The organism is Trinickia sp. LjRoot230, from assembly GCF_964253315.1.
GTDB lineage: Bacteria > Pseudomonadota > Gammaproteobacteria > Burkholderiales > Burkholderiaceae > Trinickia.
In genome coordinates this window covers 172,465-230,135 of record NZ_CAXUQX020000002.1, presented here as the reverse complement: position 1 = coordinate 230,135, position 57,671 = coordinate 172,465, and the positions used below count along the sequence as shown (strand labels likewise).

General features: G+C 63.4%; 19 protein-coding genes and 5 pseudogenes (2 of these 24 only partly in view). 7 read left to right on the top strand and 17 right to left on the bottom strand.

What is annotated here, in order from left to right:
* The 10 genes and pseudogenes from cysN to ACSQ20_RS20150 all read right to left on the bottom strand — a co-directional run.
* Positions 1-186, bottom strand: partial view of a sulfate adenylyltransferase subunit CysN gene (gene cysN, locus ACSQ20_RS20195; RefSeq protein ID WP_436023569.1) — the beginning only. 1,725 nt of this gene lie to the left of the window's left edge; the window shows 186 of its 1,911 coding nt (coding positions 1-186); it begins with the start codon at positions 184-186; its stop codon lies off the left edge, out of view.
* Positions 186-1,106, bottom strand: coding sequence for a sulfate adenylyltransferase subunit CysD (cysD, locus tag ACSQ20_RS20190; RefSeq protein ID WP_436023567.1), 921 nt, complete (start codon positions 1,104-1,106; stop codon positions 186-188). Before cysD ends, cysN begins: the two co-directional genes overlap by 1 nt.
* Positions 1,107-1,133: 27 nt before the next feature.
* Positions 1,134-2,789 carry a cyclic peptide export ABC transporter gene (locus ACSQ20_RS20185; protein WP_436023565.1) on the bottom strand — a complete coding sequence of 552 codons (1,656 nt, stop codon included), beginning with the start codon at positions 2,787-2,789 and terminating at the stop codon, positions 1,134-1,136.
* A gap of 70 nt (positions 2,790-2,859) precedes the next feature.
* Positions 2,860-3,915: a sulfotransferase domain-containing protein gene (locus ACSQ20_RS20180; RefSeq protein ID WP_436023563.1), complete on the bottom strand. Its 1,056-nt coding sequence runs from the start codon at positions 3,913-3,915 to the stop codon at positions 2,860-2,862.
* Between the two features lie 73 nt (positions 3,916-3,988).
* Positions 3,989-41,401 (bottom strand): non-ribosomal peptide synthase/polyketide synthase, encoded by a 37,413-nt coding sequence (locus tag ACSQ20_RS20175; protein ID WP_436023561.1) that lies wholly within the window; start codon positions 41,399-41,401, stop codon positions 3,989-3,991.
* A 216-nt stretch (positions 41,402-41,617) separates the two neighbouring features.
* Positions 41,618-41,844, bottom strand: a pseudogene (locus ACSQ20_RS20170) (transposase).
* A 133-nt stretch (positions 41,845-41,977) separates the two neighbouring features.
* Positions 41,978-42,765 (bottom strand): annotated as a pseudogene (locus tag ACSQ20_RS20165) (IS30 family transposase); the annotation flags it as partial.
* Between the two features lie 197 nt (positions 42,766-42,962).
* Positions 42,963-43,645: pseudogene (locus ACSQ20_RS20160) on the bottom strand (MFS transporter); the annotation flags it as partial.
* Between the two features lie 13 nt (positions 43,646-43,658).
* Positions 43,659-43,888: pseudogene (locus ACSQ20_RS20155) on the bottom strand (GMC oxidoreductase); the annotation flags it as partial.
* Complete coding sequence (locus ACSQ20_RS20150) at positions 43,840-44,478, bottom strand: ISAs1 family transposase (RefSeq protein ID WP_436023560.1); 639 nt, start codon at positions 44,476-44,478, stop codon at positions 43,840-43,842. The pseudogene ACSQ20_RS20155 and the gene ACSQ20_RS20150, both read right to left, overlap by 49 nt.
* A gap of 89 nt (positions 44,479-44,567) precedes the next feature.
* Here ACSQ20_RS20150 and ACSQ20_RS20145 point away from each other — a divergent pair, with 89 nt between their 5' ends.
* Together ACSQ20_RS20145 and ACSQ20_RS20140 are read left to right on the top strand one after the other, a co-directional pair.
* Positions 44,568-46,010, top strand: coding sequence for a hypothetical protein (locus ACSQ20_RS20145; protein WP_436023559.1), 1,443 nt, complete (start codon positions 44,568-44,570; stop codon positions 46,008-46,010).
* A 268-nt stretch (positions 46,011-46,278) separates the two neighbouring features.
* Positions 46,279-47,790, top strand: a complete 1,512-nt coding sequence (locus ACSQ20_RS20140) for a DUF6829 domain-containing protein (RefSeq protein WP_436023557.1) — start codon at positions 46,279-46,281, stop codon at positions 47,788-47,790.
* A gap of 41 nt (positions 47,791-47,831) precedes the next feature.
* Here ACSQ20_RS20140 and ACSQ20_RS20135 read toward each other — a convergent pair whose 3' ends face one another.
* A complete protein-coding gene (locus ACSQ20_RS20135) occupies positions 47,832-48,728 on the bottom strand; it encodes a LysR family transcriptional regulator (protein ID WP_436023555.1) in 897 nt (298 codons plus the stop codon).
* 120 nt (positions 48,729-48,848) lie between these two features.
* On the opposite strand from ACSQ20_RS20135, the gene ACSQ20_RS20130 reads away from it, so the two are divergent.
* On the top strand, positions 48,849-49,805 hold the full coding sequence (locus ACSQ20_RS20130; RefSeq protein WP_436023553.1) for an SDR family oxidoreductase: 957 nt from the start codon (positions 48,849-48,851) through the stop codon (positions 49,803-49,805).
* A 27-nt stretch (positions 49,806-49,832) separates the two neighbouring features.
* Here ACSQ20_RS20130 and ACSQ20_RS20125 read toward each other — a convergent pair.
* Positions 49,833-50,033, bottom strand: a pseudogene (locus ACSQ20_RS20125) (hypothetical protein); the annotation flags it as partial.
* 169 nt (positions 50,034-50,202) lie between these two features.
* On the opposite strand from ACSQ20_RS20125, the gene ACSQ20_RS20120 reads away from it, so the two are divergent.
* From ACSQ20_RS20120 to ACSQ20_RS20110, 3 genes are all read left to right on the top strand, one after another.
* Positions 50,203-50,643 (top strand): Hsp20/alpha crystallin family protein, encoded by a 441-nt coding sequence (locus ACSQ20_RS20120; protein WP_436023551.1) that lies wholly within the window; start codon positions 50,203-50,205, stop codon positions 50,641-50,643.
* Between the two features lie 18 nt (positions 50,644-50,661).
* Complete coding sequence (locus ACSQ20_RS20115; protein ID WP_436023549.1) at positions 50,662-51,069, top strand: Hsp20/alpha crystallin family protein; 408 nt, start codon at positions 50,662-50,664, stop codon at positions 51,067-51,069.
* Positions 51,070-51,268: 199 nt separating this feature from the next.
* Complete coding sequence (locus tag ACSQ20_RS20110; RefSeq protein ID WP_436023547.1) at positions 51,269-51,607, top strand: hypothetical protein; 339 nt, start codon at positions 51,269-51,271, stop codon at positions 51,605-51,607.
* 56 nt (positions 51,608-51,663) lie between these two features.
* Here the strand turns inward: ACSQ20_RS20110 and ACSQ20_RS20105 are convergent, their stop codons facing one another.
* Together ACSQ20_RS20105 and ACSQ20_RS20100 are read right to left on the bottom strand one after the other, a co-directional pair.
* A complete protein-coding gene (locus ACSQ20_RS20105) occupies positions 51,664-52,611 on the bottom strand; it encodes a dihydrodipicolinate synthase family protein (RefSeq protein ID WP_436023545.1) in 948 nt (315 codons plus the stop codon).
* Positions 52,612-52,658: 47 nt separating this feature from the next.
* Complete coding sequence (locus ACSQ20_RS20100) at positions 52,659-53,978, bottom strand: MFS transporter (RefSeq protein WP_436023543.1); 1,320 nt, start codon at positions 53,976-53,978, stop codon at positions 52,659-52,661.
* 241 nt (positions 53,979-54,219) lie between these two features.
* On the opposite strand from ACSQ20_RS20100, the gene ACSQ20_RS20095 reads away from it, so the two are divergent.
* Complete coding sequence (locus ACSQ20_RS20095; RefSeq protein ID WP_436023541.1) at positions 54,220-55,299, top strand: LacI family DNA-binding transcriptional regulator; 1,080 nt, start codon at positions 54,220-54,222, stop codon at positions 55,297-55,299.
* Positions 55,300-55,307: 8 nt separating this feature from the next.
* Here the strand turns inward: ACSQ20_RS20095 and ACSQ20_RS20090 are convergent, their stop codons facing one another.
* From ACSQ20_RS20090 to ACSQ20_RS20080, 3 genes are all read right to left on the bottom strand, one after another.
* A complete protein-coding gene (locus tag ACSQ20_RS20090) occupies positions 55,308-55,664 on the bottom strand; it encodes a hypothetical protein (RefSeq protein WP_436023539.1) in 357 nt (118 codons plus the stop codon).
* Positions 55,665-56,263: 599 nt separating this feature from the next.
* A complete protein-coding gene (locus tag ACSQ20_RS20085; RefSeq protein WP_436023537.1) occupies positions 56,264-57,208 on the bottom strand; it encodes a hypothetical protein in 945 nt (314 codons plus the stop codon).
* Between the two features lie 11 nt (positions 57,209-57,219).
* Positions 57,220-57,671: the 3' portion of a hypothetical protein gene (locus ACSQ20_RS20080; protein ID WP_436023535.1), read on the bottom strand. Its footprint extends 856 nt past the window's final position; 452 of the gene's 1,308 nt are visible here — the last part of the coding sequence; its start codon lies beyond the right edge, outside the window; its stop codon occupies positions 57,220-57,222.

The window sequence follows — 57,671 nt, the reverse complement described above, 5'->3', positions numbered from 1 at the left end:
ATCGAGCTCGAGCGCAGCCAGTTGGTCGGCGAAGAGCGCCTTCGTGTCGAACAGCAGCCGGCCGATCAGCGTGCTCTTGCCATCGTCGACGCTGCCGCACGTCATGAAGCGCAGCAACGTTTTGTTGGCATGCCGCGCGACGCAATCGTCGAGTTGCGCTGGCTCCGTTTCGTGTCCACGTTCCATCAGAAGTAACCCTCCTGCTTTTTCATCTCCATCGAAGCGGCGCCATCGCGATCAATCATGCGGCCTTGGCGCTCCGACATCGTGCCGGCCAGCGTTTCGCGAATGATTTGCGGTACCGTGGCGGCATCCGATTCGATCGCGCCCGTGAGCGGATAACAGCCGAGTGTCCGAAAACGCACCATCTTTCGTACCGCCCGCTCGCCCAGTGCGAGCCGCATCCGCTCATCGTCGACCATCACCAACGTTCCATTGCGCACTACCACCGGCCGCAACCCCGCGAAGTAAAGTGGCACCACCGGAATGTTTTCGCGATGGATGTATTGCCAGACATCGAGCTCGGTCCAGTTCGAGATCGGGAAAACGCGCAGGGATTCGCCGTTACGCATTTTGCCGTTGTAGAGCCGCCAGAGTTCGGGCTGCTGATTCTTCGGATCCCAGCGATGCGCCGCCGTCCGACGAGAGAAGATGCGCTCCTTGGCCCTCGACTTTTCCTCGTCCCGGCGCGCACCGCCGAACACCGCGTCGAATCCGTGGCGTTCGAGCGCCTGGCGGAGCCCCTGTGTCTTCCACATATCCGTATGCACTTGTGAGCCGTGATCGAACGGATTGATGCCAAGCGCCTCGGCTTCGGGGTTTCGATGCACGAGCAACTCGACTTCCGGCTCGCGCGCGACACGATCGCGCATCGTATACATGTCGCGAAACTTCCAGGTAGTGTCTACATGAAGCAGCGGAAACGGTAACGGGGCCGGGTAGAACGCCTTTCGTGCGAGATGAAGCATGCATGCGCTGTCCTTACCGATCGAATAGAGCATGACAGGACGCTGCGCTTCGGCCATTACTTCGCGCATGATGTGAATGCTTTCGGCTTCGAGCCGTTGCAAGTGCGAAAGAAGTGCGGGAGTCGTGGTGGTCGGCATCGGGGGCTCTCATGCGAACGGTTGGTGTCACGTGGTTTCTTCGACGATGCACCCGGTGCTCAACGACAGAACCCGGTCGGCAGCGTCGAAGTACCTGTCGTCGTGGGAAATGACGACCACCGCTTTACCCCTTCGCTTGAGATCGGGAAGCACTTCACGGTAGAACATGCGCCGGAACACCGGATCCTGATCCGCCGCCCATTCGTCGAAAACCAAAATAGGCCGGTCCTCCAGATAGGTGCGAATCAGCGCAAGGCGCTTGCGCTCGCCTGTCGACAAATCGGTTGTCGAGAAGTACCCGTTTTCGAGCCGAACTTTCCCGGCAAGCTCGAATCGCTGCAGATAGACGTTCGCGTCGCACTCGAGCGCCGCATCCACCCTGAAGCTCTCGAAGAGGTAGTAGTCCGAAAATACCACCGAAAAAAGCTGGCGATAGTCGTCGATCATTTGGGATCCGACGGGCCGGCCGTTCAACGAGATGTCACCTCCACTCGGACGATAAAGGCCGAGCAGAATCTTGATGAGCGTGGTCTTGCCACAACCATTCTTGCCCGTGACGAATAGCACTTCGCCGCGGCGAACGTGCACATCGACCGGACCAAGCGAGAAAGCCGACTTGCCGGACGAGTCGCGAAACGCGTATGTCACGTCTTTCAATTGAACCGATTCGAAATCGAGACCCAATTCGGTCTTTTCGTGCATCAACGGAATATCGAGTAGTCCAACGCTGAATTCCGACATCAACGAAACAATCCGCTTCATCGCGATGTGCGCTTGTGCGACGATCGGAAGGGCGCTGACCAATTGCGAGACCGGTGTTCTGATGAAAAACAGGACGATGACAGCTGCCGCCATGACCGCCTTATCCATTCCATGGGCCAAACCGTAAGCAATCAATCCGCCGATGACGAAAAAAAATATCGCTACACCAAGCGCATCGACGAGCCAGGATTGGCGCATTGCCGCGATCCGACGTTCTGCTATCGAATCGACGGACCCGCACAACAAGTCCCGGTAGACGACCTCGCGCAGTCCGCGGTTCATCCGCAATTCTTTTGCTCCGTCGGTGATGGCCTTATAGCTGTTTTGCAAGTCGTCCTGTGCCGCGCGTATTTGCATGTAATCCTTCCTCCGAAGGCTATGTGCGCACCCGCTCATGACTATGCCCCCGGCAACCGCCGAGGCGGCAAAGCCCGCGGCGACTGGCGACAGAACAAGCAGGTACGCAAACCCGCCGATCATCAGAGCAAGGGCCTCGACGTATGAAGGAAAGAACAAAGCAAATGCGCTGATCGAATCTATGTCGTTGTTCAGCACCGCCATGATTCGTGGTGCGCGAAGTTGCTCGAGTGCGCCGATCGGCATTCTCAGCACACGCGCGGCGATATCCTTGCGAAGCAGCGCGATCACCTTTTGACTGACGCTCGTATTGACGACACCCGCGATGGCCTGCCCCGTGACGCTCAAGATCGAAAGCGCGATGAAGCTCGTGAAAATGGACGCTGGCGCGCCCGCGCCAGCATGAAGGGAGCGATTGATCATCGCGATAATAAACGTGGTGGCCAGCCCCCCGCCAATTCCCGCCACAGCCCCGCAGCAAATCAAAGGCCAAAATCTTCGCGTCAACCTCAACGCTTCTGAAGTCGATGATCGATCGCTTGTCGAAGCTTGGTGGGCAGTCATTACCTTTTCTCGCTGGGGTGGTTTGCGTGGCCCGAGCCCGGGCACCGTTACGCGGTTCGTCGTCGCTTGGCTATTTGTCCCATCCAAAGTCGCGACCCAGATATTCGAAGAGCCGCTCGTTATGTGGCCTGAAAAATTCACTCAGGCGCTTACGCGTCGTCCCGTCGAGCGTCGATGCTCCGCTGGCGTTCTTTTCCGAAACTTGGAGCGGCTCGCAATCGGGAAGTCCCAGGAACGCGTAGACTTCCTTCGCGATGCGGAGCGGCTCGGCAAAAAACTCCTCCGCGCAGACGATGTGGATCTGTTCGTCGTTTAGTTGCTCGCGAAGCACGCGGATAAAGGGAAGATAAATGCTGTTCAGCAAGTAGCCGTTGCCGTTGCCGGTCATGGTGCGTAGCCCGCCTCCGCCGCTGGCGAGGCTCATGAATTCGATGTCAACCATCTGCTTGAAGTCCGGAAAGTATTTCCAGAGTGCGTCCTTGTTCCATTGCGCCGTCAGCAACTGGTCCCACTGCCAGTGTGAAAGCACTCTGTCGATGGGATTCCTGAGAATCAGCACGATCTTGCAGGCGGGATTGATCGCCCTCATCAGATACGGCATCGTCAGGTCCGGCACGATCGGTGTGCAGTATCCGGTAGCGGCGGCTCCCAAACGTGAGCGAGCGGCATCCATCTCCTTCTTGCGCGGAAAAGAGGCCATGCAAAAGCGCTTCGTCGGAAGACGAAGGTGCGGCTCCTTTGCGATCGGCAGAACGACGCACGGATGCTGAAAAATATATTGACTCAGCGCCGATGTGCCTGAACGCACCGCTCCAATTGAAGCAAAGTCCGGAACAACGCGGTCTGACGCCAAGCTTCTGAGCAGCATGCGCCACATCGGTGTTTGCACGAAGTAATAGGACTGAAACTGATGCATCAGGATGGAACGAATCTTCCCGTGCAGGGGCAGGTCGCCGCGGATCGCTTCATGAAATCGGGTAATCGGCTTGGCTAGCATTTCCAGCCGCCTCGCGCTCGGCACCAGTTTTCCGGCGGCCGAGGCGCTTTGTTTGTCTTCGACTAACTGCGGGGCATTCAATGATGTCATTTTCTCTACCTTCGATCGTTTCTCGCGGTTGCCTGCCATCGTGCTTTCGTGTCGCAGCACGTTGTCCGGGATGTCTCACGTTCTCCATGCGGCGAGCAGTCGCCTGCCTGCATCATTTGCCGAAATCGCTGGCGATTGCCACGTCTTGACCTTCGCCCTCCTGCAGTGAGTGTGTCCACCATTCGGTAAGCCGTGTCACTTGCGGACTCTGCAAGATGGTCATATGGTTGCCTGGCGCATGCCATACCCGCAGAGACGGCGCCCATGAACGCCATCTCGCTTCGACGCGCACAAGATCTGACGACTCGCCTGGGGCGTCGCTCGAGACGTTGGTTGCAAGAACGAGCCTCGTTTGTCCCGCGAATGGCCGCGTGGGTGCGTAGGTCGTTCTCAGTGCTGTGCCAAATACACGCAACGGCCCACGTATCGCATTCACACCCGCCGCACGCGGAAGCAGACCGGCAGCGACGACTGCCTCGTGGAGAGTCGAAAGAAGCTGATCCGGCCGAAGCAGCTCCAGACACTCGCGCGATATGCCCAGCGATCGCCCAGCGGACAACTCACATGCGCGGACGTATTCCATTGCGATATCCGTTGCCGAGTATTCTTTCCCAATGATTCCCGCGCCATCGGGCGGTTCGCTATCGAGCAGCGTCAGCGAAGCGATCGCTCTTGCGCGCTCGCTCAGCTGAATCGCGATATCGAAGGCGATCCATCCACCGAACGAGTGCCCGATGAGATGAATCGGTCCGTGCGGATACATATCTTCGATCAGCTGGATGTAAGCTGAAGCTGCAGCTTCGATCGTGGTATGCGGCAACTGGCGCCCATCGAGGCCTCGCGCCTGCAGGCCATGAATCGGCCATTGCGACGGCATTGCGGAAGCCAGGTGAGCGAACGTCACGGCACTGTTTCCGGCACCCGGGATGCAGAATACGGGCGCGACATCCCTGTGACCGCTTTGTATGAGTACATGCGCAACGTAATCGTCCTCGTTGCGTTTCGGCAAATCGCGTGAGTCGATCGCGCGCGTGAGCGCATCGCCAAGCGCACCCACGTTGTGCTGTTCCATCATCGTCAGATGGGTGCCGGGAACATCAATGCGGCGAATCAGGTCGCGCGGGACGACTGCATCCCACCCGAGGGCCGGCGTGAGTCTTCGCTCCGTGTCGCCTTGTGCTCTCGCCTCGTCTTCAGCAACGAACAGATGCACGGGTATCGACACGGGTTGTGACGCATAAGCGGACGCGGCGTGATCGTATGCGGAGCGGCGCATCGAATCGAGCTCGAAGTCCCGTCGAGAGCGGATCTCTTGCGGCAAAATTTCGTACCTTGCGCAAACGTCGATCAAATCGTCGAGATCCAGTTGATCGAACTGGCGGTGGATCCGATCGAGTTCCGTGTGCCGAGCGTCATTTTCCGAAAACAGCTCACGGTGCCTGCTCGCATGATCCTCCAGCAGGCGACGAAGACGCGCCTGTGGTGAAAGTTGGAGGGGAGGCTGACTCAAAATGTTCGGACAACGCGTGTCCAATAAGCCGAGAAATTCAACTGTTTCATCTTGTCCGATCAGTTGAACGGCTGTTTCGTAGGCGAGCAATCCGCCAAAGGACCAGCCCGCCAAACGATACGGGCCGTGCGGTTGCACGCGTCGGATGAGTCGCACCAGCCTTGCCGCCATGGATTCGATGGTGGCTAGCTGAGGCTCTTCTACAGGGACGCCGGATAGGCCCCAGATGGGTATGTGATTGCCAATGCGTGCGCCGAGAACCGAAAAGTAGGTTGCATAACCGCTGTATTCGTGCATCAGGAATAGCGGGGTTCCAGTCCCTCCAGTGCGAACGGGAACAATGCCACTCTTGAGAGATTCAGGGAGCGCATGCGCCGTGCTCAATGCCAGCTGCGCCAATGTCGGCGCTGCAAACACCGCCCTCACGTCCGTGTGCAGCCCGGCGCGGCGCATGCGCTCGATCAGGCTGACCGCCAGCAGCGAATGTCCACCCAACTCGAAGAAGTTGTCGTCTCGACCCACCCGCGCCACGCCCAGCAGCGCCGTCCACAGCTTGGCCAGTTCAATCTCCACCGGCCCTTGCGGCTCGACGTGCTCCCGGCGCGCATAGGCCTCGTCATGCGGCGCCGGCAGCGCTCGGCGATCCAGCTTGCCGTTGGCCGTCAGCGGCAGTGCCTCCAGCGCCACGTACGCCGCCGGCACCATGTACTCCGGCAGTTGCTGCCGGATGTAGGACTGCAACGCTTGAACGTCCAGTTCTTCTCGTGCCGTCGCTTGTGCTGCATCCCGCGTGTAGTACGCCACCAGCCGCTTGCCGCCCGCGCCGTCCTCGCGCGCCAGCACCACCGCTTCGCGGATGCTCGGGTACTGCTGCAAGCACGCCTCGATCTCCCCCAACTCGATCCGATAGCCACGCAGCTTCACCTGCTGGTCGTTGCGCCCCAGGTACTCGATCGTGCCGTCCGCACGCCAACGCCCCACGTCCCCCGTGCGGTACATCCGCGCGCCCGCTTGCTCACTGAACCGATCCGCCACGAACCGCTCGCCGCTCAACTCCGCCCGCTTCAAATACCCCCGCGCTACCTGCACCCCGCCAATGTGCAGCTCGCCTGCCACCCCCACCGGCACCGGCTCGCCTCGCTCATCCAGAATGTAGATCTGCGTGTTCGCGATCGGCGCACCGATCGGCACCGTGCTGCCGTCCCACCCGCTGGGCGCCGTCCACGCTGTCACGTCCACCGTCGCCTCGGTCGGCCCGTACAGGTTGTGCACCTGCACCCACGGCATCTGCGCCTGCACCCGCTTGAGCAACCCCGCAGGCAAGGCCTCGCCGCTGCAGATCACCCGACGCACACTGCGACACCGCTGCGCCTGTCCGGACTCCAGGAACGCACTGAGCATCGACGGCACGAAGTGCAGCGTGCTCACCTGCTCACGATCAATCACCTCTCCCAGATACCCCGGGTCCTGATGTCCGCCCGCGCGCGCCAGCACCAGCGTCGCACCCTGCTGCAGCGTCCAAAACAACTCCCACACCGACACGTCGAAGCTCACCGGCGTCTTGTGCAGCACCTTCTCCTGCACTTGCAGCCCGTACGCCTGCTGCATCCACTGCAAGCGGTTATCGACCGACCGGTGCTCGACCATCACCCCCTTGGGCTGGCCCGTCGAGCCCGAGGTGTAAATCACGTACGCCAGGTGATGCGGTTGTACCTGGACATCGCTCAGCGCCTCGCCATGCTCGTGCGCCCACCGCCACGCCTCGGTCTGCACGTTCACCACCGGCACCGTGACCGCCTCGAGCAGCTCGCCCCACCTCTGGCTCACCGACTCGTCCGTGAGTACCACTACCGGCTCGCTATCGGCCAACATGTACCGCAGCCGCTCCTCCGGATACCCAGGATCGAGCGGCACATACGCCCCGCCCGCCTTCAGGATCCCCAGCAGCCCCACCACCATCTGTGGACCGCGCTCCATCCACAGCGCCACCCGTTCTTCCGGTTTCACCCCGAGCTTGCGCAGATGCCGCGCCAGCCGGTTCGAGTGCGCCTCCAGCTGCGCGTAGCTCAGCGTGTGCTCCTCATAGACCACCGCCACCGCCTGCGGCGTGCGCGCGGCCTGCGCCTCGATCAGCTCATGAATGCAACGCGCCGGCCCGTACGCTTGTCCTGTCTCGTTCCACCCATGCACCACCTGCTCGCGCTGCGCCTCATCCAGTACCTCCAGCGTGTGCACCGCCCGCTGCGGCGCCTCCTCCAGCGCCCGTACCACCTCCTCCAGTGCGCGCTCCATCATCGCGCACACACGCCCCGCATCGGCCGGCGCGCTCACCTGCGCGGTCAGCTCAAACCCCTCTCCTAGATCGTCCACCGACAGCCCGAACGGGTAATTCGTGCGCTCCTCGCTGGGCACCACCTCCAACCCTTCCCACGCCCTCGCGTCTAGCGCTTCATCCACCACGCTGTGACGGTAGTTCAGCAGCGCACTGAACAGCGGCATCGGTTGCGCCACCGCGCTGCAGCGCTGCGCCAGCGCCAGCGGCGCATGCTCGTGACGCAGCAGCTGCGTGAGCTGCTCGTGCGTCTCGCGCACCGCCTGCCTCACCCCTCGCCCATCCACGCTCACCCTCAACGGCAGCGTGTTGATGAACAGCCCCAGCACCCGATCCGAGCCCTCCCCACCCTGCAGCCGACCAAACAACACCGTGCCGAATACCACCTCCGCGCTCGCGCTCACCCGCGAGAGCAGCGCCGCCCACGCCAGGTGATGCACGCTCGCCGCACTCACCCCAAGCGCGCGCGCCTGCGCTCTCAAGCGCACACTCAAGCCCGCGCTCACGCTCAGCCTCGCCTCTTCGATCGCTTGCCCATCTCCCTGCACATCGCTCAGCCCGTACGGCAGCGTCGGCTCGCTCACCGCCCCCAACATCTCCCGGAAGTACGCCTCGTGCTCCTGCTCGCTCACGCCCCCCCGCGCCTGCGCCACGAAGTTCCTAAACGGCAGCGCCCTCGGCAGCTTCGCCTGCTCGCCCAGCAAGTGCGCCCCCACCTCCTGACGCACCACCTCCAGCGCCGTGTGGTCCATCATCAAGTGGTGAAACAGCAGCAACAGCACCCACCCTGGCCCATCCTCCCGCTGCGCGACGAACGCTCTCATCAGCGGCGCGCATCTCACGTCCAGCCGATAGCGCCTCGGATCGAAGCGCTCGCGCAACTGCTGCTCCACCTGCCCAGCGGCTGCCTCCAGCTCCACCTCCTGCACCTGCAGCGGCGCTCGACGCCACACCACCTGCACCGGCTGCGACAAGCCCTCCCACATCACCGCCGTGCGCAACACGTCGTGACGCTCGATCACCGCCTCCAGCGCCCTCACCCAACCCGCCAAGCGCTCCCGGCTGTCAAAGCGCATCAGCGCGGGCATCACATACGCATCGCCTTGCTGCTCCATCAGGTGATGAAACAAGATCCCCTCTTGCAGCGGGGCCAGCCCATAAATGTCCTGTACGTTGCCCACCCCGCCCGGCACCGTCTGTACGATCCGATCGATCTCCTGCTGACTCAGCTTGACCAGCGGCACCATCTGCGGCGTGATGTGCTCGCTCTCGAGCGTGATCAGGTTGGCCGGCACCTCCACCTCCTGGCTGCGCCCGTCTACGCTGCGCGCCAGCTGCGACAATGTCGGCGCTGCAAACACCGCCCTCACGTCTGTGTGCAGCCCGGCGCGGCGCATGCGCTCGATCAGGCTGACCGCCAGCAGCGAATGTCCACCCAACTCGAAGAAGTTGTCCTCCCGGCCCACCCGCGCCACGCCCAGCAGCGCCGTCCACAGCTTGGCCAGTTCAATCTCCACCGGCCCTTGCGGCTCGACGTGCTCCCGGCGCGCATAGGCCTCGTCATGCGGCGCCGGCAGCGCTCGGCGATCCAGCTTGCCGTTGGCCGTCAGCGGCAGTGCCTCCAGCGCCACGTACGCCGCCGGCACCATGTACTCCGGCAGTTGCTGCCGGATGTAGGACTGCAACGCTTGAACGTCCAGTTCTTCTCGTGCCGTCGCTTGTGCTGCATCCCGCGTGTAGTACGCCACCAGCCGCTTGCCGCCCGCGCCGTCCTCGCGCGCCAGCACCACCGCTTCGCGGATGCTCGGGTACTGCTGCAAGCACGCCTCGATCTCCCCCAACTCGATCCGATAGCCACGCAGCTTCACCTGCTGGTCGTTGCGCCCCAGGTACTCGATCGTGCCGTCCGCACGCCAACGCCCCACGTCCCCCGTGCGGTACATCCGCGCGCCCGCTTGCTCACTGAACCGATCCGCCACGAACCGCTCGCCGCTCAACTCCGCCCGCTTCAAATACCCCCGCGCTACCTGCACCCCGCCAATGTGCAGCTCGCCTGCCACCCCCACCGGCACCGGCTCGCCTCGCTCATCCAGAATGTAGATCTGCGTGTTCGCGATCGGCGCACCGATCGGCACCGTGCTGCCGTCCCACCCGCTGGGCGCCGTCCACGCTGTCACGTCCACCGTCGCCTCGGTCGGCCCGTACAGGTTGTGCACCTGCACCCACGGCATCTGCGCCTGCACCCGCTTGAGCAACCCCGCAGGCAAGGCCTCGCCGCTGCAGATCACCCGACGCACACTGCGACACCGCTGCGCCTGTCCGGACTCCAGGAACGCACTGAGCATCGACGGCACGAAGTGCAGCGTGCTCACCTGCTCACGATCAATCACCTCTCCCAGATACCCCGGGTCCTGATGTCCGCCCGCGCGCGCCAGCACCAGCGTCGCACCCTGCTGCAGCGTCCAAAACAACTCCCACACCGACACGTCGAAGCTCACCGGCGTCTTGTGCAGCACCTTCTCCTGCACTTGCAGCCCGTACGCCTGCTGCATCCACTGCAAGCGGTTATCGACCGACCGGTGCTCGACCATCACCCCCTTGGGCTGGCCCGTCGAGCCCGAGGTGTAAATCACGTACGCCAGGTGATGCGGTTGTACCTGGACATCGCTCAGCGCCTCGCCATGCTCGTGCGCCCACCGCCACGCCTCGGTCTGCACGTTCACCACCGGCACCGTGACCGCCTCGAGCAGCTCGCCCCACCTCTGGCTCACCGACTCGTCCGTGAGTACCACTACCGGCTCGCTATCGGCCAACATGTACCGCAGCCGCTCCTCCGGATACCCAGGATCGAGCGGCACATACGCCCCGCCCGCCTTCAGGATCCCCAGCAGCCCCACCACCATCTGTGGACCGCGCTCCATCCACAGCGCCACCCGTTCTTCCGGTTTCACCCCGAGCTTGCGCAGATGCCGCGCCAGCCGGTTCGAGTGCGCCTCCAGCTGCGCGTAGCTCAGCGTGTGCTCCTCATAGACCACCGCCACCGCCTGCGGCGTGCGCGCGGCCTGCGCCTCGATCAGCTCATGAATGCAACGCGCCGGCCCGTACGCTTGTCCCGTCTCGTTCCACCCATGCACCACCTGCTCGCGCTGCGCCTCATCCAGTACCTCCAGCGTGTGCACCGCCCGCTGCGGCGCCTCCTCCAGCGCCCGTACCACCTCCTCCAGTGCGCGCTCCATCATCGCGCACACACGCCCCGCATCGGCCGGCGCGCTCACCTGCGCGGTCAGCTCAAACCCCTCTCCTAGATCGTCCACCGACAGCCCGAACGGGTAATTCGTGCGCTCCTCGCTCGGCACCACCTCCAACCCTTCCCACGCCCTCGCGTCGAGCGCCTCATCCACCACGCTGTGACGATAGTTCAGCAGCGCACTGAACAGCGGCATCGGTTGCGCCACCGCGCTGCAGCGCTGCGCCAGCGCCAGCGGCGCATGCTCGTGACGCAGCAGCTGCGTGAGCTGCTCGTGCGTCTCGCGCACCGCCTGCCTCACCCCTCGCCCATCCACGCTCACCCTCAACGGCAGCGTGTTGATGAACAGCCCCAGCACCCGATCCGAGCCCTCCCCACCCTGCAGCCGACCAAACAACACCGTGCCGAATACCACCTCCGCGCTCGCGCTCACCCGCGAGAGCAGCGCCGCCCACGCCAGGTGATGCACGCTCGCCGCACTCACCCCAAGCGCGCGCGCCTGCGCTCTCAAGCGCACACTCAAGCCCGCGCTCACGCTCAGCCTCGCCTCTTCGATCGCTTGCCCATCTCCCTGCACATCGCTCAGCCCGTACGGCAGCGTCGGCTCGCTCACCGCCCCCAACATCTCCCGGAAGTACGCCTCGTGCTCCTGCTCGCTCACGCCCCCCCGCGCCTGCGCCACGAAGTTCCTAAACGGCAGCGCCCTCGGCAGCTTCGCCTGCTCGCCCAGCAAGTGCGCCCCCACCTCCTGACGCACCACCTCCAGCGCCGTGTGGTCCATCATCAAGTGGTGAAACAGCAGCAACAGCACCCACCCTGGCCCATCCTCCCGCTGCGCGACGAACGCTCTCATCAGCGGCGCGCATCTCACGTCCAGCCGATAGCGCCTCGGATCGAAGCGCTCGCGCAACTGCTGCTCCACCTGCCCAGCGGCTGCCTCCAGCTCCACCTCCTGCACCTGCAGCGGCGCTCGACGCCACACCACCTGCACCGGCTGCGACAAGCCCTCCCACATCACCGCCGTGCGCAACACGTCGTGACGCTCGATCACCGCCTCCAGCGCCCTCACCCAACCCGCCAAGCGCTCCCGGCTGTCAAAGCGCATCAGCGCGGGCATCACATACGCATCGCCTTGCTGCTCCATCAGGTGATGAAACAAGATCCCCTCTTGCAGCGGGGCCAGCCCATAAATGTCCTGTACGTTGCCCACCCCGCCCGGCACCGTCTGTACGATCCGATCGATCTCCTGCTGACTCAGCTTGACCAGCGGCACCATCTGCGGCGTGATGTGCTCGCTCTCGAGCGTGATCAGGTTGGCCGGCACCTCCACCTCCTGGCTGCGCCCGTCTACGCTGCGCGCCAGCTGCGACAATGTCGGCGCTGCAAACACCGCCCTCACGTCCGTGTGCAGCCCGGCGCGGCGCATGCGCTCGATCAGGCTGACCGCCAGCAGCGAATGTCCACCCAACTCGAAGAAGTTGTCCTCCCGGCCCACCCGCGCCACGCCCAGCAACTCCGTCCACAGCTTGGCCAGTTCAATCTCCACCGGCCCTTGCGGCTCGACGTGCTCCCGGCGCGCATAGGCCTCGTCATGCGGCGCCGGCAGCGCTCGGCGATCCAGCTTGCCGTTGGCCGTCAACGGCAGTGCCTCCAGCGCCACGTACGCCGCCGGCACCATGTACTCCGGCAAGCGCTCGCGCACGTGCGATTGCAGCGACTGGACCTCGTCCTCTTGGTCTTGGTGCTCGGTGCCTTGTCCTTCGCTCCGCGTGTAGTACGCCACCAGCCGCTTGCCGCCCGCGCCGTCCTCGCGCGCCAGCACCACCGCTTCGCGGATGCTCGGGTACTGCTGCAAGCACGCCTCGATCTCCCCCAACTCGATCCGATAGCCACGCAGCTTCACCTGCTGGTCGTTGCGCCCCAGGTACTCGATCGTGCCGTCCGCACGCCAACGCCCCACGTCCCCCGTGCGGTACATCCGCGCGCCCGCTTGCTCACTGAACCGATCCGCCACGAACCGCTCGCCGCTCAACTCCGCCCGCTTCAAATACCCCCGCGCTACCTGCACCCCGCCAATGTGCAGCTCGCCTGCCACCCCCACCGGCACCGGCTCGCCTCGCTCATCCAGAATGTAGATCTGCGTGTTCGCGATCGGCGCACCGATCGGCACCGTGCTGCCGTCCCACCCGCTGGGCGCCGTCCACGCTGTCACGTCCACCGTCGCCTCGGTCGGCCCGTACAGGTTGTGCACCTGCACCCACGGCATCTGCGCCTGCACCCGCTTGAGCAACCCCGCAGGCAAGGCCTCGCCGCTGCAGATCACCCGACGCACACTGCGACACCGCTGCGCCTGTCCGGACTCCAGGAACGCACTGAGCATCGACGGCACGAAGTGCAGCGTGCTCACCTGCTCACGATCAATCACCTCTCCCAGATACCCCGGGTCCTGATGTCCGCCCGCGCGCGCCAGCACCAGCGTCGCACCCTGCTGCAGCGTCCAAAACAACTCCCACACCGACACGTCGAAGCTCACCGGCGTCTTGTGCAGCACCTTCTCCTGCACTTGCAGCCCGTACGCCTGCTGCATCCACTGCAAGCGGTTATCGACCGACCGGTGCTCGACCATCACCCCCTTGGGCTGGCCCGTCGAGCCCGAGGTGTAAATCACGTACGCCAGGTGATGCGGTTGTACCTGGACATCGCTCAGCGCCTCGCCATGCTCGTGCGCCCACCGCCACGCCTCGGTCTGCACGTTCACCACCGGCACCGTGACCGCCTCGAGCAGCTCGCCCCACCTCTGGCTCACCGACTCGTCCGTGAGTACCACTACCGGCTCGCTATCGGCCAACATGTACCGCAGCCGCTCCTCCGGATACCCAGGATCGAGCGGCACATACGCCCCGCCCGCCTTCAGGATCCCCAGCAGCCCCACCACCATCTGTGGACCGCGCTCCATCCACAGCGCCACCCGTTCTTCCGGTTTCACCCCGAGCTTGCGCAGATGCCGCGCCAGCCGGTTCGAGTGCGCCTCCAGCTGCGCGTAGCTCAGCGTGTGCTCCTCATAGACCACCGCCACCGCCTGCGGCGTGCGCGCGGCCTGCGCCTCGATCAGCTCATGAATGCAACGCGCCGGCCCGTACGCTTGTCCCGTCTCGTTCCACCCATGCACCACCTGCTCGCGCTGCGCCTCATCCAGTACCTCCAGCGTGTGCACCGCCCGCTGCGGCGCCTCCTCCAGCGCCCGTACCACCTCCTCCAGTGCGCGCTCCATCATCGCGCACACACGCCCCGCATCGGCCGGCGCGCTCACCTGCGCGGTCAGCTCAAACCCCTCTCCTAGATCGTCCACCGACAGCCCGAACGGGTAATTCGTGCGCTCCTCGCTCGGCACCACCTCCAACCCTTCCCACGCCCTCGCGTCGAGCGCCTCATCCACCGCGCTGTGACGATAGTTCAGCAGCGCACTGAACAGCGGCATCGGTTGCGCCACCGCGCTGCAGCGCTGCGCCAGCGCCAGCGGCGCATGCTCGTGACGCAGCAGCTGCGTGAGCTGCTCGTGCGTCTCGCGCACCGCCTGCCTCACCCCTCGCCCATCCACGCTCACCCTCAACGGCAGCGTGTTGATGAACAGCCCCAGCACCCGATCCGAGCCCTCCCCACCCTGCAGCCGACCAAACAACACCGTGCCGAATACCACCTCCGCGCTCGCGCTCACCCGCGAGAGCAGCGCCGCCCACGCCAGGTGATGCACGCTCGCCGCACTCACCCCAAGCGCGCGCGCCTGCGCTCTCAAGCGCACACTCAAGCCCGCGCTCACGCTCAGCCTCGCCTCTTCGATCGCTTGCCCATCTCCCTGCACATCGCTCAGCCCGTACGGCAGCGTCGGCTCGCTCACCGCCCCCAACATCTCCCGGAAGTACGCCTCGTGCTCCTGCTCGCTCACGCCCCCCCGCGCCTGCGCCACGAAGTTCCTAAACGGCAGCGCCCTCGGCAGCTTCGCCTGCTCGCCCAGCAAGTGCGCCCCCACCTCCTGACGCACCACCTCCAGCGCCGTGTGGTCCATCATCAAGTGGTGAAACAGCAGCAACAGCACCCACCCTGGCCCATCCTCCCGCTGCGCGACGAACGCTCTCATCAGCGGCGCGCATCTCACGTCCAGCCGATAGCGCCTCGGATCGAAGCGCTCGCGCAACTGCTGCTCCACCTGCCCAGCGGCTGCCTCCAGCTCCACCTCCTGCACCTGCAGCGGCGCTCGACGCCACACCACCTGCACCGGCTGCGACAAGCCCTCCCACATCACCGCCGTGCGCAACACGTCGTGACGCTCGATCACCGCCTCCAGCGCCCTCACCCAACCCGCCAAGCGCTCCCGGCTGTCAAAGCGCATCAGCGCGGGCATCACATACGCATCGCCTTGCTGCTCCATCAGGTGATGAAACAAGATCCCCTCTTGCAGCGGGGCCAGCCCATAAATGTCCTGTACGTTGCCCACCCCGCCCGGCACCGTCTGTACGATCCGATCGATCTCCTGCTGACTCAGCTTGACCAGCGGCACCATCTGCGGCGTGATGTGCTCGCTCTCGAGCGTGATCAGGTTGGCCGGCACCTCCACCTCCTGGCTGCGCCCGTCTACGCTGCGCGCCAGCTGCGACAATGTCGGCGCTGCAAACACCGCCCTCACGTCCGTGTGCAGCCCGGCGCGGCGCATGCGCTCGATCAGGCTGACCGCCAGCAGCGAATGTCCACCCAACTCGAAGAAGTTGTCCTCCCGGCCCACCCGCGCCACGCCCAGCAACTCCGTCCACAGCTTGGCCAGTTCAATCTCCACCGGCCCTTGCGGCTCGACGTGCTCCCGGCGCGCATAGGCCTCGTCATGCGGCGCCGGCAGCGCTCGGCGATCCAGCTTGCCGTTGGCCGTCAGCGGCAGTGCCTCCAGCGCCACGTACGCCGCCGGCACCATGTACTCCGGCAGCTGCTGCCGGATGTAGGACTGCAACGCTTGAACGTCCAGTTCTTCTCGTGCCGTCGCTTGTGCTGCACCCCGCGTGTAGTACGCCACCAGCCGCTTGCCGCCCGCGCCGTCCTCGCGCGCCAGCACCACCGCTTCGCGGATGCTCGGGTACTGCTGCAAGCACGCCTCGATCTCCCCCAACTCGATCCGATAGCCACGCAGCTTCACCTGCTGGTCGTTGCGCCCCAGGTACTCGATCGTGCCGTCCGCACGCCAACGCCCCACGTCCCCCGTGCGGTACATCCGCGCGCCCGCTTGCTCACTGAACCGATCCGCCACGAACCGCTCGCCGCTCAACTCCGCCCGCTTCAAATACCCCCGCGCTACCTGCACCCCGCCAATGTGCAGCTCGCCTGCCACCCCCACCGGCACCGGCTCGCCTCGCTCATCCAGAATGTAGATCCGCGTGTTCGCGATCGGCCCGCCAATCGGTGGCCGTCCCTCATCAGCTTCGCATTCATACAACGCCGCACATACCGTCGTCTCGGTCGGCCCATACGCGTTGAACAAGCGAGGCCGATGGCCCGGACGACTAAACCACGCTGCCATCGCCCGCTCGCCCGGCGCCTCTCCACCAATCGTGATCCGGCGCACGCTCGCTGGAATCGGCGCACCGGCGTCAAGCGCAAGCCCTTCCCAGAACAACGCCGGCAGGCTCAACGACGTCACACCATTTGCCTCGCATAGCGACCAGAAACGCTGCGCCCCCGCTACCCACGCCTCGCTACGCATGACCAGCGTTGCACCTGCCGTCAGCGTGCTCAGAACGTCTTCCGCACATACGTCGAACGCTACCGCCACAAACTGCAGTACCCGGTCATCCGCTCCCAGTTCATAGCGGCGCTGCAATGTCGTTACCTCGTTGACTATCGACCGGTGCTCGACCATCACTCCCTTGGGCTGGCCTGTCGAGCCCGAGGTGTAAATCACGTACGCCAGGTGATGCGGTTGTACCTGGACATCGCTCAGCGCCTCGCCACGCTCGTGCGCCCACCGCCACGCCTCGGTCTGCACGTTCACCACCGGCGCGCTCACTGCCTCGAGCAGCTCACCCCACCTCTGGCTCACCGACTCGTCCGTGAGTACCACCACCGGCTCGCTATCGGCCAGCATGTACCGCAGCCGCTCCTCCGGGTACCCAGGATCGAGCGGCACATACGCCCCGCCCGCCTTCAGGATCCCCAGCAGCCCCACCACCATCTGTGGACCGCGCTCCATCCACAGCGCCACCCGTTCTTCCGGTTTCACCCCGAGCTTGCGCAGATGCCGCGCCAGCCGGTTCGAGTGCGCCTCCAGCTGCGCGTAGCTCAGCGTGTGCTCCTCATAGACCACCGCCACCGCCTGCGGCGTGCGCGCGGCCTGCGCCTCGATCAGCTCATGAATGCAACGCGCCGGCCCGTACGCTTGTCCCGTCTCGTTCCACCCATGCACCACCTGCTCGCGCTGCGCCTCATCCAGTACCTCCAGCGTGTGCACCGCCCGCTGCGGCGCCTCCTCCAGCGCCCGTACCACCTCCTCCAGTGCGCGCTCCATCATCGCGCACACACGCCCCGCATCGGCCGGCGCGCTCACCTGCGCGGTCAGCTCAAACCCCTCTCCTAGATCGTCCACCGACAGCCCGAACGGGTAATTCGTGCGCTCCTCGCTGGGCACCACCTCCAACCCTTCCCACGCCCTCGCGTCTAGCGCTTCATCCACCACGCTGTGACGGTAGTTCAGCAGCGCACTGAACAGCGGCATCGGTTGCGCCACCGCGCTGCAGCGCTGCGCCAGCGCCAGCGGCGCATGCTCGTGACGCAGCAGCTGCGTGAGCTGCTCGTGCGTCTCGCGCACCGCCTGCCTCACCCCTCGCCCATCCACGCTCACCCTCAACGGCAGCGTGTTGATGAACAGCCCCAGCACCCGATCCGAGCCCTCCCCACCCTGCAGCCGACCAAACAACACCGTGCCGAATACCACCTCCGCGCTCGCGCTCACCCGCGAGAGCAGCGCCGCCCACGCCAGGTGATGCACGCTCGCCGCACTCACCCCAAGCGCGCGCGCCTGCGCTCTCAAGCGCACACTCAAGCCCGCGCTCACGCTCAGCCTCGCCTCTTCGATCGCTTGCCCATCTCCCTGCACATCGCTCAGCCCGTACGGCAGCGTCGGCTCGCTCACCGCCCCCAACATCTCCCGGAAGTACGCCTCGTGCTCCTGCTCGCTCACGCCCCCCCGCGCCTGCGCCACGAAGTTCCTAAACGGCAGCGCCCTCGGCAGCTTCGCCTGCTCGCCCAGCAAGTGCGCCCCCACCTCCTGACGCACCACCTCCAGCGCCGTGTGGTCCATCATCAAGTGGTGAAACAGCAGCAACAGCACCCACCCTGGCCCATCCTCCCGCTGCGCGACGAACGCTCTCATCAGCGGCGCGCATCTCACGTCCAGCCGATAGCGCCTCGGATCGAAGCGCTCGCGCAACTGCTGCTCCACCTGCCCTGCGGCTGCCTCCAGCTCCACCTCCTGCACCTGCAGCGGCGCTCGACGCCACACCACCTGCACCGGCTGCGACAAGCCCTCCCACATCACCGCCGTGCGCAACACGTCGTGACGCTCGATCACCGCCTCCAGCGCCCTCACCCAACCCGCCAAGCGCTCCCGGCTGTCAAAGCGCATCAGCGCGGGCATCACATACGCATCGCCTTGCTGCTCCATCAGGTGATGAAACAAGATCCCCTCTTGCAGCGGGGCCAGCCCATAAATGTCCTGTACGTTGCCCACCCCGCCCGGCACCGTCTGTACGATCCGATCGATCTCCTGCTGACTCAGCTTGACCAGCGGCACCATCTGCGGCGTGATGTGCTCGCTCTCGAGCGTGATCAGGTTGGCCGGCACCTCCACCTCCTGGCTGCGCCCGTCTACGCTGCGCGCCAGCTGCGACAATGTCGGCGCTGCAAACACCGCCCTCACGTCCGTGTGCAGCCCGGCGCGGCGCATGCGCTCGATCAGGCTGACCGCCAGCAGCGAATGTCCACCCAACTCGAAGAAGTTGTCCTCCCGGCCCACCCGCGCCACGCCCAGCAACTCCGTCCACAGCTTGGCCAGTTCAATCTCCACCGGCCCTTGCGGCTCGACGTGCTCCCGGCGCGCATAGGCCTCGTCATGCGGCGCCGGCAGCGCTCGGCGATCCAGCTTGCCGTTGGCCGTCAACGGCAGTGCCTCCAGCGCCACGTACGCCGCCGGCACCATGTACTCCGGCAAGCGCTCGCGCACGTGCGATTGCAGCGACTGGACCTCGTCCTCTTGGTCTTGGTGCTCGGTGCCTTGTCCTTCGCTCCGCGTGTAGTACGCCACCAGCCGCTTGCCGCCCGCGCCGTCCTCGCGCGCCAGCACCACCGCTTCGCGGATGCTCGGGTACTGCTGCAAGCACGCCTCGATCTCCCCCAACTCGATCCGATAGCCACGCAGCTTCACCTGCTGGTCGTTGCGCCCCAGGTACTCGATCGTGCCGTCCGCACGCCAACGCCCCACGTCCCCCGTGCGGTACATCCGCGCGCCCGCTTGCTCACTGAACCGATCCGCCACGAACCGCTCGCCGCTCAACTCCGCCCGCTTCAAATACCCCCGCGCTACCTGCACCCCGCCAATGTGCAGCTCGCCTGCCACCCCCACCGGCACCGGCTCGCCTCGCTCATCCAGAATGTAGATTCGCGTGTTCGCGATCGGCGCACCGATCGGCACCGTGCTGCCGTCCCACCCGCTGGGCGCCGTCCACGCTGTCACGTCCACCGTCGCCTCGGTCGGCCCGTACAGGTTGTGCACCTGCACCCACGGCATCTGCGCCTGCACCCGCTTGAGCAACCCCGCAGGCAAGGCCTCGCCGCTGCAGATCACCCGACGCACACTGCGACACCGCTGCGCCTGTCCGGACTCCAGGAACGCACTGAGCATCGACGGCACGAAGTGCAGCGTGCTCACCTGCTCACGATCAATCACCTCTCCCAGATACCCCGGGTCCTGATGTCCGCCCGCGCGCGCCAGCACCAGCGTCGCACCCTGCTGCAGCGTCCAAAACAACTCCCACACCGACACGTCGAAGCTCACCGGCGTCTTGTGCAGCACCTTCTCCTGCGCTTGCAGCCCGTACGCCTGCTGCATCCACTGCAAGCGGTTATCGACCGACCGGTGCTCGACCATCACCCCCTTGGGCTGGCCCGTCGAGCCCGAGGTGTAAATCACGTACGCCAGGTGATGCGGTTGTACCTGGACATCGCTCAGCGCCTCGCCGCGCTCGTGCGCCCACCGCCACGCCTCGGTCTGCACGTTCACCACCGGCACCGTGACCGCCTCGAGCAGCTCGCCCCACCTCTGGCTCACCGACTCGTCCGTGAGCACTACCACCGGCTCACTATCGGCCAGCATGTACCGCAGCCGCTCCTCCGGATACCCAGGATCGAGCGGCACATACGCCCCGCCCGCCTTCAAGATCCCCAGCAGCCCCACCACCATCTGTGGACCGCGCTCCATCCACAGCGCCACCCGTTCTTCCGGTTTCACCCCGAGCTTGCGCAGATGCCGCGCCAGCCGGTTCGAGTGCGCCTCCAGCTGCGCGTAGCTCAGCGTGTGCTCCTCATAGACCACCGCCACCGCCTGCGGCGTGCGCGCGGCCTGCGCCTCGATCAGCTCATGAATGCAACGCGCCGGCCCGTACGCTTGTCCTGTCTCGTTCCACCCATGCACCACCTGCTCGCGCTGCGCCTCATCCAGTACCTCCAGCGTGTGCACCGCCCGCTGCGGCGCCTCCTCCAGCGCCCGTACCACCTCCTCCAGTGCGCGCTCCATCATCGCGCACACACGCCCCGCATCGGCCGGCGCGCTCACCTGCGCGGTCAGCTCAAACCCCTCTCCTAGATCGTCCACCGACAGCCCGAACGGGTAATTCGTGCGCTCCTCGCTGGGCACCACCTCCAACCCTTCCCACGCCCTCGCGTCTAGCGCTTCATCCACCACGCTGTGACGGTAGTTCAGCAGCGCACTGAACAGCGGCATCGGTTGCGCCACCGCGCTGCAGCGCTGCGCCAGCGCCAGCGGCGCATGCTCGTGACGCAGCAGCTGCGTGAGCTGCTCGTGCGTCTCGCGCACCGCCTGCCTCACCCCTCGCCCATCCACGCTCACCCTCAACGGCAGCGTGTTGATGAACAGCCCCAGCACCCGATCCGAGCCCTCCCCACCCTGCAGCCGACCAAACAACACCGTGCCGAATACCACCTCCGCGCTCGCGCTCACCCGCGAGAGCAGCGCCGCCCACGCCAGGTGATGCACGCTCGCCGCACTCACCCCAAGCGCGCGCGCCTGCGCTCTCAAGCGCACACTCAAGCCCGCGCTCACGCTCAGCCTCGCCTCTTCGATCGCTTGCCCATCTCCCTGCACATCGCTCAGCCCGTACGGCAGCGTCGGCTCGCTCACCGCCCCCAACATCTCCCGGAAGTACGCCTCGTGCTCCTGCTCGCTCACGCCCCCCCGCGCCTGCGCCACGAAGTTCCTAAACGGCAGCGCCCTCGGCAGCTTCGCCTGCTCGCCCAGCAAGTGCGCCCCCACCTCCTGACGCACCACCTCCAGCGCCGTGTGGTCCATCATCAAGTGGTGAAACAGCAGCAACAGCACCCACCCTGGCCCATCCTCCCGCTGCGCGACGAACGCTCTCATCAGCGGCGCGCATCTCACGTCCAGCCGATAGCGCCTCGGATCGAAGCGCTCGCGCAACTGCTGCTCCACCTGCCCTGCGGCTGCCTCCAGCTCCACCTCCTGCACCTGCAGCGGCGCTCGACGCCACACCACCTGCACCGGCTGCGACAAGCCCTCCCACATCACCGCCGTGCGCAACACGTCGTGACGCTCGATCACCGCCTCCAGCGCCCTCACCCAACCCGCCAAGCGCTCCCGGCTGTCAAAGCGCATCAGCGCGGGCATCACATACGCATCGCCTTGCTGCTCCATCAGGTGATGAAACAAGATCCCCTCTTGCAGCGGGGCCAGCCCATAAATGTCCTGTACGTTGCCCACCCCGCCCGGCACCGTCTGTACGATCCGATCGATCTCCTGCTGACTCAGCTTGACCAGCGGCACCATCTGCGGCGTGATGTGCTCGCTCTCGAGCGTGATCAGGTTGGCCGGCACCTCCACCTCCTGGCTGCGCCCGTCTACGCTGCGCGCCAGCTGCGACAATGTCGGCGCTGCAAACACCGCCCTCACGTCTGTGTGCAGCCCGGCGCGGCGCATGCGCTCGATCAGGCTGACCGCCAGCAGCGAATGTCCACCCAACTCGAAGAAGTTGTCCTCCCGGCCCACCCGCGCCACGCCCAGCAGCGCCGTCCACAGCTTGGCCAGTTCAATCTCCACCGGCCCTTGCGGCTCGACGTGCTCCCGGCGCGCATAGGCCTCGTCATGCGGCGCCGGCAGCGCTCGGCGATCCAGCTTGCCGTTGGCCGTCAACGGCAGTGCCTCCAGCGCCACGTACGCCGCCGGCACCATGTACTCCGGCAAGCGCTCGCGCACGTGCGATTGCAGCGACTGGACCTCGTCCTCTTGGTCTTGGTGCTCGGTGCCTTGTCCTTCGCTCCGCGTGTAGTACGCCACCAGCCGCTTGCCGCCCGCGCCGTCCTCGCGCGCCAGCACCACCGCTTCGCGGATGCTCGGGTACTGCTGCAAGCACGCCTCGATCTCCCCCAACTCGATCCGATAGCCACGCAGCTTCACCTGCTGGTCGTTGCGCCCCAGGTACTCGATCGTGCCGTCCGCACGCCAACGCCCCACGTCCCCCGTGCGGTACATCCGCGCGCCCGCTTGCTCACTGAACCGATCCGCCACGAACCGCTCGCCGCTCAACTCCGCCCGCTTCAAATACCCCCGCGCTACCTGCACCCCGCCAATGTGCAGCTCGCCTGCCACCCCCACCGGCACCGGCTCGCCTCGCTCATCCAGAATGTAGATCTGCGTGTTCGCGATCGGCGCACCGATCGGCACCGTGCTGCCGTCCCACCCGCTGGGCGCCGTCCACGCTGTCACGTCCACCGTCGCCTCGGTCGGCCCGTACAGGTTGTGCACCTGCACCCACGGCATCTGCGCCTGCACCCGCTTGAGCAACCCCGCAGGCAAGGCCTCGCCGCTGCAGATCACCCGACGCACACTGCGACACCGCTGCGCCTGTCCGGACTCCAGGAACGCACTGAGCATCGACGGCACGAAGTGCAGCGTGCTCACCTGCTCACGATCAATCACCTCTCCCAGATACCCCGGGTCCTGATGTCCGCCCGCGCGCGCCAGCACCAGCGTCGCACCCTGCTGCAGCGTCCAAAACAACTCCCACACCGACACGTCGAAGCTCACCGGCGTCTTGTGCAGCACCTGCTCCTGCGCTTGCAGCCCGTACGCCTGCTGCATCCACTGCAAGCGGTTATCGACCGACCGGTGCTCGACCATCACCCCCTTGGGCTGGCCCGTCGAGCCCGAGGTGTAAATCACGTACGCCAGGTGATGCGGTTGTACCTGGACATCGCTCAGCGCCTCGCCGCGCTCGTGCGCCCACCGCCACGCCTCGGTCTGCACGTTCACCACCGGCACCGTGACCGCCTCGAGCAGCTCGCCCCACCTCTGGCTCACCGACTCGTCCGTGAGCACTACCACCGGCTCACTATCGGCCAGCATGTACCGCAGCCGCTCCTCCGGATACCCAGGATCGAGCGGCACATACGCCCCGCCCGCCTTCAAGATCCCCAGCAGCCCCACCACCATCTGTGGACCGCGCTCCATCCACAGCGCCACCCGTTCTTCCGGTTTCACCCCGAGCTTGCGCAGATGCCGCGCCAGCCGGTTCGAGTGCGCCTCCAGCTGCGCGTAGCTCAGCGTGTGCTCCTCATAGACCACCGCCACCGCCTGCGGCGTGCGCGCGGCCTGCGCCTCGATCAGCTCATGAATGCAACGCGCCGGCCCGTACGCTTGTCCCGTCTCGTTCCACCCATGCACCACCTGCTCGCGCTGCGCCTCGCTCAGCAACTCGATACGCTCCACCTCCTGCGCATCGTCGGCTACCATCGCCTCCAGCATCGCCTTCAAATACCCCAACTGACGCTCGATCGTCTCCCGATCGAACAGCGCCTGCGCATAGTTCAGGCTCCCCCCTATGCCACCACCTTCCTCTTCCCTCAGGCTCAAGCTCTGATCAAACTGCGCGCCCGTTTGCTCCAACCGCAAACGCGCCACCTCCAGACCCTTGAGCTTGACCTGCTCGGCTCGCGTGTTGTCCCACGCCAGCAGCAACTGGAACACCGGACTGTGCCCCAGCGATCGCGCCGGATTCACCGCCTCCACCACCTGCTCGAACGGCACCTCCTGACGGCTTTGCCCTTGCACTGTCGTCTCGTGCACTCGGCGCACCAACTGCTCCACCCGCACCCCTTCGCTCACCTCGATGCGCAGCGCCAGCAAATTCACAAAAAACCCGATCAGCCCCTCCGTCTCCGCCCTCGAACGATTCGCCACCGGCGTGCCTATCACCACCTCCCGCTGTCCGCTCAAGCGCGATACCACCGCCGCCCACGCCGTCAACACCACGACGTACAGCGTCGTCCCATGACGCCGCGCCAAACCCTTGAGCCCCTGCACCAACCCCGCCTCGAGCTGCACCCCAACCTGCGCTCCCGCGTAGTCGCGCTGCGCCGGCCTCGCTCGGTCCGTCGGCATCTCCACCAACTGCGGCGCTCCGCTCAACTGCTCTCGCCAATACGCCAGTTGCTCCGACAGCGCCTGCTCATGCAGCCAGCGCCTCTGCCACACCGCATAGTCCCCATACTGGATCGGCAACGCCTCGAGCTCCGCCTCCCGACCCTCGCTGTACGCCTCGTACAGGCGACCTAGCTCATCGATCAACACCCCCATCGACCACCCGTCCGACACGATGTGGTGCATCGTCACCAGCAGCACGTGATCCTCTTGCCCAACCCTGAGCAGCCGCCCCCGGATCAACGCGCCTCTCGACAGCTCAAACTCCTCTTGATACTCCTGCTGCGCGTGATGCCATACCTGCTGCTCATCGCTCAGCTCGTAGCGCCTGAGCGCAAAGCTCGCCTGCGCCTCGATGCGTTGCACCGGTACGCCTTGCTCCACCTCGAAGCGCGTACGCAATGCCTCATGACGCATCACGATCTCGTCCAATACCGCCTGCAGAACCTCCTCGCGCAGCGCCCCTCTCAGCCTCACGCCTCCCGCAACGTGATACGCCGCGCTCGCGCGCCGGTCCATCTGCGCGATAAACCACAGCCGTTGCTGCGCATACGACAGCGGTGCCACCTCCCGCTCGCTCCTCGCTTCGATCGGTGGCACACCCACGTTCGGCGCTTCGATCAGGGACTGCGCCAGCTCCCAAAGCATCGGCTTGCCGAATACTTCCCGCAGCTCCATCTCCCGACCCATGCGCGCTCGAATACGCGAGGCCAGTTGCACCGCCAGCAGCGAATGTCCACCCAACTCGAAGAAGTTGTCCTCCCGGCCCACCCGCGCCACGCCCAGCAACTCCGTCCACAGCTTGGCCAGTTCAATCTCCACCGGCCCTTGCGGCTCGACGTGCTCCCGGCGCGCATAGGCCTCGTCATGCGGCGCCGGCAGCGCTCGGCGATCCAGCTTGCCGTTGGCCGTCAGCGGCAGTGCCTCCAGCGCCACGTACGCCGCCGGCACCATGTACTCCGGCAGCTGCTGCCGGATGTAGGACTGCAACGCTTGAACGTCCAGTTCTTCTCGTGCCGTCGCTTGTGCTGCACCCCGCGTGTAGTACGCCACCAGCCGCTTGCCGCCCGCGCCGTCCTCGCGCGCCAGCACCACCGCTTCGCGGATGCTCGGGTACTGCTGCAAGCACGCCTCGATCTCCCCCAACTCGATCCGATAGCCACGCAGCTTCACCTGCTGGTCGTTGCGCCCCAGGTACTCGATCGTGCCGTCCGCACGCCAACGCCCCACGTCCCCCGTGCGGTACATCCGCGCGCCCGCTTGCTCACTGAACCGATCCGCCACGAACCGCTCGCCGCTCAACTCCGCCCGCTTCAAATACCCCCGCGCTACCTGCACCCCGCCAATGTGCAGCTCGCCTGCCACCCCCACCGGCACCGGCTCGCCTCGCTCATCCAGAATGTAGATCCGCGTGTTCGCGATCGGCCCGCCAATCGGTGGCCGTCCCTCATCAGCTTCGCATTCATACAACGCCGCACATACCGTCGTCTCGGTCGGCCCATACGCGTTGAACAAGCGAGGCCGATGGCCCGGACGACTAAACCACGCTGCCATCGCCCGCTCGCCCGGCGCCTCTCCGCCAATCGTGATCCGGCGCACGCTCGCTGGAATCGGCGCACCTGCGTCAAGCGCAAGCCCTTCCCAGAACAACGCCGGCAGGCTCAACGACGTCACACCATTTGCCTCGCATAGCGACCAGAAACGCTGCGCCCCCGCTACCCACGCCTCGCTACGCATGACCAGCGTTGCACCTGCCGTCAGCGTGCTCAGAACGTCTTCCGCACATACGTCGAACGCTACCGCCACAAACTGCAGTACCCGGTCATCCGCTCCCAGTTCATAGCGGCGCTGCAATGCCGTTACCTCGTTGACTATCGACCGGTGCTCGACCATCACTCCCTTGGGCTGGCCCGTCGAGCCCGAGGTGTAAATCACGTACGCCAGGTGATGCGGTTGTACCTGGACATCGCTCAGCGCCTCGCCACGCTCGTGCGCCCACCGCCACGCCTCGGTCTGCACGTTCACCACCGGCACCGTGACCGCCTCGAGCAGCTCGCCCCACCTCTGGCTCACTGCCTCGTCGGTCAGGACCACCACCGGCTCACTATCGGCCAGCATGTACCGCAGCCGCTCCTCCGGATACCCAGGATCGAGCGGCACATACGCCCCGCCCGCCTTCAGGATCCCCAGCAGCCCCACCACCATCTGTGGACCGCGCTCCATCCACAGCGCCACCCGTTCTTCCGGTTTCACCCCGAGCTTGCGCAGATGCCGCGCCAGCCGGTTCGAGTGCGCCTCCAGCTGCGCGTAGCTCAGCGTGTGCTCCTCATAGACCACCGCCACCGCCTGCGGCGTGCGCGCGGCCTGCGCCTCGATCAGCTCATGAATGCAACGCGCCGGCCCGTACGCTTGTCCCGTCTCGTTCCACCCATGCACCACCTGCTCGCGCTGCGCCTCGCTCAGCAACTCGATACGCTCCACCTCCTGCGCATCGTCGGCTACCATCGCCTCCAGCATCGCCTTCAAATACCCCAACTGACGCTCGATCGTCTCCCGATCGAACAGCGCCTGCGCATAGTTCAGGCTCCCCCCTATGCCACCACCTTCCTCTTCCCTCAGGCTCAAGCTCTGATCAAACTGCGCGCCCGTTTGCTCCAACCGCAAACGCGCCACCTCCAGACCCTTGAGCTTGACCTGCTCGGCTCGCGTGTTGTCCCACGCCAGCAGCAACTGGAACACCGGACTGTGCCCCAGCGATCGCGCCGGATTCACCGCCTCCACCACCTGCTCGAACGGCACCTCCTGACGGCTTTGCCCTTGCACTGTCGTCTCGTGCACTCGGCGCACCAACTGCTCCACCCGCACCCCTTCGCTCACCTCGATGCGCAGCGCCAGCAAATTCACAAAAAACCCGATCAGCCCCTCCGTCTCCGCCCTCGAACGATTCGCCACCGGCGTGCCTATCACCACCTCCCGCTGTCCGCTCAAGCGCGATACCACCGCCGCCCACGCCGTCAACACCACGACGTACAGCGTCGTCCCATGACGCCGCGCCAAACCCTTGAGCCCCTGCACCAACCCCGCCTCGAGCTGCACCCCAACCTGCGCTCCCGCGTAGTCGCGCTGCGCCGGCCTCGCTCGGTCCGTCGGCATCTCCACCAACTGCGGCGCTCCGCTCAACTGCTCTCGCCAATACGCCAGTTGCTCCGACAGCGCCTGCTCATGCAGCCAGCGCCTCTGCCACACCGCATAGTCCCCATACTGGATCGGCAACGCCTCGAGCTCCGCCTCCCGACCCTCGCTGTACGCCTCGTACAGGCGACCTAGCTCATCGATCAACACCCCCATCGACCACCCGTCCGACACGATGTGGTGCATCGTCACCAGCAGCACGTGATCCTCTTGCCCAACCCTGAGCAGCCGCCCCCGGATCAACGCGCCTCTCGACAGCTCAAACTCCTCTTGATACTCCTGCTGCGCGTGATGCCATACCTGCTGCTCATCGCTCAGCTCGTAGCGCCTGAGCGCAAAGCTCGCCTGCGCCTCGATGCGTTGCACCGGTACGCCTTGCTCCACCTCGAAGCGCGTACGCAATGCCTCATGACGCATCACGATCTCGTCCAATACCGCCTGCAGAACCTCCTCGCGCAGCGCCCCTCTCAGCCTCACGCCTCCCGCAACGTGATACGCCGCGCTCGCGCGCCGGTCCATCTGCGCGATAAACCACAGCCGTTGCTGCGCATACGACAGCGGTGCCACCTCCCGCTCGCTCCTCGCTTCGATCGGTGGCACACCCACGTTCGGCGCTTCGATCAGGGACTGCGCCAGCTCCCAAAGCATCGGCTTGCCGAATACTTCCCGCAGCTCCATCTCCCGACCCATGCGCGCTCGAATACGCGAGGCCAGTTGCACCGCCAGCAGCGAATGTCCACCCAACTCGAAGAAGTTGTCCTCCCGGCCCACCCGCGCCACGCCCAGCAACTCCGTCCACAGCTTGGCCAGTTCAATCTCCACCGGCCCTTGCGGCTCGACGTGCTCCCGGCGCGCATAGGCCTCGTCATGCGGCGCCGGCAGCGCTCGGCGATCCAGCTTGCCGTTGGCCGTCAACGGCAGTGCCTCCAGCGCCACGTACGCCGCCGGCACCATGTACTCCGGCAAGCGCTCGCGCACGTGCGATTGCAGCGACTGGACCTCGTCCTCTTGGTCTTGGTGCTCGGTGCCTTGTCCTTCGCTCCGCGTGTAGTACGCCACCAGCCGCTTGCCGCCCGCGCCGTCCTCGCGCGCCAGCACCACCGCTTCGCGGATGCTCGGGTACTGCTGCAAGCACGCCTCGATCTCCCCCAACTCGATCCGATAGCCACGCAGCTTCACCTGCTGGTCGTTGCGCCCCAGGTACTCGATCGTGCCGTCCGCACGCCAACGCCCCACGTCCCCCGTGCGGTACATCCGCGCGCCCGCTTGCTCACTGAACCGATCCGCCACGAACCGCTCGCCGCTCAACTCCGCCCGCTTCAAATACCCCCGCGCTACCTGCACCCCGCCAATGTGCAGCTCGCCTGCCACCCCCACCGGCACCGGCTCGCCTCGCTCATCCAGAATGTAGATCTGCGTGTTCGCGATCGGCCTGCCAATCGGTGGCGCCGTTTCCGCCGTGGGATCGCACACCTGCATCGTTGCGCAGACCGTCGCCTCAGTCGGCCCGTAAGCATTGATCAGTCGGCAACGTCCTGCCCACCGCCTCACCAACTCAGCACTGCAGGCCTCACCCGCCACAACCAGTGTGCGAAGCGTTTTCAGCTCGGCATCATCGGGCAAACTCGCCAACACCGCCGGCGGCAACGTCACGTGCGTGATGCCATACTCCCGGACCGCCGTCATCAATACTTGGCCAACCAGCGGTACTCCAGGTCGACTCAGAACTAGCTTGCCTCCATGACATAGCGCTGTCATGACCTCGGAAACGCACGCATCAAAACTCACCGATGCAAATTGCAATACTCGACTATCGACGTCAATTTCAAACTGCCGCGCCTGCGCGATGGCCAGATTGAACACCCCTCGGTGCTCGACCATCACCCCCTTGGGCTGGCCCGTCGAGCCCGAGGTGTAAATCACGTACGCCAGGTGATGCGGTTGTACCTGGACATCGCTCAGCGCCTCGCCGCGCTCGTGCGCCCACCGCCACGCCTCGGTCTGCACGTTCACCACCGGCACCGTGACCGCCTCGAGCAGCTCGCCCCACCTCTGGCTCACCGACTCGTCCGTGAGCACTACCACCGGCTCACTATCGGCCAGCATGTACCGCAGCCGCTCCTCCGGATACCCAGGATCGAGCGGCACATACGCCCCGCCCGCCTTCAAGATCCCCAGCAGCCCCACCACCATCTGTGGACCGCGCTCCATCCACAGCGCCACCCGTTCTTCCGGTTTCACCCCGAGCTTGCGCAGATGCCGCGCCAGCCGGTTCGAGTGCGCCTCCAGCTGCGCGTAGCTCAGCGTGTGCTCCTCATAGACCACCGCCACCGCCTGCGGCGTGCGCGCGGCCTGCGCCTCGATCAGCTCATGAATGCAACGCGCCGGCCCGTACGCTTGTCCTGTCTCGTTCCACCCATGCACCACCTGCTCGCGCTGCGCCTCATCCAGTACCTCCAGCGTGTGCACCGCCCGCTGCGGCGCCTCCTCCAGCGCCCGTACCACCTCCTCCAGTGCGCGCTCCATCATCGCGCACACACGCCCCGCATCGGCCGGCGCGCTCACCTGCGCGGTCAGCTCAAACCCCTCTCCTAGATCGTCCACCGACAGCCCGAACGGGTAATTCGTGCGCTCCTCGCTGGGCACCACCTCCAACCCTTCCCACGCCCTCGCGTCTAGCGCTTCATCCACCACGCTGTGACGGTAGTTCAGCAGCGCACTGAACAGCGGCATCGGTTGCGCCACCGCGCTGCAGCGCTGCGCCAGCGCCAGCGGCGCATGCTCGTGACGCAGCAGCTGCGTGAGCTGCTCGTGCGTCTCGCGCACCGCCTGCCTCACCCCTCGCCCATCCACGCTCACCCTCAACGGCAGCGTGTTGATGAACAGCCCCAGCACCCGATCCGAGCCCTCCCCACCCTGCAGCCGACCAAACAACACCGTGCCGAATACCACCTCCGCGCTCGCGCTCACCCGCGAGAGCAGCGCCGCCCACGCCAGGTGATGCACGCTCGCCGCACTCACCCCAAGCGCGCGCGCCTGCGCTCTCAAGCGCACACTCAAGCCCGCGCTCACGCTCAGCCTCGCCTCTTCGATCGCTTGCCCATCTCCCTGCACATCGCTCAGCCCGTACGGCAGCGTCGGCTCGCTCACCGCCCCCAACATCTCCCGGAAGTACGCCTCGTGCTCCTGCTCGCTCACGCCCCCCCGCGCCTGCGCCACGAAGTTCCTAAACGGCAGCGCCCTCGGCAGCTTCGCCTGCTCGCCCAGCAAGTGCGCCCCCACCTCCTGACGCACCACCTCCAGCGCCGTGTGGTCCATCATCAAGTGGTGAAACAGCAGCAACAGCACCCACCCTGGCCCATCCTCCCGCTGCGCGACGAACGCTCTCATCAGCGGCGCGCATCTCACGTCCAGCCGATAGCGCCTCGGATCGAAGCGCTCGCGCAACTGCTGCTCCACCTGCCCTGCGGCTGCCTCCAGCTCCACCTCCTGCACCTGCAGCGGCGCTCGACGCCACACCACCTGCACCGGCTGCGACAAGCCCTCCCACATCACCGCCGTGCGCAACACGTCGTGACGCTCGATCACCGCCTCCAGCGCCCTCACCCAACCCGCCAAGCGCTCCCGGCTGTCAAAGCGCATCAGCGCGGGCATCACATACGCATCGCCTTGCTGCTCCATCAGGTGATGAAACAAGATCCCCTCTTGCAGCGGGGCCAGCCCATAAATGTCCTGTACGTTGCCCACCCCGCCCGGCACCGTCTGTACGATCCGATCGATCTCCTGCTGACTCAGCTTGACCAGCGGCACCATCTGCGGCGTGATGTGCTCGCTCTCGAGCGTGATCAGGTTGGCCGGCACCTCCACCTCCTGGCTGCGCCCGTCTACGCTGCGCGCCAGCTGCGACAATGTCGGCGCTGCAAACACCGCCCTCACGTCTGTGTGCAGCCCGGCGCGGCGCATGCGCTCGATCAGGCTGACCGCCAGCAGCGAATGTCCACCCAACTCGAAGAAGTTGTCCTCCCGGCCCACCCGCGCCACGCCCAGCAGCGCCGTCCACAGCTTGGCCAGTTCAATCTCCACCGGCCCTTGCGGCTCGACGTGCTCCCGGCGCGCATAGGCCTCGTCATGCGGCGCCGGCAGCGCTCGGCGATCCAGCTTGCCGTTGGCCGTCAGCGGCAGTGCCTCCAGCGCCACGTACGCCGCCGGCACCATGTACTCCGGCAAGCGCTCGCGCACGTGCGATTGCAGCGACTGGACCTCGTCCTCTTGGTCTTGGTCTTGGCGCTCGGTGCCTTGTCCTTCGCTCCGTGTGTAGTACGCCACCAGCCGCTTGCTGCCCGCGCCGTCCTCGCGCGCCAGCACCACCGCTTCGCGGATGCTCGGGTACTGCTGCAAGCACGCCTCGATCTCCCCCAACTCGATCCGATAGCCACGCAGCTTCACCTGCTGGTCGTTGCGCCCCAGGTACTCGATCGTGCCGTCCGCACGCCAACGCCCCACGTCCCCCGTGCGGTACATCCGCGCGCCCGCTTGCTCACTGAACCGATCCGCCACGAACCGCTCGCCGCTCAACTCCGCCCGCTTCAAATACCCCCGCGCTACCTGCACCCCGCCAATGTGCAGCTCGCCTGCCACCCCCACCGGCACCGGCTCGCCTCGCTCATCCAGAATGTAGATCTGCGTGTTCGCGATCGGCCTGCCAATCGGTGGCGCCGTTTCCGCCGTGGGATCGCACACCTGCATCGTTGCGCAGACCGTCGCCTCAGTCGGCCCGTAAGCATTGATCAGTCGGCAACGTCCTGCCCACCGCCTCACCAACTCAGCACTGCAGGCCTCACCCGCCACAACCAGTGTGCGAAGCGTTTTCAGCTCGGCATCATCGGGCAAACTCGCCAACACCGCCGGCGGCAACGTCACGTGCGTGATGCCATACTCCCGGACCGCCGTCATCAATACTTGGCCAACCAGCGGTACTCCAGGTCGACTCAGAACTAGCTTGCCTCCATGACATAGCGCTGTCATGACCTCGGAAACGCACGCATCAAAACTCACCGATGCAAATTGCAATACTCGACTATCGACGTCAATTTCAAACTGCCGCGCCTGCGCGATGGCCAGATTGAACACCCCTCGGTGCTCGACCATCACCCCCTTGGGCTGGCCCGTCGAGCCCGAGGTGTAAATCACGTACGCCAGGTGATGCGGTTGTACCTGGACATCGCTCAGCGCCTCGCCACGCTCGTGCGCCCACCGCCACGCCTCGGTCTGCACGTTCACCACCGGCACCGTGACCGCCTCGAGCAGCTCGCCCCACCTCTGGCTCACTGCCTCGTCGGTCAGGACCACCACCGGCTCACTATCGGCCAGCATGTACCGCAGCCGCTCCTCCGGATACCCAGGATCGAGCGGCACATACGCCCCGCCCGCCTTCAGGATCCCCAGCAGCCCCACCACCATCTGTGGACCGCGCTCCATCCACAGCGCCACCCGTTCTTCCGGTTTCACCCCGAGCTTGCGCAGATGCCGCGCCAGCCGGTTCGAGTGCGCCTCCAGCTGCGCGTAGCTCAGCGTGTGCTCCTCATAGACCACCGCCACCGCCTGCGGCGTGCGCGCGGCCTGCGCCTCGATCAGCTCATGAATGCAACGCGCCGGCCCGTACGCTTGTCCCGTCTCGTTCCACCCATGCACCACCTGCTCGCGCTGCGCCTCGCTCAGCAACTCGATACGCTCCACCTCCTGCGCATCGTCGGCTACCATCGCCTCCAGCATCGCCTTCAAATACCCCAACTGACGCTCGATCGTCTCCCGATCGAACAGCGCCTGCGCATAGTTCAGGCTCCCCCCTATGCCACCACCTTCCTCTTCCCTCAGGCTCAAGCTCTGATCAAACTGCGCGCCCGTTTGCTCCAACCGCAAACGCGCCACCTCCAGACCCTTGAGCTTGACCTGCTCGGCTCGCGTGTTGTCCCACGCCAGCAGCAACTGGAACACCGGACTGTGCCCCAGCGATCGCGCCGGATTCACCGCCTCCACCACCTGCTCGAACGGCACCTCCTGACGGCTTTGCCCTTGCACTGTCGTCTCGTGCACTCGGCGCACCAACTGCTCCACCCGCACCCCTTCGCTCACCTCGATGCGCAGCGCCAGCAAATTCACAAAAAACCCGATCAGCCCCTCCGTCTCCGCCCTCGAACGATTCGCCACCGGCGTGCCTATCACCACCTCCCGCTGTCCGCTCAAGCGCGATACCACCGCCGCCCACGCCGTCAACACCACGACGTACAGCGTCGTCCCATGACGCCGCGCCAAACCCTTGAGCCCCTGCACCAACCCCGCCTCGAGCTGCACCCCAACCTGCGCTCCCGCGTAGTCGCGCTGCGCCGGCCTCGCTCGGTCCGTCGGCATCTCCACCAACTGCGGCGCTCCGCTCAACTGCTCTCGCCAATACGCCAGCTGCTCCGACAGCGCCTGCTCATGCAGCCAGCGCCTCTGCCACACCGCATAGTCCCCATACTGGATCGGCAACGCCTCGAGCTCCGCCTCCCGACCCTCGCTGTACGCCTCGTACAGGCGACCTAGCTCATCGATCAACACCCCCATCGACCACCCGTCCGACACGATGTGGTGCATCGTCACCAGCAGCACGTGATCCTCTTGCCCAACCCTGAGCAGCCGCCCCCGGATCAACGCGCCTCTCGACAGCTCAAACTCCTCTTGATACTCCTGCTGCGCGTGATGCCATACCTGCTGCTCATCGCTCAGCTCGTAGCGCCTGAGCGCAAAGCTCGCCTGCGCCTCGATGCGTTGCACCGGTACGCCTTGCTCCACCTCGAAGCGCGTACGCAATGCCTCATGACGCATCACGATCTCGTCCAATACCGCCTGCAGAACCTCCTCGCGCAGCGCCCCTCTCAGCCTCACGCCTCCCGCAACGTGATACGCCGCGCTCGCGCGCCGGTCCATCTGCGCGATAAACCACAGCCGTTGCTGCGCATACGACAGCGGTGCCACCTCCCGCTCGCTCCTCGCTTCGATCGGTGGCACACCCACGTTCGGCGCTTCGATCAGGGACTGCGCCAGCTCCCAAAGCATCGGCTTGCCGAATACTTCCCGCAGCTCCATCTCCCGACCCATGCGCGCTCGAATACGCGAGGCCAGTTGCACCGCCAGCAGCGAATGTCCACCCAACTCGAAGAAGTTGTCCTCCCGGCCCACCCGCGCCACGCCCAGCAACTCCGTCCACAGCTTGGCCAGTTCAATCTCCACCGGCCCTTGCGGCTCGACGTGCTCCCGGCGCGCATAGGCCTCGTCATGCGGCGCCGGCAGCGCTCGGCGATCCAGCTTGCCGTTGGCCGTCAGCGGCAGTGCCTCCAGCGCCACGTACGCCGCCGGCACCATGTACTCCGGCAAGCGCTCGCGCACGTGCGATTGCAGCGACTGGACCTCGTCCTCTTGGTCTTGGTCTTGGCGCTCGGTGCCTTGTCCTTCGCTCCGTGTGTAGTACGCCACCAGCCGCTTGCTGCCCGCGCCGTCCTCGCGCGCCAGCACCACCGCTTCGCGGATGCTCGGGTACTGCTGCAAGCACGCCTCGATCTCCCCCAACTCGATCCGATAGCCACGCAGCTTCACCTGCTGGTCGTTGCGCCCCAGGTACTCGATCGTGCCGTCCGCACGCCAACGCCCCACGTCCCCCGTGCGGTACATCCGCGCGCCCGCTTGCTCACTGAACCGATCCGCCACGAACCGCTCGCCGCTCAACTCCGCCCGCTTCAAATACCCCCGCGCTACCTGCACCCCGCCAATGTGCAGCTCGCCTGCCACCCCCACCGGCACCGGCTCGCCTCGCTCATCCAGAATGTAGATCCGCGTGTTCGCGATCGGCGCACCGATCGGCACCGTGCTGCCGTCCCACCCGCTGGGCGCCGTCCACGCTGTCACGTCCACCGTCGCCTCGGTCGGCCCGTACAGGTTGTGCACCTGCACCCACGGCATCTGCGCCTGCACCCGCTTGAGCAACCCCGCAGGCAAGGCCTCGCCGCTGCAGATCACCCGACGCACACTGCGACACCGCTGCGCCTGTCCGGACTCCAGGAACGCACTGAGCATCGACGGCACGAAGTGCAGCGTGCTCACCTGCTCACGATCAATCACCTCTCCCAGATACCCCGGGTCCTGATGTCCGCCCGCGCGCGCCAGCACCAGCGTCGCACCCTGCTGCAGCGTCCAAAACAACTCCCACACCGACACGTCGAAGCTCACCGGCGTCTTGTGCAGCACCTTCTCCTGCACTTGCAGCCCGTACGCCTGCTGCATCCACTGCAAGCGGTTATCGACCGACCGGTGCTCGACCATCACCCCCTTGGGCTGGCCCGTCGAGCCCGAGGTGTAAATCACGTACGCCAGGTGATGCGGTTGTACCTGGACATCGCTCAGCGCCTCGCCACGCTCGTGCGCCCACCGCCACGCCTCGGTCTGCACGTTCACCACCGGCACCGTGACCGCCTCGAGCAGCTCGCCCCACCTCTGGCTCACCGACTCGTCCGTGAGCACCACCACCGGCTCGCTGTCCCCCAGCATGTACTTGAGCCGCTCCTCCGGGTACCCAGGATCGAGCGGCACATACGCCCCGCCCGCCTTCAGGATCCCCAGCAGCCCCACCACCATCTGTGGACCGCGCTCCATCCACAGCGCCACCCGTTCTTCCGGTTTCACCCCGAGCTTGCGCAGATGCCGCGCCAGCCGGTTCGAGTGCGCCTCCAGCTGCGCGTAGCTCAGCGTGTGCTCCTCATAGACCACCGCCACCGCCTGCGGCGTGCGCGCGGCCTGCGCCTCGATCAGCTCATGAATGCAACGCGCCGGCCCGTACGCTTGTCCCGTCTCGTTCCACCCATGCACCACCTGCTCGCGCTGCGCCTCGCTCAGCAACTCGATACGCTCCACCTCCTGCGCATCGTCGGCTACCATCGCCTCCAGCATCGCCTTCAAATACCCCAACTGACGCTCGATCGTCTCCCGATCGAACAGCGCCTGCGCATAGTTCAGGCTCCCCCCTATGCCACCACCTTCCTCTTCCCTCAGGCTCAAGCTCTGATCAAACTGCGCGCCCGTTTGCTCCAACCGCAAACGCGCCACCTCCAGACCCTTGAGCTTGACCTGCTCGGCTCGCGTGTTGTCCCACGCCAGCAGCAACTGGAACACCGGACTGTGCCCCAGCGATCGCGCCGGATTCACCGCCTCCACCACCTGCTCGAACGGCACCTCCTGACGGCTTTGCCCTTGCACTGTCGTCTCGTGCACTCGGCGCACCAACTGCTCCACCCGCACCCCTTCGCTCACCTCGATGCGCAGCGCCAGCAAATTCACAAAAAACCCGATCAGCCCCTCCGTCTCCGCCCTCGAACGATTCGCCACCGGCGTGCCTATCACCACCTCCCGCTGTCCGCTCAAGCGCGATACCACCGCCGCCCACGCCGTCAACACCACGACGTACAGCGTCGTCCCATGACGCCGCGCCAAACCCTTGAGCCCCTGCACCAACCCCGCCTCGAGCTGCACCCCAACCTGCGCTCCCGCGTAGTCGCGCTGCGCCGGCCTCGCTCGGTCCGTCGGCATCTCCACCAACTGCGGCGCTCCGCTCAACTGCTCTCGCCAATACGCCAGCTGCTCCGACAGCGCCTGCTCATGCAGCCAGCGCCTCTGCCACACCGCATAGTCCCCATACTGGATCGGCAACGCCTCGAGCTCCGCCTCCCGACCCTCGCTGTACGCCTCGTACAGGCGACCTAGCTCATCGATCAACACCCCCATCGACCACCCGTCCGACACGATGTGGTGCATCGTCACCAGCAGCACGTGATCCTCTTGCCCAACCCTGAGCAGCCGCCCCCGGATCAACGCGCCTCTCGACAGCTCAAACTCCTCTTGATACTCCTGCTGCGCGTGATGCCATACCTGCTGCTCATCGCTCAGCTCGTAGCGCCTGAGCGCAAAGCTCGCCTGCGCCTCGATGCGTTGCACCGGTACGCCTTGCTCCACCTCGAAGCGCGTACGCAATGCCTCATGACGCATCACGATCTCGTCCAATACCGCCTGCAGAACCTCCTCGCGCAGCGCCCCTCTCAGCCTCACGCCTCCCGCAACGTGATACGCCGCGCTCGCGCGCCGGTCCATCTGCGCGATAAACCACAGCCGTTGCTGCGCATACGACAGCGGTGCCACCTCCCGCTCGCTCCTCGCTTCGATCGGTGGCACACCCACGTTCGGCGCTTCGATCAGGGACTGCGCCAGCTCCCAAAGCATCGGCTTGCCGAATACTTCCCGCAGCTCCATCTCCCGACCCATGCGCGCTCGAATACGCGAGGCCAGTTGCACCGCCAGCAGCGAATGTCCACCCAACTCGAAGAAGTTGTCCTCCCGGCCCACCCGCGCCACGCCCAGCAACTCCGTCCACAGCTTGGCCAGTTCAATCTCCACCGGCCCTTGCGGCTCGACGTGCTCCCGGCGCGCATAGGCCTCGTCATGCGGCGCCGGCAGCGCTCGGCGATCCAGCTTGCCGTTGGCCGTCAGCGGCAGTGCCTCCAGCGCCACGTACGCCGCCGGCACCATGTACTCCGGCAGCTGCTGCCGGATGTAGGACTGCAACGCTTGAACGTCCAGTTCTTCTCGTGCCGTCGCTTGTGCTGCACCCCGCGTGTAGTACGCCACCAGCCGCTTGCCGCCCGCGCCGTCCTCGCGCGCCAGCACCACCGCTTCGCGGATGCTCGGGTACTGCTGCAAGCACGCCTCGATCTCCCCCAACTCGATCCGATAGCCACGCAGCTTCACCTGCTGGTCGTTGCGCCCCAGGTACTCGATCGTGCCGTCCGCACGCCAACGCCCCACGTCCCCCGTGCGGTACATCCGCGCGCCCGCTTGCTCACTGAACCGATCCGCCACGAACCGCTCGCCGCTCAACTCCGCCCGCTTCAAATACCCCCGCGCTACCTGCACCCCGCCAATGTGCAGCTCGCCTGCCACCCCCACCGGCACCGGCTCGCCTCGCTCATCCAGAATGTAGATCCGTGTGTTCGCGATCGGCGCACCGATCGGCACCGTGCTGCCGTCCCACCCGCTGGGCGCCGTCCACGCTGTCACGTCCACCGTCGCCTCGGTCGGCCCGTACAGGTTGTGCACCTGCACCCACGGCATCTGCGCCTGCACCCGCTTGAGCAACCCCGCAGGCAAGGCCTCGCCGCTGCAGATCACCCGACGCACACTGCGACACCGCTGCGCCTGTCCGGACTCCAGGAACGCACTGAGCATCGACGGCACGAAGTGCAGCGTGCTCACCTGCTCACGATCAATCACCTCTCCCAGATACCCCGGGTCCTGATGTCCGCCCGCGCGCGCCAGCACCAGCGTCGCACCCTGCTGCAGCGTCCAAAACAACTCCCACACCGACACGTCGAAGCTCACCGGCGTCTTGTGCAGCACCTTCTCCTGCACTTGCAGCCCGTACGCCTGCTGCATCCACTGCAAGCGGTTATCGACCGACCGGTGCTCGACCATCACCCCCTTGGGCTGGCCCGTCGAGCCCGAGGTGTAAATCACGTACGCCAGGTGATGCGGTTGTACCTGGACATCGCTCAGCGCCTCGCCATGCTCGTGCGCCCACCGCCACGCCTCGGTCTGCACGTTCACCACCGGCACCGTGACCGCCTCGAGCAGCTCGCCCCACCTCTGGCTCACCGACTCGTCCGTGAGTACCACTACCGGCTCGCTATCGGCCAACATGTACCGCAGCCGCTCCTCCGGATACCCAGGATCGAGCGGCACATACGCCCCGCCCGCCTTCAGGATCCCCAGCAGCCCCACCACCATCTGTGGACCGCGCTCCATCCACAGCGCCACCCGTTCTTCCGGTTTCACCCCGAGCTTGCGCAGATGCCGCGCCAGCCGGTTCGAGTGCGCCTCCAGCTGCGCGTAGCTCAGCGTGTGCTCCTCATAGACCACCGCCACCGCCTGCGGCGTGCGCGCGGCCTGCGCCTCGATCAGCTCATGAATGCAACGCGCCGACGGGAACACTTTTCCGGTCGCGTTAAATCGACTTACCACCGTTATCCGGCCGTCCTCATCCAGCAATGGCAAACAATCAACCGGGCAATTTGGGTCTGCCATCGCGGCGCTCAGCATCACAGCCAAGCTTCTCTGTACGCTCTCGACCTGATGACGCTCCAATGCCCCCACATTGAAATTGAATTCGACGGTCACCTCACCGGACTTCTTATAGTTCCGAACATAAATACCAAGCGGATTTTGTTCAAACCCATGATGCATAACCACGAGCTCAGGCTCATACTCGCCAAGAAAAACATCCCCCGGAAAACTCTCAACCGACAACGACACATCAAATATTTGCCTGCGCCCTCGACTCAGTCCAAGTGGCCGATAAAGCTCCGACAGCGGAAGTCTTTGGTGCCGATAACAGCGCCTCAGCTCCCGTGAAACGTCCTGCATCGCTTGTGCGAAAGAACAGCGCTGATCCAATCGCACCGAAATCGGACTCATCGACGAAAGCATTCCAATTGCTTCTCGGAATCCAGCAATACCGCGATTGTGAACCGGACATCCAATTACTACCTCGTCACGCTCAAGCGTCCTTGCAAAATAGCAAATCAGCAAGGTGATCATCACTTGAACAACGGAACTCTCATGAAGACGAGCAAACGATTCGACACAGCCAAACGTGTCTCGCGGAATATGCCAGAGTACTTTCTCACTGCGGGATTTCACTAGCATATCCGGCACATAGTCAAACAGCGGCGCCGGTGCCTCACTAATTCGGTCTAGCCAGTATTTTCGATCCTGCGAAAACCGGGCCGACGAAAGGTAGTCCCTATCGCTTTCCAGGTATTTAAAATATGATCCAGATGAACTATCGAGCGGCAGTGACTCGCGTTTTACAATGCGATTGTAGGCATCAGAAACAGAATTGCCAAACAGCGACAGACCGGCACCATCGATAATCAGATGATGAAACCGAAACAGGATATATTGCTCCGCCTTTCGCGGCCGAACGACGTGCACTGACCACAACAAACCTCCGTACAAATCGAATGGCACTTCAAACAATTCATGAAGGTATTGCCACACATCAGAATCTGTTGACGTAGCTCGCGCGAAATCCTCTTCAACAACAGGGGCCTCTACAGCCGGAGAGATCCTCTGCGCAGGAAAATCATCGCTTTGATCCAGCGTCACGCGAAGTGCGTCGTTGCAGTTTGCGACGTGCTCGACCGCGCACCTAAATGACGCGAGATCGATCTCGCCGCGCACCGCCCATACGAAGCCAATATTGTAATAAGGCACATGAGGTGCCAGCATCTGATCCAGCCATACTGCCTTCTGCGTCGTAGCTAATTCATGGCTATGAGCGCCTGCATCAGCCCGTTGTCGATCTATTACTGCTCCCCCTGCATCCTGATTGGCTTGATTTTTCATGCCTTCTTCTGAATGTGACAAAATCATCATATCGCGCCACCCAAGCATTTAGTTCAAATCAATCGGTAAGTATCCCCAGCAAAGCTGGGGCTTTAGCGTGTTAGTTCTTAAAAGGGGCAAGAACTTGAGCTGCGTGAAGGTGATCATTGCATATCAGGTTCAGCTGCTCACAATGCGCATCTTCCTTTCCCTGCTGTTTTCCTGCTGGCGGATGTACTATCGGATCATAGTTTCGTCGAGGTCGACGATGGAAATAAAGTAACCCCGTGCCCAGAAGTTTTCGCCGGAATGCTTCGGTGAAATTCTGATGCGCATGTGCACGTGATCCGACATCAAGTGCCCCTCCACGATCTGGCATTTCTTCTGCTGATCTAATTCATCGAACACTCACTCAGATGCGTGCGAATCACCAAAAAGATTGCCTTCTTTCGTCACTTCTGCATAAACGACACATGGCACGCACAATTTCACTTCGTATGTTGCAGGCTCTGGCAATCTCTCATCGAGAATTTCTATCCCTTGATCGAGATCAGAGATATCAATCGACCGCCTCACACAGCGCGTCATCAAAAGACAAGTGCAACGTTTAGCTAATTGGCCCTTTTCCGATTCCTTGACCATCGCTTCCTCAGGGGTGTCCCAACCGGGCGTCTGGGCGAGGCCGACCATTGAACAGTTTGGCGATGTCGTTGAATTGGATCCGCGTGACAGGCGACCGGTCCAGGTCTTTGCAAGAACTTGCGCAGCAAGCCGTTGGTGTTCTCGTTGCTGCCACGCTGCGTGGGTGCGTGCGAATCAGCAAACCAAATATCAAAGTTCAGGCGCTTGGCGAGTTCGACGAGACAGGTCATTCCCCTGCCGCTGTCGTAAGTCACGCTTTGCCGCAGAAAGGCCGGCAGCCTTCTCATCTGGCGAGTGAAACCTTCAAGAGCATCCTTGGCCGTGCAGCCGTCCATTCGGCACAGCACGACATAGCGCGTCTTGCGCTCCACGAGCATACCCACGCGGGAACGATTGAACGCCGCCTTCCCCAAGGAGATTGCCTTCGGGGCGTAAATCGTCTCGTGGCAAATGCATTGGTCGGTGTCGCCGGAATGCGCGCCGCGCAGTCTGAAAGTAATCCGCTGTGGCGACGCACGCCAATAATTCAGATGGTCATCGGCATACTGATACAGCGGGGAGTCGAAAGCTACATTACGCCAACGCGCGCAACGCTGATAACAAATGCGGTAAGGCGCCGCCGCTCCACTGGCATGGTAGCCCAGCACTGCCACGTCTCGGTCGCGCGCCAACTCGCGCGAGACCGTCGAAGTGCTGTGCCCAAGCAAACGTGAAAACGGCATGAGGTCTCTCGAATCTTCGTGAACGAAGACTTGGCGGGGACAGCTACTCGACGCGCAACTGACTTATCGATTCCCGAGAGTCGGGCCGACGCGAAGGATGCGCAGTGTCCTCTAAGCAGCGCACGCGAAATAATTATGCAATTCTCACATGGTGGGGAAAGTGCTAAACATCTTAGGCGGGGGAAAGCAATTCGGGGAAGACTACGTGTTTCAACGTTCGCGTAGATGCCAATCATCGTGATGCTTTGCGCTGTGGGCAACAGCAGAAACAGCAGAAACAGCGCAGGCAGCGCGAACAAGCGAATCGGGCCGATCCAGACGAACGCGCCCTTGCGTCCGATGAAGGTGCTCAGATGTTCCGCCGCGATCGACGCGATCACCACCGCGACGCTGGAGATCATCAGAATCGCGGCCGCGGCGCCGTTCGGTGCGTGACTCACCACCTCGAGGAAGGTCGGCAGATAGCCGAACGTGAGGTGGTAACTACTGCCCACACCGATTGCCAGCAACAGATTGACGAACAGAATCGCGCGATAGTCGCGCGAAAACAGCGTGCGGTTCGGCGCGCGTACGACCTCAACCGATGTGCCTGAGTTCTGCATTGCGGCCTCGGCGGCCTTCTCGGCGGCCCAGCTTCGTCGACAGCGGCGACTCTTCGAGGCTACTGAAGACGACCAAGCCGAGAATCGAGCTGACGATGCCGGTGAGGAACCTGCAGCGCCAGCCCCACACGTCGGACAGGTCGCCCGGGAAGATCGCCGACATCGCCAGATACTTGAGCGATGCGAGCAATGCGCCGAGTCCCGCCACGCCACCGCTTCCGCCCTGACACTGCACCGCGATATTTCGGCGAGACCTATTCGGTGCCGATGGTATGCATCGACGCCACCGTGCCTTCGACAAGAGCGAGGTTGTGCTCGACGCTGCGCTCGGATTCCATCGCGCGAGCATCGCGTTGGCGGCCTTTCAGCCATCATGATGGTCCGGATATTCGTATTCGCGGAAGGCAGCCGCGGCATCAGTGACGCATTGACAACCGCAAGCCCTGCACGCCACGCACGCGGCCCGCGTTGTCCGTCACGGCCATGACGTCGCTCACATCGCCCATCTTGAAGGTGCCGCTCGCGTGCCATATGCCGAACATCGGCACGAATGAACGTAAGCACCTCGCGACCAAGGCAATCGCGCTATGAAGCCTGAGCAGCGGGCGGTCTGAAGAGCAGGGTTTCGCGGCAGTTTAAATCGAAGAGCGAACGCATCTTGCGACGCCGGATGCTGCCCTTGCTGGAAGTATCCTGTTGCAGCAAATTGAGGGCTGCCCGGCGAATCAGGCCAAGATGGCGGCGGAATGGTTTTTCTGGTGCGGCGGGCATCTTCCACGAATTGCACGCCCAGTATCCAGTGCTGCTGGTTCTCGATGGCCCAATGCTGGCGAATGCTCAGTGCGATGCGCGTGACGTCGGTCATGGAGAAAAGATCGTAGCGGCGCTCGCAACTGATCTTGCCGCCGATTTCACGGCTGGACTCAACCATCGCCTCGGCTTGTAATCCCGCCCACTCGTCTTTCTGTGCCAGCCAACCCAGTTCGGTGCTGACCACTGTGCGTCGCGTTTCAAAGCGACCGTGATCTTTTTCCACCGTTTCGTGCCTTCGCACATAGCCCTTCTCTGCGCGAAATGACTTCTCAGATTGCTTCCCGGGCAGTTCCGAACCACGTGGAAAGAGCAGGATCATTTCGGCTTTCAGGTGGAGACTTCGTCGCGTCGCAAGCAATGTCCAACTCGTGTGCTATCTCTGCAACTTTATCGGCACGAGCATTGCACATGACTAACCGTATTGGTCCGAGCGACGGCGCTCCGCATCCTGATAATGGGGATGCGCTGGGTAACGCTGAAATGCAGGAAGAGAACTTATCAGCACCGTCTACGCCATCTATTGATCCCCAACTCAGCGCCCTTCAACCGGCTGATCAAAGACCGGCCGCGTCGCCGCCGGAGTCTTTTCAGCAACGGCGCGCTCTGCTTCCGAAGCATGCCGGTGATGATGCCAAGGCGCGACAGGCCAAGCTCATCGAAGATGCGGGCCAGGTCACAGACCTAACCGGTGTGACAGCATGCGTCGGTTATCACCGCGTTGGACGAAGCGCCGATTCGATCCGCAATCTGCCCGAGAAGCTGCAGGCCGAACCGCTTGCCGTGATTTTGGGACGCTTGCGTTACATGAGATTTGCGCAGCGTCCCCAAGTATTCATGGCCATCCTCTCGGCAACCCGGGCGCTCCATCAGGAACATCAGGCTGAACCGCTCAAGGCGTTGGCTTACGGAGCAATCGAGTTGCCGCCCGACCCATACGGACTGCGCGATGACGTCCTCTCATTGGCGCGTGCTGGCTGGCTGGCAGAAAAAGTTAGCACCACCGACTACGCCGAGATTCTTAGCGGCCTCGCCCGTTCACAGTCGTCGCTGCAGCACGATGTGGATTTCGTCGAGATGGACAAAATCGTGGACGCGATCAAAGAACTGCCTCAGGCGCTGAGAGCGTTACCGTTGGCTAACATGTTTAGCCATGAAATTATTTTTCAGCCTCGCGCCGTCCAGGAGGCGGCATTCAATCGCGCGTGGGACGGCTTGGCTGAACTGACGCGCGAACAAGCCGAGCCTGCACTGCCCCTTCTCGCCAGCAATATCTTCCGGTTCGAGGATCGCGTCGCAACATGGCAAGCAATCGACGCCATCTTGGACGCAAGCCAACACGCCTCGCCGAACGTGTGCGATCAAATCATAAGTGAGATGGGAAAGAGCGTCTCTTCATTGCCCGAACCGGTCGCGGATGAAATGCTGGGCCGAATACTCGATGCGATCGCAGCGAACCCGAACAGTACGGTGTCTGCGGCGGCATTCGGCCATCTCGAGTGGTCGCCCGGGCAGAAAGCGATGATATTCGATCGAATGTGTCTGGTCGTATCGGCGCGCCCGAATAGTCGAGCGCGCGCAACTGACCTGGGATATCTTGCCGAATTGATCGCTGACGTGCCGGCCGAACGGCAGCTTGGCGCGTTCAACGCAATTGCAGACGCGACGAGAAAAATGCCGCTCGCCCTGCGGTTTGATCCGCTCGCACAGATGCAGCTGGTGTTGGATCATCTTCGTTTCGATGCAGATCGCGGAGAGGCCCGAACGATATTCGAGGAACTGGGTGGCGAAGTATTGTGGGAGGTTTCTTCGTATCAGGAATGGCAAACGCGCTTCAGTGAGCCAGTCGATTGACAATACCTCGCCGAACGATGCGCGATGCGACGTGCCAATGATCGCCGCTATGGAGCCAAACCGGAATCGGCGTAATGGCGCCACGCACGCCGTAGTCGGAACGCGTTTCGAATTTCCATTAACTGGTTACCCTTCGAGCTTTTGCTCGGAGGGGCGCGGTAACAGACGCTCAGCGTTGCTTCGTCTCTCGCACGAACGTTTCGCGCGAGATGCGTCAGCAGTCCCCACTCCGTCTACCATCGTGTCGCCTTTACTCTAGGACTACACGATGATTCCTCCACGGGTTTCATCTCCCGGCGCCACGGGCGGTGCTGCAGAGAGAGATCCGACCGATGCTGCCCAAGGCGAGCGCGCACGATCCGATGTGCGGGCCACGGAACAACCGCCCGTCGTCGGCCATCAACTGACAGGGCTGGCGGCTCTGCAGGTGACTGGCGATCGGCAAACCAACAGCACGGTCGTCCGCATGCGTCTGCCCCTTCTCCCTGCCGTCGATGCAGCACGGCGGCGAGTCGATACTTATCCCGAACTGAATTACCTCGCCTCGTCGTCGGTTACGGCAACCAACGAGGCGCTGAATAAAAGCGTGCCGTCAGGGAGCTACTCGGCACAGCTGCGTAAAGCACAGCATTTCATCGAATTTGAGCGCAGTCTCGCGAGCTTGCGATGTATGAGTCTGTTCATTGACGGTAGCCGTGCGGCACACGCGGAACTGACGTCCAAACAAGCATCGCCTAGGCTCAACTATCGAAGTCTCACAAAACTTTCTCACCGCTGGGAGACACTCGCGAGCAGTTTCTCGAAAAAAGGAATCTCTCCAGGCGATCTCCAGTCGGCCGCCGAAACGGCCCTCGTGCTAGGCGATATGGCCAAGGCCGCATCGGTACGAGACATGATGGCCGACTTGTCTATTCATGACCCGGATCACGACGACTTCTACGGGCACGTCATGGCGAATGACGCTGCGTTGCAACGGCTCGAATCGTTTCGGCGACTGAGCCCGGAACAACAGAACTTGTTGCGCCAGAGCGCCAACTTGGCTCATTTCGGCCATATCACTCACTGTGAAGGCGGCCCGCACATGTTCGCGAAACTGAAAGCGTCGGACATCGTGAAGCAAGATCCCGACGTCTTCGAATTCGCTGCAATTGTCCATGTTTGTGATGTCGCCGGCGCGCTCGGACATCGGAACCCTGAGGGCTCCCTCACGTATGATCAGGCAACTCACAATGCGATCGAGGCCACCTTTGATGCTTGCCGCACACTGCAACATGGCGACGAGGTCTCCGCGTACGAGTCTTACCTTCGAACGCGTGCGGCGTGGTTGGGCTTCTCGCCTCATGCGGTGGAAGACCGTGTGCTGGCAAGGCTTGGCGCAATGATGCGTCTTGCTACGCCTGACGCGGGGCGCGCACTTAAGGACGGGTTTTCAACACTATCGCCGCGCGACAGCGACGATGCACTGCGCCGCCTCAGCGTTTCCGGCGCGGCGCAATTGCCCCGCACACCGACCTATATGCCCGCAGTGCTAGTGAATCTGATGAATAACCGCAGCTTGGGCGCCACGCCCGACGAACGGTTGGCGCGTTCGGTAGCGATCGGCGTGCCGTTCATATCGGCCGTCCTGGGCTTTTATCAAAGCATGCTGAGCGTCGGAAAACTTCCGATGAACGTACCGCTCAATTTCAATGTCGCCGCAGGCGTCGCTGCTACCGCGCCCGAATCGCTTCGTTGGCGAAACGTGATGATCGACCCTAAGACCTGCGAGGTCAGAGTTTAGGGTGACCAACCGAAACGCAACGACCACATCTCCGGCAACGTTCAATGCCCGTTCACATACTCATCTAACCCTCTCACGAGCGCATCGAAAACGACGCGGCATCTTGGAGTGTCGCGCAAGCCTTCATGCATCGCGACCCACGTATCGAGTTGCAAGGCGACCTCGTTTTCAAACAACCGCACTAGCGCCCGATTGCGCCGCGCGAGACCGACCTGGCATACGCCGATTCCAAAACCGGCGCGCAGCACTGCCAATGCTGTCAGGTCGTTATCGGTTCGTAGCGCGAATGATTCGCGGCGCATCCATGGCACCTGTTGCTTCATGCTGCGAATGAATGCGGTTTCCCGGTCGTAGCCGATGAGCGCATGGTTTGCCAATTCAGCCAGCGAGGCAGGCGTGCCTCTGCGCTTCAGATAGCGGCGGTGCGCATAGATGCCCAACTCGATCGCGCCGATGTGCCGCGCAACGAGCACGCCCTGAACGGGGCGCTGCATACGCACGGCGATGTCGGCGTCGCGCCGCAACAAATCATGCATGCGGTTCGATGGCACCAGTTCGATTGTCAAATTCGGATATTTTGCATTCAGATTGGCGATGATCGACGGCAAGACTTCGACGCTTACGACGTCGCTTGCCGTTACCCGCACGGTACCGCGCACGCCTTCGCCCTGACTCGATGCCGTTCGCAACAGCGCCGCACACGTGGCCTCGAGCGCCTCGGCATGCGGGCGCAATGCAAGCGCCGCTTCCGTTGGACTCAAACCCTGCTGCGTGCGCATGAACAGCGAAAGGCCCAGCGCATGCTCGAGCGCGTCGACGTGGCGGCCGACCGTGGGCTGCGTCAACCCAAGCGAGCGGGCAGCACCGGAAAGCGAACCGGCTCTCGTCACTTCAAGAAACGTGCGGTAAAGCTCCCATCCAGGACTGGTTTCTTCCATCTTGCAAGCCATTAAAAAATGTATATATACCCGCCTACTTTCAACAATTTCATTTAATCATGAGCACGCTCACAATTGCCACCAATCGATCACATATCGTCAAAACGACAGGAGTGGAACATGGCGGATACCAAGCAACTCGCGCTGGTGTTGGGCGCAACCGGAGGAATAGGAAGCGAACTTGCTCGGCAACTCGTGGCGAGTGGCTGGCGCGTACGGGCGATGCATCGCAATCCGCAGGGCGTTGCCAATCGTAGCGACGCATTCGAATGGTGTCAGGGCGATGCGCTGGTGCAAAGCGACGTGGTATCGGCGGCGCAAGGCGCGACGCTGATCGTCCATGCAGTCAATCCGCCCGGGTATCGGCATTGGTCGGAATGGGTGTTACCGATGATCGACAACACCATTGCGGCGGCTCGCTCGTCGCACGCTCGCATCGTGCTGCCCGGGACCGTCTACAACTTCGGGCCTGATAGCTGCCCGATTCTGCTCGAACACGCAGCTCAACATCCAACGACGCGCAAAGGCAAGATCCGGGTCGAGGTCGAACGCCGACTGGCTGCCGCGGCATCCGACGGTGTGCCTAGCCTAATTGTGCGCGCCGGCGATTTCTTTGGGCCGAGCGCGAACAGTAACTGGTTTTCCGGCGCACTGGTTCAGCCCGGTAAGCCGGTGCGGACGGTTCGCTACCCGGGCGCACGCGGGACGGGACACCAGTGGGCTTATCTGCCCGACGTCGCGCGAACTATCATACGTTTGCTCGAGCGCGATGGACAATTGCCGGCATTCGCCGTTTATCACATGCGCGGCCATTGGGACGAAGACGGCACGCGCATGACGGAGGCGATTCGTCGCGCGACGGGGCAAAAGCTCAAGGTGAGCGCCTTCCCATGGTGGGCGTTGCCGCTACTGTCACCGTTTTCCGTGCTGTTCAGGGAGCTGCGTGAAATGCGTTATTTGTGGCAACAACCGATTCGCATGGATAACCAGCGCTTGCTCGAGACGCTTGGCGACGAACCACACACGGAGTGGGACGAGGCCGTCAAGACGACACTGCGCTCGATGCGATGCATCTAACGTGCCATGGTCAGCGCCTGACGAGCCCTATTGCAGCCGGGGTGCCGCGCCCAGTTTTTCAGCAAGCATTCGTTCGTATACGCCAAAGTGCAAGTCCACCTCGTTTTGCGAAACCGACGTCACCGTCATCTCCAGTTGAGGCGCGCAAGCCTTGTCCCCTGACATGGTCGTGCCGATGCTGATCTCGTACGTTTTTTCCTGACGATAGGTGATTGAAGGCAGCACGGCTACATCATTCCGGTACCCCTCTTGAAGTTTTAGCGACCGCTCCTATCTTGGATATCACTCATGCGGTAGCGCTGCGCGCGCTGCATGTTCTGTTTGTTTGCCGGCATGCTGGCAGGCGGACGCGTGTACGCCCATTCGCCTCTCAGCTCCAAATCAGGAGGTTACGAAGATGAGCGATCTGTACTTTGGCCCTGACTTCTTTAGCGAGTTCGATCGTTTGCACCAGCGGATGGCGAATCTGCTCGGCGGCTTTCCATTCAGCGTTCGCGCAAGCGGTTTAGGTGCCTTTCCACAAATCAATATGGGTTCGACTGAGGATTCGGTCGAGATCGTCGCGTTTGCGCCGGGCATTGATCCCGGCAAGCTCGACATTTCCGTCGATAAAGGGCTCCTGACAATCAGCGGCGAGCGCGCGCCCGCTCAAACCCCGGAAAGCGGCGAAGTGCGCGCGTATGCGCAAGAACGCTTCGTCGGAGAATTTCGGCGCGTGATCGAGCTGCCCGAGGGAGCCGACCCCGACAAGGTCCAGGCCCGTTACCAAAATGGTTGCCTGTCGATCAGCGTCGGCAAGCGGGAATCATCGAAGCCGCGGGTTATTACTGTCGACTAATTCTCAGGAGGATCAACCATGAACGACACAACTCAACTCACCCAGCGCCAGGCTGGTGCCGTGACGCGCCGCGAGGGCGAAAGCGCGCCGCGTCCGGTTACGGTCGCGCCGGCTGTCGACATCTTTGAGGACAGCCAGGGCGTTACGCTCTGGGCCGATTTGCCCGGCGTGAGCAAGGACAAGCTCGACGTGAAAGTGCACGATCGCAGCCTGTCGATCGAAGCGGAAGCGACTGTGATCACGCCGCAAAGCCTGGTCTTGCAGCACGCTGAGGTACGGGTACCGCGCTTTGCGCGCACGTTCACGTTGTCGTCGGACTTCGACACGTCGAAGATCGAGGCGAATCTCAAGGACGGAGTGTTAAAGCTATCGATTCCGCGGCGTGAAGAAGCGCGACCGCGGCGTATCGAGGTTGCGGTCGGCTAAACGCTTCGAGTAGATGATGCGGGACTAACGCTGTCCGTTAAGCAACGGGGCTTAGTCCCGCGTCCACCATCCGCGTTGCATCTTCACGCGTCGGCCGATATTCAATCGCAGTTCGCGTACCCAGGTCAACCAACTCCCTCGTCCCTCGTTAACGGAAATGAAGCAATCAGCTTCGCGCCACTTCGTTGAGGAGACAGTCATGTTTAAAAAACTTGTCGCAGCAGCCATTTCAAGCATGTTCGCAGTGAGCATCGCGCTTGCTCAGAGCTCGGCGCCGGGGCCGTCATCCGCCCCCCCATCGGCCCAAGCGCCGAGCACGCCCATGTCGGGAGGCTGTGAAGCAAAAGCCGTGGGCAAGGATGGCAAGCAGCTCAAAGGCGCGGCCAAAAACTCGTTCATGAAGAAATGCGAAGGCAATATGAAAACCGCAGCAGGCGCGCAATGCGAACAAAAAGCCGTTGATAAAAACGGCAAACCGCTTTACGGCGCGGCTAAAGCGTCATTCATAAAGAAGTGTCAAGCTACCGCGGCTCAATAAGGCTACGGCATACAAGGCCGGGCTTTTGCCCGGCCTTATCCGCGCCTGCGCTTTCGCTATAGCGCGGCAATCCGCGAGCGGAAATGCTCGGTACCCGCGACGATTTTGTCGAGTACCGCATCGAGGGCCCAGTGACGCTCGCGCACGTCGTAATCGATTACGCGGCAACGAATCGATGCAAACGTGCCGATGCGCTGATGGTAGATCTTTGCAAGCGCCGGGTAGCCCAACGCTTCGGACACAGCGGAAACAACGAGAAATGTCGAGAGCTCCTCGGCGAGCTCGGGCGCCTTTTCGGCGGAAGTGCGCAGCCACCGGTACAAGTCCGGATGAAAGTTGGTGCAGACGCCGTTGAAACCTGCCGAGCCCGCTTTCATCGCATCCCAGGCAATGGCCGCATTCGCATTCAATATCTTGAGCGGTGTGCCTTTCGCAAGCGCAACGCGGCGTTTGATCGTCTCAAGATCGCAACTGACGTCCTTGAGCATGACGAACCGGCCTGTATCGAGGCAAATGGACAGCTCTTCATCAGTCAACAAACGGCGATACGGCGCCGGGCACTCGTAAAGCCCAAGCGGCAAATCAGACGGCAACTGTGCCAACAGCCGATCGAGGTTGCTCCGAAACGCAGTTGTGCCGCGTCGGTCGGGATCGAGACGGTTAGTGACGAGCACAACACCATCGACGCCCGATTCGGCCGCCGCCATCAGTTCTTCGCATTGAGCGTTCGGCCCATGGCTGACATGCCCGGACACCACAACAGGCACTCGTCCGGCCACTCGTTCGACGACGAAGCGCGCTAACGCGGCACGTTCGGCAAGGCTCAGAAACTGCATCTCGCTCGATTGCGCGACCGCAAACAGCGCGTCGGCGCCGTGTTGCAAATACCATTCGATCAAGCGCTCGACACCGGGATAGTCGATTTCGCCCGCATCGTTAAACGGCGTCAACATGACCGGCACGATGCCCTCTATCGATGCGCGTTGTCGCGCTGCATGATGCATGTCACTTCTCCTTCAGGTGAATGGCGCGAGAACCGTGTATGGTTCTTTCACGCCGGCAACGGCGCATGCGCTACGCCAGCTTCTTGCTCGGGAATCGGCTTTTTGACGAGCACCAGATAGGCCATGGCGCCGACGAACGCAACTGCCGCCGCAAACAGCAACGCAGGCACGAAAGACCACTTCTGCGCAATGAACCCCGTGACAACCGGTGCCAGCGCTCCGCCGATGAACCCGCCGAAATTTTGGATAGCACCGAGCGATGCCACCCGGCTCGGCGGCGCCGCGGCAGTGGCCAATGCCCATGACGATGCCGACGCGGCATTGGCAAGAAAGATCACGACCGAGATGCAGGCAAGCGCCACGGTGTTGCTCTGCGCAAGCGCGCCTGGAATGGTGAAAACAACCATGCCGAGCATGGCAATCACCACCGCGTTACGTCGGCTCACGACGGCCGAGCTGCTTTTACGCGTAATCAAATCGGAAAACCAACCCGCGGTGAGCGCACCGATAAAGCCGCAGAAGAATGGAATCGACGCAGCAATGCCCGTGTGCATCAGGCTCATGTGCCGCTCGGCGGTCAGATAGCCAGGTAACCACGTCAAGTAAACCCAGTTCAGATACACCGACCCGAAAAAGCCGATCAGCATGCCCCACGTCGTGCCGTGTGAAAAAAGGCTGCGCCATTCGGCAAACGTCACTTTCGATGGTGCGGCAACGTCTTCTTTGCCGGCATCGAGATATTGCACCTCTTGTGTAGATAGTTGTGCGCGCAACGGGTCGCGATACAGCGCGAACCATACAATCGCGACGATGAGCCCTGCTGCCCCCGTCACGATGAACGCCCAGCGCCAGCTGAATGACACGACAAGGATCGACAACAGCAACGGCGCTAACGCTGTGCCCAGCGGCGATGCGGAATTGAAGATGCCGGTCGGCGTGCCGCGTGCGCGCAGCGGGAACCAATTGCTGACGACCCTCGCGGCCGAAGGAAACTGCGGTGCCTCGCCGATGCCGAGTGCGATGCGCGCGATGACGAACCATCCGAACGATGCCGCCAACCCGCCCGATGCCTGCGCAAGCGACCACACCACAAGGCCGAAGCCCAACAGCCACCGCGGACCAATGCGATCGACCAGCGCACCCACTGGCAACTGGCACAGGGCATAGCTCCACGAAAATGCCGACAGCAACACGCCCATCTGCCCAAGCGACAAACCGAGGTCGGCGCGAATCGACGCATTCGCGACCGCCAGCGTGCCTCGGTCGAGGTAGTTCACCACCCCGCTGACCATCAACAACGCAAGCGCGATCTGTTGCGCGCGCCGGATGCGAGGTGGCGCGCTGGGCTGTATGGATGTGTCGGTCATTCCGGTTGTCTCCATGTTTTTATGGCCATTCGCAATTCGAATGTAATCGCTTACATTTGAATGCGGATAAAAGCCGGCTTCCGAATGTCTCGTTTTCCGAAATCACTACAGAGCGCCGGCTTCGCTGGCATAATCAAACACAATTACGCTGGCAGCGCTTACATTCTCACAACCTGCCCCGTCGGCGCAAGGTCGTCGATGGTGATTCGGGGTAAACGATGATTCGTCAGAAGGACCACGAGTGAGTCGATCAAACGTGCAAGTTCGCGCACCCGCTTCCGTAGCGCGGGCGCGTCGCGGCAGTGGTCGTTCCGTATTAGGCGATGTCGCCAAATTGGCCGGTGTTTCCACAGCCACGGTGTCGCGCGTCTATAACGATCCGGGCAAGGTGTCGGCCGATGTGCGCACGCGCGTGCGCGAGGCCGCCCATGCGTTGAATTGGATTCCCAATGCCGCAGGCCGCGCGCTGGCATCCACGCGCACGCATATCGTCGGCGCGATCATCCCCACGCTCGACAACCATGTGTTCGCCTCGCAGGTCGCCGGCATGCAGACCGCCATGGCCGAGCATGGCATGACGCTTTTTCTCGGCTGCGCGAACTACGACCCCGAACAAGCACTTACGCAAGTGCGAGCGATGCTCGCGCGCGGGGTCGAGGCGGTGTCGGTGGTCGGAGAAAGTTATCCGCCCGAACTGTTCGCACTCCTAAGTAATCATCGTGTGCCGTACGTCGTGACCTACGCGTACCGGAAGGATAGCCCTCATTGCTGCGTTGGCTTCGATAACCGCTTAGCGTTCGTGACAATGACGGAGCACTTGCTCGAACTGGGGCATCGCGACTTCGCGGTCATCATGCAGCCGTCAGCCGATAACGATCGCGTTCAAGCCCGGCTGCGCGGAATTCATGAAACGCTCGCTGTACACGGTCTCGCGGTGCGGCCAGCGCATTATTGCGAGGGGCTAGCGACGATCGAATTCGGTCGTGCGAGCTTGCGCGCCATATGGAGCCAGCCGCAGGCGCGGCCGAGCGCAGTCATTTGCGGCAACGATCATCTCGCGCTTGGCGCATTGCTCGAGGCACAAGCGTTAGGCATTGCGGTGCCCGGACAGTTGTCGATCACCGGCTTCGACGATATTGCGCTCGCGCGCGAACTGCGCCCGGCATTGACGACAATGTGGGTGGATACGAATGCAATCGGACGCAGCGCCGCACAGGCGCTGCTCGAGATGTTAAACGGCGATGCAGGGGTGGGCAGCGTGGAGATGCCGGCCGTGCTTAGGGTGCGGGAATCAAGCGGCGCGTGGCGCTCGAGCGAGTGAGCGGCGGCTCAGCCGCCCGGGTTCATCCAAGAAGGAAGCTGCGGAGTGCTCCCGCCGGACGCATCCGAAGTCGGAAACGTTGCCGGAGCATCCGTGGTGGGAAGCAATTTTGCGTCGGCCAACGTCGCTCTGACGTTTGCAATCTCATCCGCTGGCTTGTTTTGTGCAGTCATAGCGTTGATCTGCGCTTGCAGTCTATCTATTCTCGCGTTGTGGACGGTCGTAGCCTCCGCAACATGACCATCCTTGACGGCCACGTAGTAGCTATCAAGAGCCTGCGTCAGCGTGCTCGTATCCACCCTACCGGCGTCATCGTGGTAAACGTTGACCAACGCGTTCAACAGGTCCTGGTTCTGCTGATTCATGTAGTTCGGAGGCGCAGCTACTATCGCGTCTGCTTCTGCCCGGCACTTTGCATCCAGTGTCGCCAGAGCCTCGGCAACGTTAGTTGCCGTCGCTTGTGGCCCTGATGTCGCATCCGTACTTGCACTCGCCGTCGGGTCCGTCGACGTCGTTGGGTCGGGAGATGTCGTGCTGCCCGGTTGACTCGTCGGCGTGGACGGCGTTTCGCTCGCGATTCGCTTGGTTGAACTCGAGGAACCACATGCAGCCAACGTTACGGCGGCACCCGCTCCAGTTAGCGCCGTCAAAAGCGCCCGTCGAGAAACTGGCCGCCCCGTGGGTGCAGCGGCCGCGCCCTCGTCGGAAGGTTGGCGGCTGCGGCTCAGGAGCCCTCCTAGCACACCGCTGGCACGCTGCTTCAACGTTGCCATTACACCAGTGGTGGGCCGGGCCGCATTTACGTCGGATTGAGTGGGGTTTGTCTGGACAGGGGTTTGAGCGCGGACCTTCACTGCGGTCTCCGGAGAAAGTTCGATACGCGTAATGTAGCTAACCACAGCCCATGATTACTTAGGTGTGCGAACTGCTTGCTACGCAAACGAAGCGAACTCCGGATAAGGTTTTACGCTGGTGAGGTCGGCGTGCTCACCATTGCGGGCGGCTCTTCCGTGCGCTGACGTTTGCGCCTTGGCTGAGGTTGGTCTGCCACGACGTCATAAACGACCAGCGCCGAAACGATAGCGATACCCGCGAGCGTACGGGCATCGAACACCTGCAGCCGCGACGACGTCGATAGCAAAAGCGAAATGAAAGGCTGCACCGACATGCACACGAGCACCGTGAACGGTCCCGACGAATTGATAGCCGACTGCAGCAACAACATGGGCATCAACACGCCTGCGAGCGTCACTACCGCAGCCATACTCAACGCATGAAAGCCACCCGTCACGTGAATCGAATCGCGGAATAACAGGCACCATACCAACGTCGCGGCGATCGTCAGATAAAAACGCTGCGACACAATCTGCGAGCGGGACCACCCTTTTGCCGCGAGTTCGGCGCACACCGACATCGTCAATGCCGATGACGCGCCCGTGATCGCCGTAGCGAGAATGGCAACCCAGACGGCAAGATCGAGCGACGCATGCCCCGCGTTGCCGAACTGTCGTGCGCCGAGCAAGATACACGCGGCAACGATACCGGCGCAGATGATCAGCCTGCGCGAGCTTGGCCATGCACGCCGTTGAACGCTATCGCAGATCGCACCAACAACGAGTGCCACGCCGGTATCGATGGCGACGACCACCGACGGGTCCAACCTGCGCAACGCGAAGAAGAAGCACAGGTAGGTAATGGCCGTATAGAGGTTGTTTTGCACCAGCAACCTGCAATCGCGCCGCGCGATGGCGAACGTGAAGCCACTCTTGATATTCAATGCAATCGCGGTGAACAAGAAGCTGCCCAACACAAATAGAGGTTCGGGGACACCGGGTAGAAAATAAGAGTAGAGAACCTGCCCGACCGATTGCAGGCAGATCGCCATCATCGCTTGAAGGGGACCGTTCATATCGATCGCGCTCAAGCGGCAATGGACGTAACGTGTGCTTCCGCCGTTTCGTAGGCGACGTCGTAAAGCAGCCCCGCCTCGTCCCACTCGCGGATCTGCTCGCGATCGCGTTTGATAAGTTCAGGGTCGTCGTGAACAAGATAAATCGCCCCACCCCACCCGGTCGAATCCGTGGTGAGATGAACACGTGTGCCGGCTGGCAGTGTGCGATAAATAGCGTGGAACGTGGGCAATGTATTGAGGCGTTTGAGCCCGTCGACACTCGTTATAACGCCATCGCCCGCAAATGCGAAGAAGACTTTGGCGACGTGACGCCCGCGCGCATACCTGTCGCTTCGGCTGCGCAATTCATTCATCGTTTCCGGCCGCATCAGATCGAGTGCGTGATAGATCGACTGCGTTTTCAATCCTGCCGCTGCATATGAGTCGCGATCCATTGCCGCGCCCATCAGCCGCGCGCCCG

Bases quoted from the DNA above. Each gene is read 5' to 3' on its own strand.
- cysD (WP_436023567.1), bottom strand. From the start codon at position 1,106: ATGCCGACCACCACGACTCCCGCACTTCTTTCGCACTTGCAACGGCTC.
- ACSQ20_RS20185 (WP_436023565.1), bottom strand. From the start codon at position 2,789: ATGACTGCCCACCAAGCTTCGACAAGCGATCGATCATCGACTTCAGAA.
- ACSQ20_RS20180 (WP_436023563.1), bottom strand. From the start codon at position 3,915: ATGGCAGGCAACCGCGAGAAACGATCGAAGGTAGAGAAAATGACATCA.
- ACSQ20_RS20175 (WP_436023561.1), bottom strand. From the start codon at position 41,401: ATGAAAAATCAAGCCAATCAGGATGCAGGGGGAGCAGTAATAGATCGA.
- ACSQ20_RS20150 (WP_436023560.1), bottom strand. From the start codon at position 44,478: ATGATCCTGCTCTTTCCACGTGGTTCGGAACTGCCCGGGAAGCAATCT.
- ACSQ20_RS20145 (WP_436023559.1), top strand. From the start codon at position 44,568: ATGACTAACCGTATTGGTCCGAGCGACGGCGCTCCGCATCCTGATAAT.
- ACSQ20_RS20140 (WP_436023557.1), top strand. From the start codon at position 46,279: ATGATTCCTCCACGGGTTTCATCTCCCGGCGCCACGGGCGGTGCTGCA.
- ACSQ20_RS20135 (WP_436023555.1), bottom strand. From the start codon at position 48,728: ATGGAAGAAACCAGTCCTGGATGGGAGCTTTACCGCACGTTTCTTGAA.
- ACSQ20_RS20130 (WP_436023553.1), top strand. From the start codon at position 48,849: ATGGCGGATACCAAGCAACTCGCGCTGGTGTTGGGCGCAACCGGAGGA.
- ACSQ20_RS20120 (WP_436023551.1), top strand. From the start codon at position 50,203: ATGAGCGATCTGTACTTTGGCCCTGACTTCTTTAGCGAGTTCGATCGT.
- ACSQ20_RS20115 (WP_436023549.1), top strand. From the start codon at position 50,662: ATGAACGACACAACTCAACTCACCCAGCGCCAGGCTGGTGCCGTGACG.
- ACSQ20_RS20110 (WP_436023547.1), top strand. From the start codon at position 51,269: ATGTTTAAAAAACTTGTCGCAGCAGCCATTTCAAGCATGTTCGCAGTG.
- ACSQ20_RS20105 (WP_436023545.1), bottom strand. From the start codon at position 52,611: ATGCATCATGCAGCGCGACAACGCGCATCGATAGAGGGCATCGTGCCG.
- ACSQ20_RS20100 (WP_436023543.1), bottom strand. From the start codon at position 53,978: ATGACCGACACATCCATACAGCCCAGCGCGCCACCTCGCATCCGGCGC.
- ACSQ20_RS20090 (WP_436023539.1), bottom strand. From the start codon at position 55,664: ATGAATCAGCAGAACCAGGACCTGTTGAACGCGTTGGTCAACGTTTAC.
- ACSQ20_RS20085 (WP_436023537.1), bottom strand. From the start codon at position 57,208: ATGAACGGTCCCCTTCAAGCGATGATGGCGATCTGCCTGCAATCGGTC.